This is a genomic window from Acidovorax sp. M14 (assembly GCF_049331375.1).
Taxonomy (GTDB): Bacteria; Pseudomonadota; Gammaproteobacteria; order Burkholderiales; family Burkholderiaceae_C; genus Acidovorax.
The window spans coordinates 673317-728476 of sequence record NZ_CP186263.1 but is presented as its reverse complement, the minus strand read 5'-3'; the positions used below and the strand labels follow the sequence as shown (position 1 = coordinate 728476).

56 protein-coding genes (2 of these 56 cut by a window edge) are annotated in these 55160 nt (G+C 65.7%); 35 read left to right on the top strand and 21 right to left on the bottom strand.

The window, feature by feature from the left end; all coding sequences use genetic code 11:
* Both glyQ and ACOYR4_RS03425 read right to left on the bottom strand, forming a co-directional pair.
* A protein-coding gene (gene glyQ, locus ACOYR4_RS03430) for a glycine--tRNA ligase subunit alpha (RefSeq protein ID WP_015012411.1) crosses the window boundary here: on the bottom strand, positions 1–789 show its 5' portion. Its footprint begins 117 nt before the window's first position; 789 of the gene's 906 nt are visible here — the first part of the coding sequence; it begins with the start codon at positions 787–789; its stop codon lies off the left edge, out of view.
* 341 nt (positions 790–1130) lie between these two features.
* Entirely contained in the window at positions 1131–2207 is a 1077-nt protein-coding gene (locus ACOYR4_RS03425) for a type II asparaginase (protein WP_056647122.1), read from the bottom strand.
* A 208-nt stretch (positions 2208–2415) separates the two neighbouring features.
* Between ACOYR4_RS03425 and ACOYR4_RS03420 the strand changes: the two genes are divergently transcribed.
* Positions 2416–3333 carry a LysR family transcriptional regulator gene (locus ACOYR4_RS03420; RefSeq protein ID WP_209816280.1) on the top strand — a complete coding sequence of 306 codons (918 nt, stop codon included), beginning with the start codon at positions 2416–2418 and terminating at the stop codon, positions 3331–3333.
* A gap of 96 nt (positions 3334–3429) precedes the next feature.
* Here the strand turns inward: ACOYR4_RS03420 and fabB are convergent, their stop codons facing one another.
* The 6 genes from fabB to ACOYR4_RS03390 form a co-directional block, all read right to left on the bottom strand.
* Positions 3430–4653: a beta-ketoacyl-ACP synthase I gene (gene fabB / locus ACOYR4_RS03415; RefSeq protein ID WP_422848640.1), complete on the bottom strand. Its 1224-nt coding sequence runs from the start codon at positions 4651–4653 to the stop codon at positions 3430–3432.
* The gene (fabA, locus tag ACOYR4_RS03410) at positions 4650–5171 is read right to left on the bottom strand and encodes a 3-hydroxyacyl-[acyl-carrier-protein] dehydratase FabA (protein ID WP_015012407.1); all 522 of its coding nucleotides are present in this window, start codon (positions 5169–5171) and stop codon (positions 4650–4652) included. The genes fabB and fabA overlap by 4 nt, the downstream gene beginning before the upstream one ends.
* 161 nt (positions 5172–5332) lie before the next feature.
* Positions 5333–6967 (bottom strand): apolipoprotein N-acyltransferase, encoded by a 1635-nt coding sequence (lnt, locus tag ACOYR4_RS03405; RefSeq protein WP_422848639.1) that lies wholly within the window; start codon positions 6965–6967, stop codon positions 5333–5335.
* Positions 6967–7851 (bottom strand): HlyC/CorC family transporter, encoded by an 885-nt coding sequence (locus ACOYR4_RS03400; protein WP_422848638.1) that lies wholly within the window; start codon positions 7849–7851, stop codon positions 6967–6969. The genes lnt and ACOYR4_RS03400 overlap by 1 nt, the downstream gene beginning before the upstream one ends.
* 376 nt (positions 7852–8227) lie before the next feature.
* On the bottom strand, positions 8228–8968 hold the full coding sequence (locus ACOYR4_RS03395) for a GNAT family N-acetyltransferase (RefSeq protein WP_015012404.1): 741 nt from the start codon (positions 8966–8968) through the stop codon (positions 8228–8230).
* 346 nt (positions 8969–9314) lie between these two features.
* On the bottom strand, positions 9315–9797 hold the full coding sequence (locus tag ACOYR4_RS03390) for an Lrp/AsnC family transcriptional regulator (RefSeq protein WP_109790902.1): 483 nt from the start codon (positions 9795–9797) through the stop codon (positions 9315–9317).
* 165 nt (positions 9798–9962) lie between these two features.
* Between ACOYR4_RS03390 and ACOYR4_RS03385 the strand changes: the two genes are divergently transcribed.
* The 5 genes from ACOYR4_RS03385 to phhA all read left to right on the top strand — a co-directional run bounded on the left by ACOYR4_RS03385 (position 9963) and on the right by phhA (position 15154).
* Positions 9963–10904, top strand: coding sequence for an esterase/lipase family protein (locus ACOYR4_RS03385; protein WP_422848637.1), 942 nt, complete (start codon positions 9963–9965; stop codon positions 10902–10904).
* A 3-nt stretch (positions 10905–10907) separates the two neighbouring features.
* A complete protein-coding gene (locus ACOYR4_RS03380; RefSeq protein WP_422848636.1) occupies positions 10908–11897 on the top strand; it encodes a lipase secretion chaperone in 990 nt (329 codons plus the stop codon).
* A gap of 197 nt (positions 11898–12094) precedes the next feature.
* Positions 12095–13207, top strand: coding sequence for a 4-hydroxyphenylpyruvate dioxygenase (hppD, locus tag ACOYR4_RS03375; protein ID WP_094288941.1), 1113 nt, complete (start codon positions 12095–12097; stop codon positions 13205–13207).
* 73 nt (positions 13208–13280) lie between these two features.
* Entirely contained in the window at positions 13281–14249 is a 969-nt protein-coding gene (locus tag ACOYR4_RS03370; protein WP_422848635.1) for a Bug family tripartite tricarboxylate transporter substrate binding protein, read from the top strand.
* Positions 14250–14314: 65 nt separating this feature from the next.
* Complete coding sequence (phhA, locus tag ACOYR4_RS03365; RefSeq protein WP_422848634.1) at positions 14315–15154, top strand: phenylalanine 4-monooxygenase; 840 nt, start codon at positions 14315–14317, stop codon at positions 15152–15154.
* Between the two features lie 891 nt (positions 15155–16045).
* Here phhA and ACOYR4_RS03360 read toward each other — a convergent pair.
* Positions 16046–16942 (bottom strand): esterase/lipase family protein, encoded by an 897-nt coding sequence (locus tag ACOYR4_RS03360; protein WP_422849618.1) that lies wholly within the window; start codon positions 16940–16942, stop codon positions 16046–16048.
* A gap of 104 nt (positions 16943–17046) precedes the next feature.
* Between ACOYR4_RS03360 and ACOYR4_RS03355 the strand changes: the two genes are divergently transcribed.
* The 9 genes from ACOYR4_RS03355 (at position 17047) to ACOYR4_RS03315 (ending at position 27211) form a co-directional block, all read left to right on the top strand.
* Positions 17047–17793: an FFLEELY motif protein gene (locus ACOYR4_RS03355; protein WP_422848633.1), complete on the top strand. Its 747-nt coding sequence runs from the start codon at positions 17047–17049 to the stop codon at positions 17791–17793.
* An 82-nt stretch (positions 17794–17875) separates the two neighbouring features.
* The gene (locus ACOYR4_RS03350) at positions 17876–19558 is read left to right on the top strand and encodes an AMP-binding protein (protein ID WP_422848632.1); all 1683 of its coding nucleotides are present in this window, start codon (positions 17876–17878) and stop codon (positions 19556–19558) included.
* Between the two features lie 468 nt (positions 19559–20026).
* Positions 20027–20980, top strand: coding sequence for a sugar ABC transporter substrate-binding protein (locus ACOYR4_RS03345; RefSeq protein WP_422848631.1), 954 nt, complete (start codon positions 20027–20029; stop codon positions 20978–20980).
* A gap of 144 nt (positions 20981–21124) precedes the next feature.
* A complete protein-coding gene (locus ACOYR4_RS03340; protein ID WP_422848630.1) occupies positions 21125–22789 on the top strand; it encodes a sugar ABC transporter ATP-binding protein in 1665 nt (554 codons plus the stop codon).
* The gene (locus ACOYR4_RS03335) at positions 22786–23778 is read left to right on the top strand and encodes an ABC transporter permease (RefSeq protein WP_422848629.1); all 993 of its coding nucleotides are present in this window, start codon (positions 22786–22788) and stop codon (positions 23776–23778) included. Before ACOYR4_RS03340 ends, ACOYR4_RS03335 begins: the two co-directional genes overlap by 4 nt.
* Before the next feature lie 35 nt (positions 23779–23813).
* Entirely contained in the window at positions 23814–24836 is a 1023-nt protein-coding gene (locus tag ACOYR4_RS03330) for a LacI family DNA-binding transcriptional regulator (RefSeq protein ID WP_422848628.1), read from the top strand.
* Positions 24833–25777 carry a ribokinase gene (rbsK, locus tag ACOYR4_RS03325; RefSeq protein ID WP_422848627.1) on the top strand — a complete coding sequence of 315 codons (945 nt, stop codon included), beginning with the start codon at positions 24833–24835 and terminating at the stop codon, positions 25775–25777. The genes ACOYR4_RS03330 and rbsK overlap by 4 nt, the downstream gene beginning before the upstream one ends.
* Entirely contained in the window at positions 25774–26163 is a 390-nt protein-coding gene (gene rbsD, locus ACOYR4_RS03320; RefSeq protein WP_422848626.1) for a D-ribose pyranase, read from the top strand. Before rbsK ends, rbsD begins: the two co-directional genes overlap by 4 nt.
* Before the next feature lie 115 nt (positions 26164–26278).
* Positions 26279–27211 carry an MBL fold metallo-hydrolase gene (locus tag ACOYR4_RS03315; RefSeq protein WP_422848625.1) on the top strand — a complete coding sequence of 311 codons (933 nt, stop codon included), beginning with the start codon at positions 26279–26281 and terminating at the stop codon, positions 27209–27211.
* A 12-nt stretch (positions 27212–27223) separates the two neighbouring features.
* Here ACOYR4_RS03315 and ACOYR4_RS03310 read toward each other — a convergent pair whose 3' ends face one another.
* The 3 genes from ACOYR4_RS03310 to ACOYR4_RS03300 all read right to left on the bottom strand — a co-directional run bounded on the left by ACOYR4_RS03310 (position 27224) and on the right by ACOYR4_RS03300 (position 30383).
* Entirely contained in the window at positions 27224–27613 is a 390-nt protein-coding gene (locus ACOYR4_RS03310; RefSeq protein ID WP_422848624.1) for a GNAT family N-acetyltransferase, read from the bottom strand.
* A gap of 69 nt (positions 27614–27682) precedes the next feature.
* Positions 27683–28279 carry a DUF4124 domain-containing protein gene (locus ACOYR4_RS03305; RefSeq protein WP_422848623.1) on the bottom strand — a complete coding sequence of 199 codons (597 nt, stop codon included), beginning with the start codon at positions 28277–28279 and terminating at the stop codon, positions 27683–27685.
* Positions 28280–28397: 118 nt separating this feature from the next.
* The gene (locus ACOYR4_RS03300) at positions 28398–30383 is read right to left on the bottom strand and encodes a transglycosylase SLT domain-containing protein (RefSeq protein ID WP_422848622.1); all 1986 of its coding nucleotides are present in this window, start codon (positions 30381–30383) and stop codon (positions 28398–28400) included.
* Positions 30384–30397: 14 nt separating this feature from the next.
* On the opposite strand from ACOYR4_RS03300, the gene ACOYR4_RS03295 reads away from it, so the two are divergent.
* The 3 genes from ACOYR4_RS03295 (at position 30398) to ACOYR4_RS03285 (ending at position 32150) form a co-directional block, all read left to right on the top strand.
* Positions 30398–30970, top strand: a complete 573-nt coding sequence (locus ACOYR4_RS03295) for a 5-formyltetrahydrofolate cyclo-ligase (protein ID WP_060985741.1) — start codon at positions 30398–30400, stop codon at positions 30968–30970.
* Between the two features lie 170 nt (positions 30971–31140).
* Positions 31141–31833, top strand: a complete 693-nt coding sequence (locus ACOYR4_RS03290) for a glutathione S-transferase family protein (RefSeq protein WP_060985742.1) — start codon at positions 31141–31143, stop codon at positions 31831–31833.
* 8 nt (positions 31834–31841) lie between these two features.
* Complete coding sequence (locus ACOYR4_RS03285; protein WP_309826864.1) at positions 31842–32150, top strand: NIPSNAP family protein; 309 nt, start codon at positions 31842–31844, stop codon at positions 32148–32150.
* Between the two features lie 24 nt (positions 32151–32174).
* Here the strand turns inward: ACOYR4_RS03285 and ACOYR4_RS03280 are convergent, their stop codons facing one another.
* Entirely contained in the window at positions 32175–32630 is a 456-nt protein-coding gene (locus ACOYR4_RS03280) for a hypothetical protein (protein WP_422848621.1), read from the bottom strand.
* A gap of 39 nt (positions 32631–32669) precedes the next feature.
* Here ACOYR4_RS03280 and ACOYR4_RS03275 point away from each other — a divergent pair, with 39 nt between their 5' ends.
* On the top strand, positions 32670–33929 hold the full coding sequence (locus ACOYR4_RS03275; protein ID WP_422848620.1) for a multifunctional CCA addition/repair protein: 1260 nt from the start codon (positions 32670–32672) through the stop codon (positions 33927–33929).
* Positions 33930–34203: 274 nt separating this feature from the next.
* Positions 34204–34662 (top strand): GNAT family N-acetyltransferase, encoded by a 459-nt coding sequence (locus tag ACOYR4_RS03270; protein WP_060985746.1) that lies wholly within the window; start codon positions 34204–34206, stop codon positions 34660–34662.
* 31 nt (positions 34663–34693) lie between these two features.
* On the opposite strand, the gene ACOYR4_RS03265 is transcribed toward ACOYR4_RS03270, so the two are convergent.
* Both ACOYR4_RS03265 and ACOYR4_RS03260 read right to left on the bottom strand, forming a co-directional pair.
* Positions 34694–35335: an NrsF family protein gene (locus ACOYR4_RS03265; RefSeq protein WP_422848619.1), complete on the bottom strand. Its 642-nt coding sequence runs from the start codon at positions 35333–35335 to the stop codon at positions 34694–34696.
* Position 35336: 1 nt separating this feature from the next.
* Complete coding sequence (locus ACOYR4_RS03260) at positions 35337–35966, bottom strand: sigma-70 family RNA polymerase sigma factor (RefSeq protein ID WP_422848618.1); 630 nt, start codon at positions 35964–35966, stop codon at positions 35337–35339.
* A 212-nt stretch (positions 35967–36178) separates the two neighbouring features.
* Here ACOYR4_RS03260 and ACOYR4_RS03255 point away from each other — a divergent pair, with 212 nt between their 5' ends.
* From ACOYR4_RS03255 to ACOYR4_RS03240, 4 genes are read left to right on the top strand one after another with little or no spacing between them, the layout of a single operon-like run.
* Positions 36179–36472 carry a DUF2282 domain-containing protein gene (locus ACOYR4_RS03255; RefSeq protein WP_343733820.1) on the top strand — a complete coding sequence of 98 codons (294 nt, stop codon included), beginning with the start codon at positions 36179–36181 and terminating at the stop codon, positions 36470–36472.
* Positions 36473–36474: 2 nt separating this feature from the next.
* Positions 36475–37323: a DUF692 domain-containing protein gene (locus ACOYR4_RS03250; protein ID WP_422848617.1), complete on the top strand. Its 849-nt coding sequence runs from the start codon at positions 36475–36477 to the stop codon at positions 37321–37323.
* The gene (locus ACOYR4_RS03245; protein WP_422848616.1) at positions 37314–38075 is read left to right on the top strand and encodes a putative DNA-binding domain-containing protein; all 762 of its coding nucleotides are present in this window, start codon (positions 37314–37316) and stop codon (positions 38073–38075) included. Before ACOYR4_RS03250 ends, ACOYR4_RS03245 begins: the two co-directional genes overlap by 10 nt.
* Positions 38076–38085: 10 nt before the next feature.
* Positions 38086–38559 (top strand): DoxX family protein, encoded by a 474-nt coding sequence (locus ACOYR4_RS03240; protein WP_422848615.1) that lies wholly within the window; start codon positions 38086–38088, stop codon positions 38557–38559.
* Positions 38560–38569: 10 nt separating this feature from the next.
* On the opposite strand, the gene trxC is transcribed toward ACOYR4_RS03240, so the two are convergent.
* Positions 38570–39007: a thioredoxin TrxC gene (gene trxC / locus ACOYR4_RS03235; RefSeq protein ID WP_295940438.1), complete on the bottom strand. Its 438-nt coding sequence runs from the start codon at positions 39005–39007 to the stop codon at positions 38570–38572.
* Between the two features lie 188 nt (positions 39008–39195).
* Here trxC and otsB point away from each other — a divergent pair, with 188 nt between their 5' ends.
* Genes otsB through otsA form a run of 3 tightly spaced genes read left to right on the top strand, consistent with a single transcriptional unit; the run spans position 39196 to position 43160 of the window.
* Entirely contained in the window at positions 39196–39933 is a 738-nt protein-coding gene (gene otsB, locus ACOYR4_RS03230) for a trehalose-phosphatase (protein ID WP_422848614.1), read from the top strand.
* Positions 39930–41735, top strand: coding sequence for a glycoside hydrolase family 15 protein (locus ACOYR4_RS03225; protein ID WP_422848613.1), 1806 nt, complete (start codon positions 39930–39932; stop codon positions 41733–41735). The genes otsB and ACOYR4_RS03225 overlap by 4 nt, the downstream gene beginning before the upstream one ends.
* 48 nt (positions 41736–41783) lie before the next feature.
* The gene (gene otsA / locus ACOYR4_RS03220; RefSeq protein ID WP_422848612.1) at positions 41784–43160 is read left to right on the top strand and encodes an alpha,alpha-trehalose-phosphate synthase (UDP-forming); all 1377 of its coding nucleotides are present in this window, start codon (positions 41784–41786) and stop codon (positions 43158–43160) included.
* A 29-nt stretch (positions 43161–43189) separates the two neighbouring features.
* Here otsA and ACOYR4_RS03215 read toward each other — a convergent pair whose 3' ends face one another.
* Both ACOYR4_RS03215 and ACOYR4_RS03210 read right to left on the bottom strand, forming a co-directional pair.
* Positions 43190–43384 carry a DUF2905 domain-containing protein gene (locus ACOYR4_RS03215; protein WP_056745516.1) on the bottom strand — a complete coding sequence of 65 codons (195 nt, stop codon included), beginning with the start codon at positions 43382–43384 and terminating at the stop codon, positions 43190–43192.
* A 21-nt stretch (positions 43385–43405) separates the two neighbouring features.
* Positions 43406–44524, bottom strand: a complete 1119-nt coding sequence (locus ACOYR4_RS03210) for a class I SAM-dependent methyltransferase (protein WP_422848611.1) — start codon at positions 44522–44524, stop codon at positions 43406–43408.
* Positions 44525–44534: 10 nt separating this feature from the next.
* Between ACOYR4_RS03210 and ACOYR4_RS03205 the strand changes: the two genes are divergently transcribed.
* The 7 genes from ACOYR4_RS03205 to ACOYR4_RS03175 all read left to right on the top strand — a co-directional run bounded on the left by ACOYR4_RS03205 (position 44535) and on the right by ACOYR4_RS03175 (position 51102).
* Positions 44535–45329, top strand: coding sequence for an SDR family oxidoreductase (locus ACOYR4_RS03205; protein ID WP_422848610.1), 795 nt, complete (start codon positions 44535–44537; stop codon positions 45327–45329).
* 35 nt (positions 45330–45364) lie between these two features.
* Positions 45365–45748 carry a dihydroneopterin aldolase gene (locus ACOYR4_RS03200; protein ID WP_192420890.1) on the top strand — a complete coding sequence of 128 codons (384 nt, stop codon included), beginning with the start codon at positions 45365–45367 and terminating at the stop codon, positions 45746–45748.
* Between the two features lie 4 nt (positions 45749–45752).
* On the top strand, positions 45753–46736 hold the full coding sequence (gene ttcA, locus ACOYR4_RS03195) for a tRNA 2-thiocytidine(32) synthetase TtcA (RefSeq protein ID WP_422848609.1): 984 nt from the start codon (positions 45753–45755) through the stop codon (positions 46734–46736).
* 55 nt (positions 46737–46791) lie between these two features.
* Positions 46792–47403 carry a DUF4136 domain-containing protein gene (locus ACOYR4_RS03190; protein WP_422848608.1) on the top strand — a complete coding sequence of 204 codons (612 nt, stop codon included), beginning with the start codon at positions 46792–46794 and terminating at the stop codon, positions 47401–47403.
* A gap of 31 nt (positions 47404–47434) precedes the next feature.
* A complete protein-coding gene (locus tag ACOYR4_RS03185) occupies positions 47435–48076 on the top strand; it encodes a histidine phosphatase family protein (protein WP_015015905.1) in 642 nt (213 codons plus the stop codon).
* Complete coding sequence (locus ACOYR4_RS03180) at positions 48060–49229, top strand: DSD1 family PLP-dependent enzyme (protein ID WP_060985411.1); 1170 nt, start codon at positions 48060–48062, stop codon at positions 49227–49229. The genes ACOYR4_RS03185 and ACOYR4_RS03180 overlap by 17 nt, the downstream gene beginning before the upstream one ends.
* Positions 49230–49308: 79 nt before the next feature.
* Positions 49309–51102, top strand: a complete 1794-nt coding sequence (locus tag ACOYR4_RS03175; protein WP_422848607.1) for a lysoplasmalogenase family protein — start codon at positions 49309–49311, stop codon at positions 51100–51102.
* Here ACOYR4_RS03175 and ruvB read toward each other — a convergent pair.
* From ruvB to ruvA, 3 genes are all read right to left on the bottom strand, one after another.
* Positions 51068–52129, bottom strand: coding sequence for a Holliday junction branch migration DNA helicase RuvB (gene ruvB, locus ACOYR4_RS03170; RefSeq protein ID WP_422848606.1), 1062 nt, complete (start codon positions 52127–52129; stop codon positions 51068–51070). The two genes, ACOYR4_RS03175 and ruvB, sit on opposite strands and share 35 nt — an antisense overlap.
* A 143-nt stretch (positions 52130–52272) precedes the next feature.
* Entirely contained in the window at positions 52273–53538 is a 1266-nt protein-coding gene (locus ACOYR4_RS03165) for a trypsin-like serine peptidase (RefSeq protein ID WP_422848605.1), read from the bottom strand.
* 284 nt (positions 53539–53822) lie between these two features.
* A complete protein-coding gene (gene ruvA / locus ACOYR4_RS03160) occupies positions 53823–54398 on the bottom strand; it encodes a Holliday junction branch migration protein RuvA (protein WP_066692719.1) in 576 nt (191 codons plus the stop codon).
* Between the two features lie 80 nt (positions 54399–54478).
* Here ruvA and ACOYR4_RS03155 point away from each other — a divergent pair, with 80 nt between their 5' ends.
* Positions 54479–55160, top strand: partial view of a PhoH family protein gene (locus ACOYR4_RS03155; protein WP_060985313.1) — the 5' portion only. 275 nt of this gene lie beyond the right edge of the window; the window shows 682 of its 957 coding nt (coding positions 1–682); its start codon is at positions 54479–54481; its stop codon lies off the right edge, out of view.

Here is a 55160-nt window from a genome sequence, read left to right as displayed (position 1 = left end):
GCCGATGTAGGCCGCGCGTTCGGTCACGCTGATGGCGCCGCGTGCATCCAGCAGGTTGAAGCTGTGTGCGGCCTTGAGCACCTGCTCGTACGCGGGCAGCGCCAGCTGCTGTTCCATCAGGTACTTGGCCTGCTTTTCGTGCGCATTGAAGGCGGTGAACAAGAAGTCCGCGTCGCTGTGCTCGAAGTTGTAGGTGGACTGCTCCACCTCGTTTTGCTTGTACACGTCGCCGTAGCTCAGCGTGTCGGTCCACTTGAGGTTGTAGACGTTGTCCACGCCCTGCAGGTACATGGCCAGGCGCTCCAGGCCGTAGGTGATCTCGCCCGTGGCGGGCTTGCAGTCGATGCCACCCACTTGTTGGAAGTAGGTGAACTGCGTCACTTCCATGCCGTTGAGCCAGACCTCCCAGCCCAGGCCCCAGGCGCCGAGCGTGGGGTTCTCCCAGTCGTCTTCCACAAAACGAATGTCGTTCTTTTTCAGGTCGAAGCCCAGGGCTTCGAGGCTGCCCAGGTACAGCTCCAGGATATTGGCCGGTGCGGGCTTGAGCACGACTTGGTACTGGTAGTAGTGCTGCAGGCGGTTGGGGTTCTCGCCGTAGCGGCCGTCCTTGGGGCGGCGGCTGGGCTGCACGTAGGCGGCCTTCCAGGGCTCGGGGCCGATGGCGCGCAGGAAGGTGGCGGTGTGCGAGGTGCCGGCGCCCACTTCCATGTCATAGGGTTGCAAAAGGGCGCAACCCTGCGCGTCCCAGTAGGACTGCAGCTTCAAAATGATTTGCTGGAATGTCAACATGGCGTCTGTGGCTGAGGCACTGGCAAGCCAGGGCCGGGCAAGTAAGGGGAAAGGAAGAAAACGCGGTGCGTGAGCAAACCCCAGGCCAGTCGCCCCACAAGGCAATCAGGGCGGGCATCGCGCGCGCAAACCGGTGATTTTACGGCGCCCCGCCGCGTGTGCTGCGGCAGCGCCCACAACATCGGCCCGCGCCCATGAAAAAAGGCCGGAGCCCTTTTGGAGCCCCAGCCTTCCCAACCAGTCACGCGAGCTATAAGCCGGTGCGTACCGGTGGCCACACGGGTGTGGCCGTCAACGCATGCATCGCGTCAAAGCATGGCGTTCAAACTTCAGAACCGGGATCAGTACTCCCAGAAAATGCGTTGCAGTTCCTTGCTGTCGTTGGTCTTGGTCAAAGCGACCATGGCCAGGATGCGGGCCTTTTGGGGGCGCAGGTCATGGGCCACCACCCAGTCATACTTGTCGTCGGGCTGCTCGGCATTGCGCAGCACAAAACCATCGGGCACGCGGGCCGAGCGGATGATCTGCACACCCGAGGCGCGCAGGGCCTTGAGCGAATCGACCGCCTGGGCGGCCACAGAGCCATTGCCTGTGCCGGCGTGGATCAGCGCCTTGACGCCGGCCTTGCCGTAGGCGTCGATGCCTGTGGTGTTCATGTTGCCGTAGCCGTACACGATGTCCACGGCAGGCAGGGCCTTGATGTCGTCGATGTTGAACTCGGAGTTGGTCGTGTGGCGCTTGACGGGGGCGCGGAACCAGTAGTTCTTGCCTTCCACCACCATGCCCAGCGGGCCCCACTGGCTCTTGAAAGCCTCGGTCTTGATATTGATGGTCTTGCTCACGTCGCGACCGCTCTGGATCTCGTCGTTCATCGTGACCAGCACGCCCTTGCCGGCAGCGTCCTTGCTGGCGGCCACGGTCACGGCGTCGTACAGGTTCAGCGCGCCGTCGGCCGACAGGGCCGTGCCGGGGCGCATGGAGCCCACCACCACGATGGGCTTGTTGGTGCGCACGGTGAGGTTCAGGAAGTACGCGGTTTCTTCCAGCGTGTCCGTGCCGTGGGTGATCACGATGCCGTCCACATCGGCCTGTTTGGCCAGAGCCGACACGCGCTGGCCCAGGCGCAGCAGGTGCTCGTTGGTGAAGCTCTCGGAGGCGATCTGGAACACCTGTTCACCCGACACCTTGGCCACGTTGGCCAGCTCGGGCAGGCCCGCCAGCAGCTTGTCCACCGGCACCTTGGCGGCAGCATAGGTCGCGCTGTTGGCGGCCGAGGCGCCCGCACCGGCAATGGTGCCGCCCGTGGCCAGCACCACCACGTTGGGCTTGGCCGCCTGCGCCATGGCGACGGCAGAGGCAGCGGACAACAGCAAACCCGCAAGCCAGCGGCTGGCGGTGGGCGAGGAAGCAATGCGCATGAAGAGGTCTCCAGATTTTTTTGGGTCGCGGCGCGTGTTGCGCCGCTTTGTTCAAAACCGCCTGTGAAGCGGTGCCGCATCCTATGAGAAACCAGAACACAGTCATGCGGAATAATTGACCCACCCTTATGAACTGGGTTCACACCCCTGAATGGCCGTTTGACGACCATCAAGGGCCCATCGGCCCACGCCACGAAACGAATCCGCCATGAACTTGCGACAGCTGGAAGTTTTTCAGGCCGTGCTGCAAACCGGCAACATGAGTGCTGCGGCACGCCTGCTGTGCATCACCCCTTCGGCCGTCAGCAAGGCCGTGGCACACACCGAGCTGCAGCTGGGCTACCGGCTGTTCAACCGCTCGCCGGCAGGCCTGACCCCGACGCCGGAGGCCCAGGTGCTGGCCACCGAGTCCACAGGCATCTACCGGCAGCTGGACGCCCTCAAGCGCACCGCACGCAACCTGGCCACCAGTGATTCGGGCGACGTGCGGCTGGGCGCCATCCCCTCCATCACCCACGAGTTTCTGCCGCGCCTGCTGCAGCACCATGCGGAGCAGCACCCCCAAGTGGGCGTGGAGGTGCGCACCATCCACCAGGACCAGATGACGCAGGCCCTGCTCACACGCAGCGTGGACTTTTGCCTGGGCTTCTACAAACACCCCCACCCGCAAATCGCGAGCGACCTGCTGGTCAGCGGCCGCCTGTACCTGGCGGTCGCAACCAGCGTGTGGGCGCGGGCGCCCCGTGCCGCCAGCCCCGGCGCGCGGCTGGCGCAGGTGCCGGTAATCCGCCTGGTGGGCGACGACCCCATGCGCCAGGCGATTGACGACATCGCGCACCGCCTCGGCTCGCCCGCCGGGCCCGGTATCCAGGTGCAGACATCGCGCCTGGCGCTGGAGCTGGTACGCCGGGGCATGGGCTGGACGGTGGTGGACTTTCTCACCGCCAAGGGGCTGGACCCTGCGCAGATGGTGGCGCAGGAGCTGCATGAGCTGGCACCCATGTCGCTGTACAGCTACCACGCGCGCGCCTTTCCGCCAGGCCTGCAGGCCACGCGCATGCTGGGCATGTTGCCCGCGTTGCTGCACGAGGCCCTACAGCCCAACCCCAAGGCCACCAGGCGCTGAGCGTGGTCGTTCACGCCATGAAAAACGGCCTGACCGTCCGAAGACAGGCAGGCCGTGGCGCAAGCCAAACCATCGCTCCGCGAGGGAGCGAGGCGGTCAGTCGTTCCAGCGGCGCAGCACCAGGCTGGCGTTGGTGCCGCCAAAGCCGAAGCTGTTGGACAACACGGTGGTCAGCTGCGCATCGCGCGTCTGGGTGACCAGGGGCATGTCGCCCAGGGCCGGGTCGGGTGTCTCGACATTGGCCGAGCCAGCGATGAAGCCCTTGTTCAGCATGATCATGCAGTAGATGGCTTCTTGCACGCCTGTGGCACCCAGCGAGTGGCCGGTGAGCGACTTGGTGGACGAGAACGGAGGCACCTTGTCGCCGAACAGGGCACGCATGGCGCGCACTTCCTGCATGTCGCCCACCGGGGTGGAGGTGCCATGGGTGTTGATGTAGTCGATGGGCGCGTCGAGCCCCTCCATGGCCTGCTGCATGCAGGCAATGGCGCCGTCGCCGGAAGGAGCCACCATGTCTTCGCCATCGCTGGTGGCGCCAAAGCCCACCACCTCGGCCAGGATGGTGGCGCCGCGTGCCAGGGCATGGTCCAGGCTTTCCAGCACCACGGCGCCGCCGCCGCCAGCGATCACGAAGCCGTCGCGGTTCGCGTCGTAGGCGCGCGAGGCACGTTCGGGCGTTTCGTTGTACTTGCTGGACATGGCGCCCATGCCGTCGAACAGCAGCGACATGCCCCAGCTCAGCTCTTCACCGCCGCCCGCGAACATCACGTCCTGCACGCCCCAGGCGATCTGCTGCGCCGCAGCGCCGATGCAGTGCGCCGAGGTGGAGCATGCCGAGGTGATGGAGTAGTTAATGCCCTTGACCTTGAAGTTGGTAGCCAGGCACGCGGACACGGTGGAGCTCATGCAGCGCGTGACCTGGTACGGCCCCACGCGGCGGATGCCCTTGTCGCGCAGCGTGTCGGCCGCTTCGATCTGGTTGGCGGGCGAACCGCCGCCCGAGCCCATGATGAGGCCGGTGCGCGGGTGACTCACCTGCTCTGGCGTCAGGCCGGCTTGCTGGATCGCGTCTTCGAGTGCGATCTGCGCATAGGCCGCCGCGTCGCCCATGAAGCGCAGCTGCTTGCGGTCAATGCGCGCTTCGATGTCGATCTCAGGCGCGCCGCCCACCTGGCTGCGCAGACCAAGTTCCTTGAACTTTTCCACGGCCTTGATGCCGCTGGTGCCTGCACGCAGCGAGGCCTCCACGGTGGCCAGGTCGTTGCCAATGCACGAGACGATGCCCGCGCCAGTGATGACTACACGCTTCTTGGTGGTCATGCTGCGTCCTTGTCGTCGCCCTCGCGCTTGAACAGACCCACGCGCAGGTCGTTGGCTACATAGATTTCCTTGCCGTCGGCCAGCAGGCGGGCGTCGCCGATGGCCATGACCAGCTTGCGCTTGATGACGCGCTTGATGTCGATTTCGTAGGTGACCAGCTTCACGTCCGGACCCACTTCGCCGGTGAATTTGACCTCACCCGCGCCCAGTGCGCGGCCCCGGCCGGGCAGTTGCAGCCAGGTCAGGTAAAAACCGATGAGCTGCCACATGGCATCCAGGCCCAGGCAGCCGGGCATGACCGGATCACCCTGGAAGTGGCAGGCAAAGAACCACAGGTCGGGCTTGACGTCGAGTTCGGCACGGATCTTTCCCAGCCCGTGCGCGCCACCATCGCCGTCGATGTGCGTGATGCGGTCAAACATCAGCATGGGTGGCAGCGGCAGTCGCCCGCTGTCAGCGCCGAACAGCCGGCCTTCGCCCGAGGCGATCAGTTGTTCGTAGGAAAAGGAATCTGCCATGTTCAGTCGTGCTCCAGAACGGCGGGTGGCCCGCCTCAAATCATCGTTTTACGCAACACCAGCCCCCGGTTGCGGGGCTCTATTATCAAGGCATAGGGAGCCGCCTCTAAACACCGGCCTGCGCGGGCCCCTGTGCAAGCAGGCGCAATACCTGACCTGGATCAATCGCCAAGCGCCCTTCGGCCCCTGGCGGCGACCATGGCAACCAGCAGCGCCAGAGCCCCCAGGCCCCACAGCGGCCACAGCCCCCAGCGGGACACCCACCATGCGTAAGGTGTGATGGACCAGCCGCTCTGTGCGTCCAGCCCCCGGCCGTGCACCTCGCCTTTGAGCACGCCGCGCGTGTAGCGGGCCAGCTGGTGCGTGACCACGCCCCGGTGGTCGATGATGACCGTGGCGCCCGTGTTGGTGGCGCGCACCATAGGGCGCTCGAACTCCAGCGCGCGCATGCGGCTGATGTGCAGGTGCTGATCGATGGCCAGGGTGTCGCCAAACCAGCCAATGTTGCTGAAGTTGACGAACACCGTGGGCGCCAGGGCCGGGTCGATGAACCGTGCACCCAGCTCCTCGCCAAACAGGTCTTCGTAGCAGATGTTGGGGGCAATGCGCTGCCCCGCCACGGCAAAAGAGGCCTGGCCCACCGTGCCCCGGTTGAAGTCGCCCAGCGGGATGTTCATCATCTCCGTGAACCACTTGAAGAACGGCGGGATGAACTCGCCAAACGGCACCAAGTGGTGCTTGTCGTAGCGGTACGGCTCGGCCTGCGTGGCAGCACTCATGCCTAGTACGGAGTTGGTATAGCCCTGGGCCTCATCCCCCAGCGGAATGCCCACCATCGCGGCCTGGCTGCCTTGTGCGTAGCGTTGCTGGATGCCCTCCAGATACCCGGGAATGAGCTGCTGCGGCAGCAACGGAATGGCTGTCTCGGGCGCCACTACTAGGTCGGCCTGGGCGTTGCGCAAGGCCTCGGCATACCACTGCAGGGCCACGGGCACGCCGCTCCCGGGCTGGAATTTTTCGTCCTGGGGGATATTGCCCTGGAGCAGCTCCAGGCTCAGGGGCGCAGGACGGCGATGCGCCGGGGTGTGGCACAGGTCCACGGCGCAATGCCGGTCTACCGTGGCCCAGGCCAGCAGCCCCCCCATGGCCAGCAGCAGCGCCCACCAGGGCACGCTGCGCAGGTCGGCCGCGCGCACTTGCACCAGGCCCATTGCTAACGCAGCGGCCACGGCACTGATGCCATACACCCCCATGTGGCGGGCCAGCACGGCCAGCGGACCGTCCACATGCGCATAGCCGCCAGCGCCCCACGGGAACCCCGTCCACCAGATGCCCCGCGCCAGCTCGGCCAGCAACCAGAGCGCTCCGAAAAAGAGAGCGCCTCCGCCACGATGTACCGGCGCATAGCGGCAAAAGAGTGCCAAAGCGGCTGCGTAGTAGCTGGCCAGAAACGCTGCCAGGCCCAGCACCGCAGCCACCGCCAGCGGCGCGGGCAGGCCGCCATACGAATGCATGGAGATGAACAGCCACCAGAAGGTACCCGCCAGCCAGGCGGTGCCAAAAACCCCGCCGAGGATTGCGCCCCGCTGCCAGCGCACTGTGTAGGCCCCTAGATACGCGCCTGCGGCAGGCCGCACCAGCCAGGCCAGCACCGCCATCGACACCAGTTGCAGCCACCACAGGGGTTGACCGTTACCCGGCCAAGCCAGTGAGGCGGCCTGGGCCAGGCCCGCGACCAGCGCGAGCAGCAGTTGCGGCAGCAGCGGCCAGTTCGCCGTCTGAGAGTGCCGCGACATCAGTCGGCGGCGTCGGTGGCTTCGACCCGGGACACCTTGAACCAGCGCACCGCACCGCCCTTGGTGTGCAGCACCACAAAGTGCAGGCCGCTGAGCTGAAGGTGCTCGCCGCGCTTGGGCACATGGCCCATCTCGTGGGCGATCAGGCCGCCGATGGTGTCGAAATGCTTGTCCGGGTCGCTGCCTGCAATGGCCACCTCGAAGGCTTCGGCCACGCGTTCAATCGGCGTGTCGCCGCTCACCCGGTAGGTGCGGTCGGCCAGGCCAAAGATGTCGCCCTGGTCTTCGGGGATGTCGAACTCATCCTCGATCTCCCCCACGATCTGCTCCAGCACATCTTCGATGGTGATGAGCCCGGCCATGCGCCCAAACTCATCGATCACGATGGCCAGGTGGTTGCGGTTGCCCCGGAACTCGCGCAGCAGGTCGTTCAAGCCCTTGCTCTCGGGCACAAAGGCTGCGGGGCGCAGCAGCGCGCGGATGTTGAGCTCTGGTGCGCGCTGTAGCTTGAGCAGGTCCTTGGCCATCAGGATGCCGATGATGTTCTCGCGCTCGCCCTGGTACACCGGAAACCGTGAATGCGCGGTGCTGATCACGAGGTGCAGCAGCTCGTCAAAGGGCGCATCGATGTTGACGAGATCCATGCGCGGAGCGGCCACCATCACGTCGCCCGCAGTCATGTCGGCCATGCGGATCACGCGCTCCAGCATCACGCGCGATTCGGCGCCGATGACCTCGTTGTCCTCGGCCTCGGCCAGGGTTTCGATGAGTTCTTCCGTCGAATCCGGTCCAGGGTGGATGAACTCGGCCACTTTCTGCAGGAAGCTGCGCTTGTCTTCCCTCTCGGGCGGTCGCCCGGGGTGCGCGGGGTGCGGGTCAGACACTGTTTGAGAGCGTGTTATGCACTTTTGCGTGCCCACGAAAGCCGGGGAAAGGCCCGGCAACTAGGCGCAGGACGTGCAGCGGTATGAATACCGCAAACGTGCTGCAACAACGTGGCCGGGCCTTTCCCCGGCTTTCCCAAAGGGTTGGGCCCTGAGGCCAGCGCTCGCATCGTTGCGGACCTCGCCAAGGCGACCAGCCTTGGCAGTGGCCCGCGCCTCACGATCACTGGCCTCAGGGCCCAACGTGGGTACGAAAAAGTGCGTAACACGCTCTTTGGTGCAGGACGTGCGGTAGTGAATCAGGCCCCTAGGATAGCGGATTGCCGTGACAGCCGGCCACCACCGGCGTCACGGCCGGGGGCGTGACCGCCATGGCTCACTCGGCCGACTGGTGGCGCGCGTGCTGCACGCCGCTGCGCACTTCCTGCACGCTGGCCAGGAAATCCCAGAACTGCTTGGCCTGCTTCTTGAGCTGGTAGTCCACCTCGGCGAACTGCTGCTCGACCATTTCGGTCATGCGCGTGTCGAGGCTGGCGGGCGGAATCTGCAGGTAAGCCTCGGACTCGGACCCATCGCGGCGCACCGTGGCACCGGCGTTGCGCGCGATCTTGAGCATGGCGGTGTTTTCAGACAGCGCATGGATGAACACCATGTTCACGCCCTCATTGCGCGCATGCATCACGGCTCGCTCGAACAGGCGCGCACCAAAGCCACGGCCCCGCGCCTGCTTGAGCACGGACACGCCAAACTCGGCACAGGGCTTGTGTTCGGGGTTTTCCGAGAACGCCAGGTGGGCCATGGCGATGAGCTCCAGGCGGCGGTTGTAAATGCCAAAAATTTCGTCGCGCTCGAAGTTGAGCTGCTCGGCGTAGCGGCGGATCTGCTCGTCGTTGGCGGCATAGCCAAAGCGCAGGTAGCGGTCTGCAGGCTCCAGCTGCAGCAGGTGCTGGGTGATCCGCTCCCGGTAGGAGGGGCCCAGGGAGCGGATAGGAACCATCACGGGCGTCTCCTGCTGGTGGATGTGAATGTCAGAGGCAGAAGAGCCGCCGGTTACCGGGCGCAGCATGTCCCGGCCTGCGTACCAGGATGCCTTGAGCCAGTCTTTGGTTGCGAACATGTCGCCAAATATAAGGGTTTTCCCTCATCTTTTCCAGTCCAAATTGCTGCGCCGCAACAAAATAGTGATCCGACTCAAAATACCGGAAAATCGGCCCCAAGCGCTAGAAAATCATGCCTCAGAAGCTATCAATTTAATAGCTTCTGTGCTCCCAATCTCCTCTGCAGGGGTCGCAGACGCGACGGCTGGAGCGGCTGCACTCCACTCAGCACCAAGCCGTCTTCGCACAGGGTAGAGCGTAAAGCGCGGACCGCCCTACAGCAACCTCCGCCACATCAATAGACGCCACAGCGAGTCACGCCTGTGACCTGCCCGGGTGCATCCCAGGGCCAAGGCCCGCGCCGGGTTACACCGGCACGGCCGTGGTCGCTTTCACGCGGTCGAGCACAAAGCTGGTCTTGCAGTCCTGCACGCTGGGGTGCTTGAGCAGGGTGTCCATGATGAAGCGGCTGTAGTGCGCCATGTCGGCCACCACCACGCGCAGCAGGTAGTCCATCTCGCCGGTGAGCGAGGCGCACTCCACCACCTCGGGCCAGGTCTGCACGCTGGCGCGGAACAGGTCCATGGGGTTGCGTTTGTGGCTTTCGGTGTGTTTTTCGAGGCGCACGTTGAGGTAAGCCGTGAGCCCCAGCCCCACCGCTTCGGGCGGCACCAGGGCCACATAGCGGTCGATCACGCCGCTGTCCTCCAGCCGCTTGACGCGGCGCAGCACGGCGCTGGGCGACAGGCCCACCTGCTCGCCGATCACGTCGTAGGTCTCGCGGCCGTTTTCTTGCAGACGGCGCAGGATGGCGCGATCCAGCTTGTCCAATGCGTCAAAAGCTTTCATGGCGCAGGATTTTACGGAATCCAGGCAATTTCCCGCCGACCATATTGCAGCCACGGGTATGTCCCGATAGTGACAGCAGCCTTCTCCCCAAAAAATAAACACCGCAAAAACGAACGACCGTTCTATTTTGCAAGCATAAGAAATCACATCAACGGAGACAAACACATGACCGGATTTTTCAGCCGCTTGTTGCGGCGACTGGTGCTGGCAGCAACGGCGGGGGTGCTGCTGGTGGGCGGGGGCGCGCAAGCGCAAACGGGCTACACGCAAACGCGGTATCCCATCGTGCTGGTGCACGGGCTTTTTGGCTTTGACTCGGCGCTGGGCATCGATTACTTCTACGGCATTCCCGACGCACTGCGCCAGGGTGGCGCCAAGGTCTACGTGGCCCAGGTGTCAGCCGCCAACAGCACCGAGGTGCGGGGCGAGCAGCTGCTGGCCCAGGTCAAGACCATCCTGGCCATCACCGGCGCGGCCAAAGTGAACCTGGTGGGCCATTCGCACGGCGGCCCCACCACGCGCTATGTGGCGGGTGTGGCGCCGCAGTTGGTGGCCTCGGTCACATCCATCGGGGGCGTGAACCGGGGTTCGCGCGTGGCCGATATCCTGCGCGGCGTGGCGCCTGCAGGCTCGGTGTCCGAGGCCGTGGCCAATGCGGCGGCCAAGGCGCTGGTGGGTTTGATCAACCTGACCTCGGGCGGCACGGGCCTGCCCCAGATGCCCACGGCGGCGCTGGACTCGCTGACCACCGCAGGCTCCGCCAAGTTCAACAGCCGCTTCCCACAGGGGGTGCCCACCTCCGGCTGCGGCAATGGTGCTGAGCTGGTGAATGGCGTGCGCTACTACTCCTGGACCGGCACCCTGCCCCTGACCAACGTGCTCGACGCCAGCGACGCACTGCTGACCACGCTGAGCCTGACCTTTGGCGAAGCCAACGACGGCCTGGTGTCGGCCTGCTCGTCGCGCCTGGGCAAACACCTGGGCGACTACCGCCAGAACCACCTTGATGAAGTGAACCAGTTGCTGGGCCTGCGCGACTGGTTCTCCACCGACCCGGTGACGCTGTACCGCCAGCACGCCAACCGCCTCAAGCAGCAAGGCCTGTAAGCCATGGCCCAACCCTTGCGCACCTGGGCGGTTGCCGCCGCACTCCTGGCCTTCACCACGGCAGCCGTGGTCTGGTGGCTGGGAGGCCCTGCCGGGTTGGGCGCGGGGGATACGCATCAACCACCCGTGGGGGCGGCCGCCGCCACCGCCGGTGCCCAGGTACAACCATCGCCAGCACAGGGCGTGGACAACAGCTTTCTTGCACGCCGCCGCGCCATTACCCCCGACGGCCCGGCCGACCCGCTGCTGGTGCACGGCCTGCGCGACACGCTGGAAGCCCTGCTGATGGAAGCGGGCGACGCCAGCGACCCGGCCACGCTCAAGCAGCGCCTGGCCGCACTGGTGAACCAACATTTCCCCGCCACCCTGGCCACCCGTGCGCTGGCCCTGGCCGAGCGCTATGTGGACTATCGCGTGGCCCTGGGCAGCCTGCGCGCGCCGCAGGACCTGACCGACCCACGCGCACTGCGCGACGCCCTGGAGGCGCGCCACAAGGTGCGCCTGCAGTTTTTTGACGACGCCGAATACGACGCCCTGTTTGCGCGCGAGGCCGAGCTGGACCGCTACACCCTGGCGCGCCTGGAGATTGAGCGCAACATCCAGCTCAGCCCCGAGCAGCGCGCCCAGGCGCTGCAGGCGGCCGACAACGAACTCTCTGCCGAGCGCCGTGCGGAACGCAGCGCCGCCACCGAACACATGGCCGCCGCCGCGCAGACGGCCGTGTTCAACGCCAGCAATGCCGACGAACGCACCCGCTACGCCGCCCGCAGCGCGCAATACGGCCCGGCGGCCGCCCAGGCCATGGCCCAGCTGGACCGGGAGGAACAGCACTGGAACCAGCGCCTGGACCAGTACAGCCAAGCCCGGGCGCAACAGGGCGAGGGCCCTGGCCTGCAGCAATTGCGCCAGCAGCTTTTCTCGCCCGAGGAGCAACAACGCATCGACGCCGCGCTGGCGCTGCGCCGGCTTAGCGCGGGCGCTTCGGGCTCCTAGCGCTCTGCAGGCACCTGGCGAAGCCGCATCGATGCGGCGACCTCCCCTGCCCGAAGCGCCGCCTGATTGCGCGAAATTTTGATCATTCACAACATTCCTGCAAATCAAGCGGCAAAGCCTCTTGATTTCGCCAGAAACATGAGGCAAGCCACGCCTACAGTCCATGACATTCATCAACGAATGCCGGAGACCCCCCCATGAACGCCGCCTTGCCGCAAGAAACCACCGCCCAGCTCGCTGCCTGGGACAACCCCATGGGCCTGATGGGCTTCGAGTTCGTCGAATTCACCTCGCCCCAGCCCGGCGTGCTGGAGGCGGTGTTTGAAAAGCTGGGTTTCACGCTGGTCGCCAAGCACCGCTCCAAGGACGTGGTGCTGTACCGCCAGAACGGCATCAACTTCATCCTGAACCGCGAGCCCCACAGCCAAGCCGCGTACTTTGGCGCGGAGCATGGCCCCTCCGCCTGCGGCCTGGCCTTCCGCGTGAAAGATGCGCACAAGGCTTACAACCGCGCACTGGAACTGGGCGCCCAGCCTATTGACATCCCCACCGGCCCCATGGAACTGCGCCTGCCCGCCATCAAGGGCATTGGCGGTGCACCGCTGTACTTGATCGACCGCTTTGAAGACGGCAAGTCCATCTACGACATCGACTTCGAATTCATCGAAGGTGTGGACCGCCGCCCTGTGGGCCATGGCCTGAACCTCATCGACCACCTCACCCACAACGTGTACCGGGGCCGCATGGGCTTCTGGGCCAACTTCTACGAGAAGCTGTTCAACTTCCGTGAGATCCGCTACTTCGACATCCAGGGCGAATACACGGGCCTGACCTCCAAGGCCATGACAGCGCCCGACGGCATGATCCGCATCCCACTGAACGAAGAAGCCAAGCAGGGTGGCGGCCAGATCGAAGAATTCCTAATGCAGTTCAACGGCGAAGGCATCCAGCACATCGCGCTGATCTGCGACAACCTGCTGGACGTGGTGGACAAGCTGGGCATGGCCGGCGTGCCCCTGGCCACGGCACCCAACGAGGTCTACTACGAAATGCTGGACACCCGTTTGCCCGGCCACGGCCAGCCCGTGCCCGAGCTGCAGTCGCGCGGCATCCTGCTTGATGGATCCACCGCTGACGGCACGCCCCGCCTGCTGCTGCAGATTTTCTCCACGCCCATGCTGGGCCCGGTGTTCTTTGAATTCATCCAGCGCGAAGGCGATTACCGCGACGGCTTTGGCGAAGGCAACTTCAAGGCGCTGTTCGAGTCGCTGGAACGCGACCAGATCCGCCGTGGTGTGCTGAACACGTAAGACATCAGACATCCAGGGTTAACCCTGCACAGGTGCCTATACTGCGCGCTCCCCGGAACTCAAAAGGATCCCGATGTCGCTCCGTAGCACCCTGTTCAGCACCCTTCTGGCCGGCGCAGCCACTGTCGCGCTGGCGCAGAACCCGTCTGCCCCGCTCACCATCGTGGTGCCCTACCCCGCTGGTGGTCCGCTGGACACATCGGCCCGCATCGTGGCCGACGGTGCCGCAGCCCAGTTGGGCTCCATCACTGTGGAGAACAAACCGGGGGCAGGCGGCAATACCGGCGCCGACCAGGTCGCCAAGGCCCCCAAGACCAGCAACCAGGTGCTGATGGGCGCCGTGGCCACGCACGCGGTGAACCCCTGGCTGTACAAGAACTTCCCCTACAACGCACTCAAGGACTTCAAACCCCTCGTCCTCGTGGCCCGCACGCCCAATGTGCTGGTGGTGAATGCGGAGCAGGCGGCCAAGCTGGGCATCAAGACCACGCCCGACCTGGTGCATTACCTGAAAAAGAACCCGGACCAGGCCAAGTACGGCTCGGGCGGCAACGGCAGCATCGGCCACATCTCGGCCGAGATGTTCAAGTCGCTCACCAACACCAAGATGGGCCACACGCCGTTCCAGGGCTCCAAGCCCGCGCTCGCTGCGCTGGAATCGGGCCAGGTGCTGATGGTGTTTGACAACCTGGCCTCGGCATTGCCGCAGATCCAGTCGGGCAAGCTGCTGGCGCTGGGCGTGACCACATTGAGCCGCAACGAAGCACTGCCCAACGTGCCCAGCATCAACGACAGCGTGCAGGGCTTCAACGTGTCCACCTGGTTCGGCCTGTTTGCCCCGGCCTCGCTGCCTGATGCGGACGCACGCCGCTATGCCAACGCGTTCAGCGCCGCGATGCACTCGCCTGCCGGCAAGGAGAAGTTCAAGAAGATGGGCATCACGCCCGAAGAGCTGACGCTCGACGGGTTTGCGCAGTTTGTGCGCTCGGAAAACAGCAAGTACGAATTTCTGATCCGGGCCGCAAAGATCAAGATCGATTAGCAGCCGCGTGGGCTGGTGCGCACCCCCATCGCGGTGCGCCGACCATGGCGGCAAAGGAGAAAAAAATGGGACAAGCCCCTGTCGTCTATGGCCAATCCACCCGCCCACCGCGTGGCGACTATTCGCGTGCCGACGCGGACTACACCTGCCCGCAAGACTACGCGGCCTACACCGCCGCGGACCACGACACCTACCGCCGCCTGTACGAGCGCCAGCGCGCCCTGCTGCCAGGCCTGGCGAGCCAGGCGTTCATTGACGCCCTGCCCTCACTGGGCGCGAGCGACCGCATTCCGCGTTTTGAAGAGGTGAACGAGCGCCTCTACAAAGCGACCGGCTGGGAACTGGTGGGCGTGCCGGGGCTGATCCCCGAGGTGCCCTTTTTCACCCTGCTGGCCAACCGCAAGTTCCCGGTGACGGACTGGATCCGCAAGCCCGAGGAGTTCGAATACATCGTCGAGCCCGACATTTTTCATGACCTGTTCGGCCATGTGCCGCTGCTGTTCAACCCGGTGTTTGCCGACTATGTGCAGCGCTATGGCCAGGGTGGGCTGAAGGCGCAGGGGCTGGGGTCGTGCGAGATGCTCTCGCGTTTGTACTGGTACACGATCGAGTTCGGGCTGATCCGCGAGGCGGGGCAGTTGCGGGCGTATGGCGCGGGGATATTGAGTTCGTCGGGGGAGTTGGCGTATTCGGTGCAGAGCCCCGAGCCGCAGCGCATTCCGTTGCAACTGGAGCGGACGATGCGCACGCGCTACAAGATCGATACGTACCAGCAGACGTACTTTGTGATCGACAGCTTTGAGCAGTTGTTTGAGATGACGGCAGCGGACTTTGCGCCGATCTATGAGCGGCTACGGGGGCTGCCGGAGTTTGCGGCGGACGAGCGGGAGGCTGTGGCGGCTTGATTTTTGGTGGTATTGGCTGCTAGCGATAGTGATTCATGCCTTATTAGCTACATATTTGATAGCATTTCTTCTGCATCCAGCAATACCTGGCTGAGGTTGTTGGAGCTTGTGGATGAATTGGGCTCTGTGCCTGGTTTGAGGGCGGAGGCCGGGAGTCGCCCGGCATGCGAGTCCCTTTCTTTCGCGTCGCCGAAAGAAAGGAACCAAAGAAAGGGCGACCCCACTGTCTGCGTCCCCTGCGCTTCGCTACGGGGCAACCTGCGGTGCTCGGGTTTGGCGGGGTCTCGCTCAACTCGCGCCGCTGCGCGTCGCTCAGATACACGCGAGCCCTGATCCGCCAAACCCTGCGCTCCTCGGCGCATCCAGAGGGGCAAAGGGAGCGGAACATCCACACGGGCCTTTGCTTCGCTCGGCCCAGCTTGCGCAGCGCGTGGCGCTTGCGCCCGCAAAACGAGGCCGAGCGCAGCAATGGCCCGGATGGATGTTGGCTGTTCGGCTGTTCGGCTGTCCCACCCCTGCTGGCTGCGCCTGCGGCGGGGCGGTTGGGGGGTGGCGCGCGCGCCGCAGCGCGCGTGCTTCGTGAACTGACTCGCCGTGGATGTCCGAACGAAGCTGCAACGCAGCGCAGTGAGTTCCACGGCGCACCCCGCAACCGCCCCGACGCAGGTTTGCCCCTTCGCCACGCGAAGGGGTCGCAGACTGGGGGTCGCCTTTCTTTTGGGTACTTTTCTTTGGCGAAGCAAAGAAAAGTACCTCGCCCGCCGGGGCGACTCCCGGCCTCCGCCCTCAACAAAGGCACGCCACCCAATCAGCGCACGCGACCAAATACTACAAAATCAATAGCTACCAGCGCATATCCCACTAGCGCATCCAGCCAATAGAACCAAAACATCACCCCCGAGCAACCTCCTCCAGACAAGCCCCCATCACCCCAGGGTCAAACGCCATCTGCACATGCGCAACCCCTTCCACCAACCGGTGCTCCGCCCCCGCTAACGCCGCCGTAGTTGCCGGAAACACGATGTTGTCGCAGTTCGAATACCAGCAGGTAAACAACGCCGCCCGCCCCGCAGGCTCCGCCCGCTGCAACGCCACCACCCAGTCCCCCGCCAGGCTCATCTGCCGCCCATTCACCGCGCGACTAAAACGCCCTAGCCACGTGCCCCCATGCGGCGTGCCCAGCGTCAACACCCGGTGCACCCGCCCGTCCGCCTGGTGCGCCCGCAGCCACGCCCGCGCCGCCAAGCCCCCCATGCTGTGGCACAACAACACAGGTGCCTGCCCCGTGGCCGCCGTCACCTGGCGCACAGCGTCTTCAATGATGTCCGCATACTCGTCAATCGAGCCCATCACCGGCTCCAGATTGACCGCCACATAGGCATGCCCCCGCGCCTGCAACTGCGCCAACCACGGCAGCCACAGCCCCCGGTTGCACATGAACCCATGCACCAGCACCACGCCGCGTTTTCCGGTCGGCTGCGCAGGCAGCCAGTCGGGTACGGACTGGTGGCGAAACGGCTGGCGCCAGCAAAACACCATCAGCGCCACCCACACCTCGGCCCACCAGGCACCGACCACCTGCGACAGGCGGGCGCGCGGCGCGGCGTCGGTGCGGTTGGTGAAATGCATCAGCACAAACTCCACCGCCATCACCACCAAGTACAGACACAGCGGCACCAAGGCCCCCAGCACGGCGCGCCAGGGCGAATGGGGCCATTGCCACACCAGCCAGGCGGCCATGGCCAGCAGGATGCACAGAAGAAGGATTCGTTGCCAGCGCGCGATCATCATGATGGTGGTGATGGGCAAATGTTGTAATGGACCAGCCGCATTGTGCGGTCTGACCACAGCCCGACACCGCACCCCGCAGAACGCTGAAAGGACCCCGCCCCATGGATGCCGCCCAGACCATCCGCGATGCCATTGCCGATGTGACCGTCCTGCGCCTGCACCGCACGGGCGACCCGGCGCTGGGGGCGGCGGTAGGCAGCGTCAAGACCTTTCAGGCGCGGCGCTTTCGCGGCACCTATGCGGACCTGATGGCATCGCCTGCGTTCGGTCCCGCAGCGCAGTTCTTTCTGGAAGAGCTGTACAGCGACACCGACTACACCGACCGCGACCAGCAGTTTGGCCGCATCGCGGGCACGCTGCAGACCATGTTCCCCCAGCCGGTCGTGACCACCGCCGTGGCCCTGGCCGTGCTGCACGCGCAGACCGAGGAACTGGACCAGGACATGGGCCGCGCCTGGCTCGCGCATGAAGGCGTCGATGAAGCCAACGACGCCGCCCGCTACGCCGCCGCCTGGCGGGCCGTCGGACAACGCCACGCGCGCAAGCAGCAGCTGGAGCGCGTGCTGGCCATGGGCACCGACCTGGCGCGCCTCACCCGCACACCCGGCCTGCGGATGATGCTGCGCATGATGCGCGGCCCGGCCAACGCGGCGGGCATGGGCGCGCTGCAGAAGTTTCTGGAGGCCGGGTTCGACACCTTCGGCCAGCTCGCGCGCCAGCGGGGCGGGGTGGAGCAGTTCCTGGCCACCATCGAGCAACGCGAGCGGGCGCTGATGGATTTGCTCTTCGACGCTGATCCTGTCACCTGCGAGACCCAGCTTAACCACACACTAGGACAAGCCCGATAGCCCGTTGCGCCCCCGCCTTCCACAATCTGTGCCCACCTATTAACGGCATTTAGTGGCATCTGGCACCGAAGGAAACAAGCGCATGGAAAAGATCTGGCTCAAGAGCTACCCCCCGGGCGTCCCGCATGACGTGAAGCCCGAGCAATACCGCTCTGTGGCCCACCTGCTGGAAGAGTCGTTCCGCAAACACGCATCCAGCCCGTTCTCGGTCTGCATGGACCAGTGGATGACCTATGGTGAGCTGGAGCGCCGCTCGGCCGCGCTGGGCGCCTACCTGCAAAGCCTGGGGCTGGAGCCCGGCGCGCGCGTGGCCATCATGCTGCCCAACATCCCGCAGTTTGGCGTGACCATGGCCGCCGTGCTGCGCGCGGGCTACACCTGCGTGAACGTGAACCCTCTGTACACCGCCCGCGAGCTGGAGCACCAACTCAAGGACTCCGGTGCAACGGCCATCGTGATCCTGGAGAACTTTGCCCACACGCTGGCCGAGGTCATTGACCACACAGCCGTCAAGCATGTGGTGATGGCCTCCATGGGCGACCTGCTGGGCTTCTGGTTTGGCAAATGGATCACCTTTGCCGTGCGCCACCTGGCCAAGATGGTGCCTGCGTATGACCTGCCGCTGACGGGCGGCCGCAAGGTCGTCACGTTCAAGAAGGCGCTGTCGCTGGGCGAGCACAAGTCGCTCGCGCCCAGCCAGGCCACGCTAGATTCGATTGCCTTTCTGCAGTACACCGGTGGCACCACGGGCCTGTCGAAAGGCGCGGTGCTCACCCACCGCAACATCGTGGCCGCCACGCTGCAGGCCGAGGCGTGGTTCACGCCCGCGTTGTCCAAGGTGGGCGACCTCTCCAAGGCCAACAGCATTGCCGCGCTGCCGCTGTACCACATTTTCGCGCTCACGCTGTGCCTGCTGGCCATCCGCCAGGGCTCCAGCCTCACGCTGATCCCGAACCCGCGCGACATTCCCAAGTTCATCGCCGAGCTGAAGAAGCGGCCCTTCCACATGCTGCCGGCAGTGAACACGCTGTTCAACGCGCTGCTGCAAAACCCGCAGTTCAAGACGCTGGACTTCTCGCACCTGTGCGTGTCGCAGGCCGGTGGCATGGCGGCCAGCGAGGGCACGGCCAAGCAGTGGCATAAGGTGACCGGCAGCACCATGATCGAAGGCTGGGGCATGAGCGAGACCTGCGCCATCGGCACCAACAACCCGGTGATCAGCACCACCTTCAGCGGCAACATCGGCCTGCCGCTGCCGGGCATCGACATTGCCATCAAGGACGACGAAGGCAACAGCCTGCCCCAGGGCGAGTCGGGCGAGATCTGCATCCGCGGCCCCAACGTGATGACGGGTTACTACAACCAGCCCGAAGAGAACGCCAAGGCCTTCACGCCCGATGGTTTCATGCGCACGGGCGACATCGGCATCATGGACCCGCAGGGCTACACCCGCATCATCGACCGCAAGAAGGACATGATCCTGGTGAGCGGCTTCAACGTGTTCCCCAACGAGCTGGAGCAGGTCATCAGCCTGTGCCCCGGCGTGGTCGAATGCGCGGCCATTGGCGTGCCCGACGAGAAACAGGGCGAGGCCATCAAGGTGTTCATCATCAAGAGCGACCCGGCCCTGACCGAGGACGAAGTGGCCAACTACTGCCACCAGAACCTCACCGGCTACAAGCGCCCCAAGTACATCGAGTTCCGCGACGAGCTGCCCAAGAGCAATGTGGGCAAGATCCTGCGCAGGGAGTTGCGCAAGGCCTGACCTTGTTCATGGGCGCGGCGGCCCGAACGCCGCACCCGGCAACCTCCCCCAGGGCGCTTCGGCGCCCTTTTTCTTGGGCGCAAAAACTGCAAACCGCCTGCGTGCTCCAGATCCTCCAATATCGGCATCTCCGGGTTTTTACTGATTAGCAAACGTTTGCGCAAACGTTTGCTTTCGTTATCATCCCGATCGCGACAAGGCACCGGGCAGCCGCAGGCGCTCCTTTCTTGCGGAGTCTGCCGGGGGTTTCTCTCCGCGCTGTCGGTCGCCTGAGGGCGACGCTGAATAAGCCTCCGCGATGCGGCGGGCCCTGGATCGGGATGGGCTGCAAGGCGCAAACCACAGCGATAGCCGTAGCTATCGCGAGGATTTGCAACGCTGCAGACCGTGCTGAGCCAGGGATGCGCCGGGCGCGAGAGGCTTGTTCAGCGTTGCCTTTATCCACATTCCAACCTGGAGACAACCCCCATGAAGTTCACCCGCCGTTCCGTTCAGACCGCCGCCGCCCTCGCCGTTGTGGGCAGCCTTCTGGCCAGCCCTGCGTTTGCGCAGGACAAGCCCAAGATCGCGCTCATCATGAAGTCGCTGGCCAACGAGTTCTTCCGCACCATGGAAGACGGCGCCAAGGCGCACCAGAAGGCCCATGCCAAGGAATACACGCTGGTGGCCAACGGCATCAAGAACGAGACCGACACGGCAGCCCAGATCAAGATGATCGAGCAGGCCGTGGCGCAGAAGGTCAACGCCATCGTGCTGGCCCCGGCCGACTCCAAGGCGCTGGTGCCCGTGGTCAAGACGGCCATCGACAAGGGCATCATCGTGGTCAACATCGACAACCAGCTCGATGCCGATGCGCTGAAGGAAAAGAACATCACCGTGCCCTTCGTGGGCCCCGACAACCGCGCGGGCGCCAAGCTGGTGGGCGACCACCTGGCCAAGACGCTGAAGGCCGGTGACAAGGTCGGCATCATCGAAGGCGTGTCCACCACCTTCAATGCGCAGCAGCGCACCCTGGGCTACCAGGACGCCATGAAGGCCGCCAACATCACCGTGGTGGGCGTGCAGTCCGGCAACTGGGAGATTGAAAAGGGCAACACCGTGGCCGCCGGCATGATGCGCGAGCACCCTGACCTCGTCGCCCTGCTGGCGGGCAACGACAGCATGGCCCTGGGCGCCGTGGCCGCTGTGAAGGCCGCTGGCAAGACCGGCAAGGTGCAGGTGGTGGGCTACGACAACATCGGTGCCATCAAGCCCATGCTGGCCGACGGCCGCGTGCTGGCCACCGCCGACCAGTACGCCGCCAAGCAGGCCGTGTTCGGCATCGAACTCGCGCAGAAGGCCCTGGCCGCCAAGACGCCGCAAAACCAGTTGCCCGCCACGGTGAAGACCGATGTGGTGCTGGTGACGAAAGACAGCAAGTAAGCCCTGGAGCGGAGAACAAAGCTCTTCTGGCGTTGTTGCCGTGTCTTGTCGTACTTCCAGTACTGCCTGCGACACGGCGCCTAGCCAGAACCGCTTCGCTGAGCTTTGTTCACCGCTGCAAAATTAAAAACTGCACACACTCCCATGCCCACCAGCCCGTCACCTGACTCACCACGTACGCCCCTGCTCGCCATCCAGGCCGTGGGCAAGGACTACACCGCCACCGTGCTCGATGGCGTGAACGTGGAGCTGTTTGCGGGCGAGGTGCTGGCGCTGACCGGGGAGAACGGCGCGGGCAAGAGCACGCTGTCCAAGATCCTCTGCGGGTTGGAACAGCCCACGCGCGGCGGCATGCAGCTGGCGGGACAGGCGTACGCGCCCTCGTCGCGCCGCGATGCCGAGCGCCACGGCGTGCGCATGGTGATGCAGGAGCTGGGCCTTGTGCCCACGCTCACCGTGGCCGAGAATTTGTTGATGGGCCGCCTGCCGCACCGGCTGGGCTGGCTGCAGCGCGATGTGCTGCACGCAGCCGCCCGTGCGCAGCTGGCCAAGATCGGGCTCGACACCATCGACCCCGGCACACCCGTTTCGCAGCTGGGCATTGGCCAGCAGCAGATGGTGGAGATTGCGCGCAACCTGCAGGACGACACGCGCATCCTGGTGCTCGACGAGCCCACGGCCATGCTCACGCCGCGCGAGACCAATTACCTGTTTGAGCAGATCGCCCACCTCACCGCGCGTGGCGTGGCCATCATCTACGTGTCGCACCGGCTCGAAGAGCTGCGCCGCATTGCAGACCGCGTGGCCGTGCTGCGCGATGGCCGCCTGGTGGACGTGCGCCCCATGGCGGGCATGAGCGAAGACGACCTGGTGCAGCGCATGGTGGGCCGCGTGGTGAGCGACCTGGACCACCGCCCGCGCCGCCCCGTCGGCCCCGTGGTGATGAGCGCAGACAAGCTGGGCCGGGGCACCGCCGTGCAGGACGTGAGCCTGGAGCTGCGGGCCGGTGAAATTTTTGGCATTGCCGGGCTGGTCGGATCGGGCCGCACCGAGCTGGTCCGCCTGCTGTTTGGCGCCGACCGGGCAGACCGTGGCAGCGTGACGCTGCACCCGACTTCAGAGCAAAAACAGCCCCAAGCGCTAGAAGATCATGCGCAAACAGCTACACAAAACATAGCAAAACATCTCGCTCCGGCGCCCACCGTACCCCGCACCTGGCAGCGGGGCTTTACATCGCCGCTGCAGGCCATCGCCGCCGGCGTGGGCCTGGTCACGGAAGACCGCAAATCCCAGGGCCTGCTGCTGTCGCAGCCCATCCGCATCAACGCCACGCTGTCCGACCTGTCGGCCGTGTCGCGCGGCGGCTGGCTGCAGCGCGGGCTTGAGAACCGTCTGGTGCAGGGATTCATCCGCACCCTGCGCGTGCGCTGCCACGGCCCGGAACAGCCCGTGGGCCAGCTGTCCGGCGGCAACCAGCAAAAGGTGGTGTTCGCCCGCTGGCTGCACCGCGAAGGCCGCGTGCTGCTGCTCGACGAACCCACGCGCGGCGTGGACGTGGGCGCGCGCGCCGAGCTGTATGGCGAGCTGGACCGCATGGCCGCCGAGGGCCGTGCGCTGCTCATGGTGTCGTCCGACCTGCGCGAACTCATGGCCATGGCCGACCGCATCGGCGTGATGAGCGCAGGCCGCCTGGTGGCCGTGTTCGAGCGCGGCGAGTGGTCCGAGCAATCGCTGCTGGCAGCAGCGTTCTCCGAGCCCGGCGGGCGCACCAGCACCACCCCTTCAACTTCTTCTCCTGTGACCGCATGAACGCCCCCACCGCATCTGCCGCGCCCGCTGCGGCGCCTTCCTCCGCCTCGGTCTGGCGCAGCCAGCTGGGTACCTATCTGGGCCTGATGGCCGTGCTGGCGGGCATGGTGGCGCTGTTCTCGTCGCTGTCCGAGTACTTCTGGAGCGCCGAGACCTTCATCACCATCGCCAACGAAATCCCGGCCCTGGCCGTGATGGCCGTGGGAATGACCTTTGTGCTCATCATCGCGGGCATCGACCTGTCGGTGGGCTCGGTGATGGCGCTGGCCGCTGCCACCTCGGCCGCCGCCATCCTGCAGTGGGGCTGGACGGTGCCCGCCGCCGCTGCGCTGGCGCTGGCCACCGGCCTGGTGTGCGGCACCATCACCGGCATGATTTCTGTCGCGTGGCGGCTGCCCTCGTTCATCGTGTCGCTGGGCATGCTCGAAGCCGTGCGCGGCAGCGCCTATGTGGTGACCGACTCGCGCACGCAGTACGTGGGCGATGCGATCTCTTGGCTGTCAGCGCCGTTCTTTGGCGGCATCTCGTTCGCCTTCTTGCTGGCCGTGGTGCTGGTGGTGGTGGCGCAGCTGGTGCTGTCGCGCACGGTGTTTGGCCGCTGCGTGGTGGGCATTGGCACCAATGAAGAAGCCATGCGCCTGGCCGGCGTGGACCCGCGCCCCATCCGTGTGATCGTGTTTGCCATGACAGGCTTGCTGGCGGGCCTGGCGGGCCTGATGCAGTCGGCCCGGCTCGAAGCCGCCGACCCCAACGCGGGCACCGGCATGGAGCTGCAGGTGATTGCGGCCGTGGTGATTGGCGGCACCAGCCTGATGGGCGGGCGCGGCTCGGTGGTGAACACCGCGTTTGGCGTGCTCATCATCGCGGTGCTCGAAGCGGGCCTGGCCCAGGTGGGCGCCAGCGAGCCCAGCAAGCGCATCATCACGGGTTTTGTGATCGTGGCGGCCGTCATTGTGGACACGCTGCGCCAGCGCCGCGCCGCCCGCTGAACCTGTTTCAACACACCGATTTTTCTTCTTCCTGCATGGCTACTATCAAGGACGTTGCGCGCCACGCCGAGGTGTCCGTCACCACGGTGTCGCACGTGGTCAACGGCACCCGCCGCGTGAGCCCCGAGGGCCGCGAGCGCGTCGAGGCTGCCATCCGCGCGCTGGGCTACGTGCCCAGCGCCATTGCGCGCAGCCTCAAGAGCAACAACACGCGCACGCTGGGCATGCTGATCCCCAACAGCTCCAACCCCTACTTTGCCGAGATCGTGCACAGCGTGGAAGACCGCTGCTTTGGCGCGGGATACAACGTCATCCTGTGCAACACCAACGACGAGGCGCACCGCCAGGGCACCTACCTGCAGGTGCTGGCCGAGCGGCGCATCGACGGGCTCATCGTGGTCTCCACCGGGCATGACGCCACGCTGGCCACGCAGCTCGCGGGCCTGTCCATCCCCACCGTGCTGGTGGACCGCGAAATCGACATTGCCGAACAACAACCCTGCGACCTCGTGGAAACCGCCCACATGCAGGGCGGGCTGCTGGCCACGCGCCACCTGCTGTCGCTGGGCCACCGTCGCATTGCCTGCATTGGCGGCCCCGAAGGCATTGCCCCCAGCGAGCAGCGCATTGCTGGCTGGCGCACGGCCCTGACCGACGCAGGCTGCGGCACAGGTGACGGCCTGCTGTGGCATGGCAACTTCACGAGCCAGGGCGGCTACGAAGCCATGCACGCCGTGCTGCGCGCGCCCGAGCCGCCCACCGCCGTCTTCGTCTGCAACGACCTCATGGCCATGGGGGCGCTGTGCGCCGCGCACGAGCGCGACCTGCGCGTGCCCGAGGCACTGTCCATCGTCGGCTTTGACGACATCGAACTCACCGCCTTCACCAGCCCACCGCTCACCACCGTGGCACAGCCCAAGCAGCGCATCGGCGCGCTGGCGGTGGACATGCTGCTGGAGCGCATCGACGGCAAACGCCAGGACGCACGCAAGGTGATGCTGCAGCCCGAGCTGCGCGTGCGCGCCTCCACGGCACATGCGTCCGGAGGTGCTGCATGAGCACGAACACCGCGCCCCGCATCGCCGTCGTCGGCAGCCTGAACATGGACCTGGTGCTGCAGGTGCAACACGCACCCGGCCCCGGCGAAACCGTGCTGGCCGACGCCCTGCACCTGGTACCCGGCGGCAAGGGCGGCAACCAGGCCGTGGCCTGCGCACGCCAGGGCGCCCGGGTGGCCCTGTTTGGCCGGGTGGGCGATGACGGCTACGGCCAGACGCTGCGCGCCGGGCTCGACGCCGACGGCATCGACCACAGCGGCGTGCAGACCGACACCGAAACCACCACCGGCGTGGCCGCCATCACCGTCGAGGCCAGCGGGCAAAACCGCATCGTGGTGGTGCCCGGCGCCAATGGCCGCTTTGTGCTGGATGCCGCCGCGCTGGGCAAAGCGCTGCAAGGCGCAGGCGGCCTGGTACTGCAGTTTGAAACGCCCCTGCCCCAGGTGCTGGCCGCGGCCGAGATGGCGCATGCCGCTGGCTGCCCCGTGGTGCTCAACCCCTCGCCCATCCAGCCCCTGCCCGAGGCCCTGTGGCCGCGGGTTCACACGCTGGTCGTGAACGAGGTGGAAGCCGCCGCGCTGGCGGGCCAGAACGTGACCACGCCCGCCGATGCCGCGCAGGCCGCACAAGCCCTGCGCGCCAAGGGCCCCGCCCAGGTGGTGGTGACCCTGGGCGCGGCAGGCGCCGTGGCCGCCGACGCCGCAGGCAACCGCTACCACCCTGGCCTCGTCGTGAAAGCCGTGGACACCACGGCCGCTGGTGACACCTTCCTGGGCGCGCTGGCCGTAGCCCTGGCACGCGGCGAACCACTGGACGCCGCCGTGCGCGAAGGCATCCGCGCATCGGCGCTGTGCGTCACCCAGCCCGGCGCCCAGCCCTCCATCCCCACCCGCGCCGCCGTGGCGCACAGCCCCCAACCGCCCGCCTGGAGCCCCCTTTGAAACGCACCGCCCTGCTGCACGCCGAACTCTCCCACGCCATCGCCACCCTGGGCCACGGCGACATGCTGGTGATCGGCGATGTGGGCCTGCCCATCCCCAACGGCCCGCGCCGCGTTGACCTGGCGCTCACGCCTGGCATCCCCGCCGTTGCGGATGTGCTGCGGGTGGTGCTGGAAGAAATGCAGGTCGAGAAGGCCGTGATCGCCACCGAAGCGATGGAACGCAACGGCGGCCAGTTGCCCGGCTGGTGCCAACTGCCGGTCACTCCTCAGGCGGTTTCGCACGAGGACTTCAAGCGCCTGACGCAGCAAGCCCGCGTGATGGTGCGCACGGGCGAATGCACACCGTATGCCAACGTGATCCTGGTGGCGGGCGTGACCTTCTGAGGTTCTGAGGTTGTGACACCCGCCGGGCCCGCCGCAGGCCGGGCGTTGCGGGTTTTGGAGAACGTCTGGCAGGGCACACCTGGGGTACGCTGGGGCATCATCTATTGCCTGCCCCATGCCCAGCTCCGAGCCCCACGACCTCCTGCCCCCCGAAATCACCGTCCTCGAACGCGGCTGGCTGTCGGCCAACAACATCCTTTTCATCGGCCAGCACGACACGGCCATCGTGGACACAGGCTACTGCAGCCATGCCGATCAAACCGTGGACCTGGTACGCGGCACGCTGCAGGGCCGCGCGCTGGACCGCATCCTCAACACCCACCTGCACAGCGACCACTGCGGAGGCAACGCGGCGCTGCAAAAGGCTTGGCCCAGCGTGCTCACCGCCATCCCGCCCGGCCAGGCCGACCATGTGCGCCAGTGGGATGCCTATGCGCTCAGCTACACGCCCACCGGGCAGGAATGCCCTCCCTTTCGGGCCGACACGCTGCTGGTGCCGGGCTCGTGTGTGCTGCTGGGCGACAAGCCCTGGCAGGTGCATGCCGCGCCCGGGCACGACCCGCATTCGGTGGTGCTGTTCGAGCCCCAGGGCCGCGTGCTGATATCGGCCGATGCGCTGTGGGAAAACGGCTTTGGCGTGGTGTTCCCCGAGCTGGAAGGCGACGATGCCTTCGCCCAGGTGGGTGCCACGCTGGACCTGATTGAGGCACTGTCGCCCCAGGTCGTGATCCCGGGCCACGGGCCGGTGTTTGCCGATGCGCCCCGCGCCATCGACGGCGCCCGCCGCCGCCTGGACGGCTTTGTGCGCAACCCGGGCAAGCACGCGCTCTACGCAGCCAAGGTGCTGCTGAAGTACAAGCTGCTCGAATGGCAGCAGATCGGCATCCCCGACCTTACGGCCTGGGCGCAAGCCACGCCGTATTTCGGCATGCTGCGCGCGCGGCACTTTGCAGCGCAGACCGAGGCCGAATGGCTGCAGAGCCTGGCGGATGAACTGGTGCGATCAGGCGCTGCGGTGCGCCAAGGGGAGATGTTGCACAACGTGTGATGGGTTTCCGACTCATCGGCGCCGCATTTCCATCGCGTCCACAGAGGCAACGAACCCCAGTTTTGCAAAAAACTCCGGTGCTCCAGGTCGCCCTGCACGCAGTACCCAAGTAACGGACGCGTCGGACCCAACGATGTGTTGTACGAGAGCGCGTCCAACTCCCTGCCGACGCCAAGGCTTGGCGACAACAACCATCGACAGGTAACCGTTCGACAGGCCATCGGTGATGGCACGGGCGAATCCAACCACTTGGTCATCAAGCATCGCCACAGCGGTTCGATGCGATACCTGAACAAGTCGCTGCAGATAGCCGGCGCTTTCAATGCGATGCGCCCAACCGCTCGCGGTGAGCATTCGATAGACGCCATCCAGATCTGCGGATTCGAAATCGCGAAGCTGCACCCTACGCCTCCTCTGAGCCGGAGCCAGGTCTCGTGCCACACCACTCACCAAGCCACCCCAAACACCCCATCAGTGCTTGAACTGCTTGTCGCAGCCCGTCACGTGGTTCTTGCTGCTGGACATGCACTGGTAAAACGACTTCTTGTTGCCCGATGACCCCTGGCAGTCGGACACGCTGTACTTGCCCTTGGCTTCGCGGATCTTGGGGGCTGTGGCGTCGAAAGCCGCCTGGGTCATGTAGCCGTCTCGCACGTTCTTCTGGCCCACTTCCAGCATCAGGTCGGCCTGGTAGTGGATGTTGTCCACGGCCACGGCGCAGTTCAGGGGGACTTGCTTGCTGTCCACGGTGCCCAGCGATTTTTTTAGCCCCTCGCCAAACTCCTCGACGTCCTTGGAGACCTTTTTGGTGCCGTCAGGGTTGTACTGCTGGCCCGCCTTGGCGCTGGCGCCCTTGCCGCTGGAGGAACCACTGCCCCCACTGGTGCCGTTGTTGCTCTGCAGCTTCAGCGGCTCGGTATCCTGCTTGGCAGGCGGGGGCTGCGATCCGTAATGGGTCTTGCCATCGGCATCCACCCATTTGTACACGGGCTGCGCCTGCGCGCCCGCGCTCCACGCCACGGCCGCGCCGATTGTGGCCACACAGGCCATCCATGCCAGTTTGCCCATCACACCCTCTCTTTTTTGAATAAAAACCCGCTGAGGCGCTCGTTGAATATGCGCCTTCAGCTCCTCCATTGATAGCAAATCGAATACCACCAGCCCCCGCGTGGCGAGCACCTGGGTGTCAAGGCAGGTCTTTGTTCACCTCGGGCAGGTTCGCGTCGCGCGGGCCAATGGTGCCCAGGCGGCTCTTGAGCGACTGGGGCAGGCCGGTGAGGATGGCCGCGTAGTTGGTGGTGTTGGACAGCACCTTCTTCACGTAGTCGCGCGTCTCGGCAAAGGGCACGTTTTCGGCCCAGATGGCGGCGTCCAGCACCGGGCCGTTGCGCCAGCTGCGTGGGCGGCCAGGGCCCGCGTTGTAGGCAGCAGCGGCCATGGGCATGGAGCCTGCAAAGTCGTCCAGCGCCAGCTTGAGGTAGGCGGTGCCGATGGTGATGTTGGTGTCGCGGTCGGTGATCTGGTCGGGCGTGAAGTTGGTAAGGCCGATCTTCTTGGCCGTCCAGCGGGCGGTGGCGGGCATCACCTGCATGAGGCCCGAGGCGCCCACATGCGAGCGGGCATCCATCACAAAGCGGCTTTCCTGGCGGATCAGGCCGTACACATAGGCCGGGTCGATGCCGATGCCCTGCGCGCGCTCCACCACGGTGCTGCGGAACGGCATGGGGAAGCGCTGGTTCACCTCGATCACGCCCTTGGTGCGCTCGCTGGTGTTGATGCACCGGTCCCACACCTCGCGCTGGCAGGCAAAGTCGGCAGCGGCCAGCAGTTCGCGGTCCGGCATGCCGCCGGGCTGGTGCAGGTTGGTGGTGTAGTTCCATTCGCGCACGCCTTCGCTGCGCAGCCCCAGCAAAATGGCGTAGAGCGCGCGATTGAGCCCCGGATTGGCGCGCGCAGCCGCCTTCTCTTCGGCGGTGAGGGGGGCTGGCGCAGGCGGCACGCTGATGCGCTGGCCCAGTTCCTCCAGCGCCAGCTGCTCATAGAACCCGCGCGTGCCGGCAATGCTTTCGAACAGCTGGCGCGCCTCGGCACGGTCTGCGTCGCTGGGCTTGCCGACCAGCAGCGCACGCGCCTTCCAGTACACCCACGTGCTGTCCTGGCGGCCTTCGGGGCCCATGGCGTCGACGGCCTTGGCCACGGCCTTCCACTGGCCGGCGCGCAGTGCGGCACGCACCTTCCAGCCCAGCAGATCGTCGTTGAGGTCGCTGTCCTTGGTGATATTGCCAAAGTAGCCCATGGCATCGCTGGACAGCTTTTGCGCAGCCGCCTTGCCGATCACGCCCCAGGCCCAGTTGCGCTCCTCGGGCGAGAGGTGCACGCTCCATTTGCTGTCGAGCTGACGGGCTGCGCCGTCCGGGTCGCTGCCTGCAAGCTTGATCAGTGCCAGCACGATCAGCTCCTGGCGCACCTTGCCCCGCGCCGTGGCCCGGCCGAGCAGGTATTTGCTGGGAGTGTCGAGCGCTTCCTTGAGCTGGGGCAGCGCATCGGGCGCCACGATTTCGACGGCATTGCGCACCACACGGGGCCGGTTGGCGTCCACACCCAGCCGCGCCTTGCGCCAGATGTCCAGCGCAGAGAGCTTCTTGGCGGTGTACAGCTCGCCCGCCGCATGGTTGCAGCCGTCGTCAGCGTCGCGGATGGCGTACCAGTTGCTGCGCACATCGTCCGCCACCGTGGCGGGTGCCGTGCCCTTGATGTGGTCGATCAGCAGCGCGTAGCAGCGCACCTCGCGGTCGTCCGACATACGGTAGCTGGGGTGCTGCTCGGCAAACTGGCTCCAGTCGCGCCGCTGGCCCAGCAGCAGCAGCCAGTCGTTGCGCAGGCGGTCTTCCTGGTAGGTGCCGGCGTAGCGCTGCATGAAGGACTGGATCTCCTGCGGCGACGCCTCGCCCAGGCGCACCCGCAGCTCCCAGTAGGCCGCCCAGGGTTCCAGCGCATGGCCGCGCGCGGCAGGCAGCAACTGCGCGAGCTTGTTGCGGTCGCCCTTGCGGAACGCCTGCTGCATCTCCAGCAGGGTATCGTCACCACGGTTTTGCGCCATGACAAGCGGCGCGGTGGCGGCCAGCAGGGTGGCGGCCACAAGGGGTGTCAGAATCGCTCTGAGAAATTGCATGGGGGAATTATCTGATGGACAAAGCAGCCCTTCGGCGCACATTGATAGAAGAACGCCTCAACCTGCCCGACCGCCTACAGCGGGCCGACCTGTTACAGCAGGTGATGCGCATCTGGCTGGTGAACCGGCCGGACACGGTGATCGGCGCCTACTGGCCCATCAAGGGCGAGTTCGACCCCCTGCCCGCCCTGCACCGCTGGAAGGAAGACGGCGAGCTGCTGGACGAACCCCTGCGCCGCCGCATCGGCCTGCCGGTGGTCAACAAGCAGCACAAGACCCTGACCTTCCACGCCTGGTACCCCGGCTGCCCGATGGAAGAAGACGCCTACGGCATCCCCAAGCCCAAGGACACCGAGGTCATCGTACCCACGCTGCTGTTTGTGCCCTGCGTAGGCTACGCCGCCGGCGGCTACCGGCTGGGCTACGGCGGCGGCTTTTACGACCGCACGCTGGCCACGCTGCAGCCCAAGCCCTTCACGGTGGGCCTGGGCTTTACCAACGGCTACCTGGACGAGTTCGAGCCCGAGGAGTTCGATCTCCCACTCGATGCCATCCTGAACGACAACGGCGTGGTCTGGCCGGTCTGACCCTTCGGAGCCTGTGGGCGACCGCGCAGCAGGTCGCCCCCGGGCACTTGCCGGTCGGCACGAAGGCCTGTGATGCCTGCCACGCATCATTCGGGCCGGTTTTTCGCATCGCTGGCGCGCGCCGCAGCGGCTAGCATGGCGGGCTGACCTCTTCATTTCAGGTGCCCACCATGCTCAAGCTCTACATCGGCAACAAGAACTACTCGTCCTGGTCCATGCGCCCCTGGGTGCTGCTCAAGCAGGCGGGCATCGTCTTTGAAGAAGTGCGCGTGCGCTTTGACAGCTTTGACGCGCAATCCGAGTTCAAGCGCACCATCGGCGCCGTGAGCCCCACCGCCAAGGTGCCCGTGCTGGTCGACGGCGACCTGGTGGTGTGGGACACGCTGGCGATTGCCGAATACGTGGCCGAAACCCATCCCGACAAAAAGCTCTGGCCCACGGACGCCAAAGCCCGCGCGCGCGCCCGCAGCGTCTGTGCCGAGATGCACAGCGGCTTCACCGCCCTGCGCAGCCATTGCCCCATGAACATCGAAGCCCAGCTGGCCGACACCGGCGCCCTGATCTGGCGCGACCAGGCGGGTGTGCGCGCCGACGTGCAGCGCCTGGTGGAGATGTGGAGTGCGTTGCTGCAGGAGCACGGCGGCCCGCTGCTGTTTGGCGACTTCACCGTGGCCGACGCCTACTTCGCTCCCGTGTGCATGCGCCTGCACACCTATGCCCTACCCGTGCCTGCGCCCATCCAGGCCTATGTGGACCGCGTGCGCGCCCTGCCCGGCGTCAAAGCCTGGATCGACGAGGCACTGGCCGAGAAGGACTTTCTGGACTTTGAAGAGCCCTACCGCCTGCGCCATACGGAAGGCTGAGCAACACCATGGCCGTCACCATCTACCTGCGCTATGTGCTCAACACCCGCAAACTCAAAGAGTTCGAGCACTACGGAAAACTGTGGATTCCGCTGGTCGAGAAGTTCGGCGGCCAGCACCACGGCTACTTCATGCCCAGCGAGGGTGCCAACAACATTGCGCTGGCGCTGTTCACGTTCGAGAGCCTCGCAGCCTACGAGCGCTACCGCGAGGCGTCGATGCAGGATGCGGACTGCCAGGCGGCTTTCCGCTACGCCGAAGAGACGGGCTGCATCGTGAGCTATGAGCGGAGCTTCTTCAGGCCTGTATTCGCCTGAGTGAAGCCGCGCACAGGCGGTCCTTTAACGGAACTGCTTGCGCAAAAACGCTTTGTGCCGCGCGATGTGGGCCAGCTGGGCGGGGGCGATGGTGCCGCCCAGGTCTTCGTCCTCGGTATTGAGCACCTGGTTGGCATAGGCCAGCGCACGGGCCACCACCTCCTCCTCGCTCATGCCCTGCGTGGCCGCCAGGTCCATGGCCACGCGGCGCATGGCGCGCTGCGACAGCATCCACATAGCACCGAACGAATCCCACGCGGCCGCCATCTCCTTGAACTTGTCGTGTTCGGCCAGGATGTCGTTGAGCGGCTTGGCCAGGATCTCCTGCAAGCCTTCCACCTGGACCTTCAGGGCCTCGAACTGCGCCTCGCGCTGCAGGGCCTCGGCGGCCGCGTTGGCGGCGGCGTCAGGCGCCTGGGGCACGGGCACGCTGCCGTCGGGGTTGAGCTGGGCAATGGTGAGATCAGACGATAGGGACATGGTGGCGGGACTATACGACCCTCGTCCTAAACTACGACGATGCAAATCTACATGGTGGGCGGCGCGGTCCGCGACAAGCTGCTGGGCCGGCCGGTGAATGACCACGACTGGGTGGTGGTGGGCGCCACGCCCGAGCAGATGCTGGCACAGGGCTACCTGCCCGTGGGGCGCGACTTTCCGGTGTTTTTGCACCCCGAGACGCGCGAGGAATACGCACTGGCCCGCACCGAGCGCAAGAGCGGGCGCGGCTACCGGGGCTTTGTGGTGCAGAGCTCGCCCGATGTGACGCTGGAGGAAGACCTGTCGCGCCGCGATCTCACTATTAATTCAATAGCATCCAGCACAGATGAATCCGGCGCTACACGCTTGTTTGACCCCTACCGCGGCGAAAAAGACCTCCGTGCGCGGGTGCTGCGCCATGTGACCGATGCCTTCCGCGAAGACCCCGTGCGCATCCTGCGCGTGGCGCGGTTTGCGGCGCGCTTCACCGACTTCACGGTGGCGCCCGAGACGATGCAGCTGATGCGCGAGATGGTGGAGCACGGCGAGGTGAACCATCTGGTGCCCGAACGCGTGTGGCAAGAGCTGGCGCGCGGGCTGATGGAAGAAAAGCCGTCCCGCATGTTCGAGGTGCTGCGCGACTGTGGCGCACTGCAGGTGCTGCTGCCCGAGGCGGCGCGCCTGTGGGGCGTTCCCCAGCGGGCCGACTACCACCCCGAGGTGGACACCGGCGTGCACCTGATGATGGTGCTGGACATGGCCGCGCGGCTCTCGGCGCCGCTCACCGTGCGCTTTGCCTGCCTGGCGCACGACCTGGGCAAGGGCACCACGCCCGCCGATGTGCTGCCGCGCCACATCGACCACGAAACCCGCAGCGCAGAGCTGCTGAAAGACGTGGCCGAGCGCCTGCGCGTGCCGGTGGACTGCCGCGAGACGGCCGATGTGGTGGCGCGTGAACACGGCCACATCCACCGCAGCCAGGACCTGTCGGCCGCCGCCCTGGTGCGCCTGCTGGAGCGCTGCGACGCCATCCGCAAGCCCGAGCGGTTTGCCGAAATCCTGCTGGCCTGCGAATGCGATGCGCGCGGGCGGCTGGGGTTTGAAGAGTCTGCCTACCCGCAGCGCCCCCGCCTGCTGGCCGTGCTGGCCGCCGTCCAGTCGGTCGTCACGCGCGAGATTGCGGCGCAGGCTGCCGCCCGGGGCCAGAGCGGCCCGCAGGTGGGCGCGCTGATCCACCAGGCACGGGTCGAAGCCGTGGCGCAGTGGCTGCAAGCCCAGGCGCACAGCGCAGCCACCTGACCGGGTGCGCTGCGTCTCAAAGATCGGTCTAAGGCAACGCTGAATAAGTCCCCGCAGTGGCGCGCCCCCTGATTTGGGATGGGATGCAAGGCGCAAACCACAGCGATAGCCGTAGCTATCGCGAGGATTTGCAAACGCGGCAGACCGCCCAAAGCAGGGGTGCGCGGTGCGCGAGGGACTTGTTCAGCGTTGCCCTAACCCTCCCTACAATCCGCGTCCGCTCGCGCCCTGGGAAGGGCGCGCCTTTTGACTATTTTGCGATCACGACGCCCCCATGACCTCTGTGCACATCCGCCCTGCCGCCACGGCCGACGCCGACACCATCGCGCCGCTGTTTGACGCCTACCGGCAGTTCTACGAGCAGGCGCCGGACCTGGCCGGAGCGCGGGCCTTCATCGCTGAGCGGTTGGAGCGGGAAGAGTCCGTGATCCTTCTGGCGTTGGATGGGACGCAGACGGCCGTGGGCTTTTGCCAGCTCTACCCCACGTTCTGCTCGGTAGAGGCCGCGCCCATCTACACGCTGTACGACCTGTTCGTGTCGCCGTCAGCACGTAAGACAGGGGCAGGGCGCAGCTTGCTGCTGGCCGCAGAAGCCACCGCCCACGCCCACGGCAAGGTGCGCATGGACCTGACCACGGCCCACACCAACACCACGGCGCAAAAACTTTACGAGTCGCTGGGCTGGACGCTGGACACGGTGTTTCGCGCCTATAACAAACGCATCAGCGCCTGAACCGCCCTGCCCCTGGCGGTGCCAGTCGCCCTTACCAGCGCAGCAAGCGTGGCCCCAGCAGAGCCCCCAGCGCGGTCGGAATGGCCATGCCCACCACGTACCACACCGCCAAAAACGGGGTGGCCATCTCGGGGCAGTGCAGGGCGTACACCAATGCGCCCAGCGCACCTGCCAGCAAGCCAGCGCCCGCACCGGCCCACGCCAGTCGCGTCGGGGCGGCGCCCTTCAGCGCCCAGAAGCCCGCAACAAACGCTGGCACGGACAGTGCTGCGATATTGAACGGGCAAGTCCGCCAGGTGCTGCCCAGAATCAGCGGCACACGCTCGGCCGCAGGCACCTGCCACAAAGCCCCCAGCGCCATGGCCCACAGCACCAGCGGCGGCACCGCCAGCCACAGCAGCGCATGGCCTAGCGGCATGCCCGGGCGGGCCATGCGGCGCAGCAGCGCCAGGCCGGCGGCAGCCAGCGCAGCGGCAAAAACCAGCTTGCCCCAGAACATGGGCAGCGCCATGGTCGCCAGCAGATCAGGCCGCAGGCCGAACAGCGCCAGCATCAGCACCCCGGCGCCAGCAATGCCCGCAGCGCTGGCCACGGCAAACCGTTGCTCAATGGCGGTGCGCTGCACGGGCCGGTCATCCGTCGCCAGCAGGTGGATCAATTCATCGGTTTTCATGCTATTCCTCCTGGGACTTGCGCAAACCAGGATGCGACGACGAGCCGCTGGATGAACCCGTCGATTTGCCTGAACCCTGTTTTGCGTAAGTCATGTCTCTGATCCTGGCGGCCAGGGCCTTGAGCCCCCGGTGCACGCCGACTTTGACGGCCGACTCCGACAGCCCCGTGAGGCGTGCCGTCTCGACCACCGACAACCCTTCCAGCTTCACATACTCAATCGGCAGGCGCTGCTTGTCCGGCAGCGTCTGCAGCAACTGCCCCAGATCGCGCCGCGCCTCGGCAGCCTCGCTGTCGCTGCTGGCAAACAGCTCGTCCGCATCGTCCAGCGGGTCGTTGCGCGCCTCCTTGGAGGCATGCGAGCGCAGCCAGTCGATGAGCTTGTAGCGCGCAATCGCATGCGCCCAGGCCGTCACCGGCATTTCGGGCCGGTAAGTGTGGCGCTGGTTGTGCACGGCCAGCAGCGTCTCCTGCACAAGGTCTTCCACCTCATCGGGCCGCTGCGCAAGGCGGCGGCGCAAGAAGGCGCGCAGATGGGCACTCAACTCCTTCAAAAAGCGCTGGTAGGCGGCTGCATCGGCATCCAGCCCTTGCAGCAATAAGCCTCGCAGGCGCTCTTCCACTATCTCCATGGTGTCTCCCTGAAGGCAATTCGGATGCCGGGACGAATGGGTTACAGGCCGCGCAAAAAATTTTGTGCTGCATGCCGCCCCATTTTTTTGCGCAGCGCTGTAACCCGAGGGCCGCACAGCGCGAATTACAACGCAGATCGGGCCACGCAACGCAACCGCTGTGCTGTCACCCGGTCGGATTCAACCTTTATCAACCCTTGGAGAACCGCACCATGACCACCCGCACCCTCAGCCTCGGCGCCCTCGCCCTTGTGGCCCTGACCTCTGGCGCCGCCATGGCCCAAACCAGCCCCGCCCCCATGGACGGCGCCAAGCCCGCCATGGAGAAGTGCTACGGCGTCTCGATGGCCGGCAAGAACGACTGCGCCGCAGGCCCTGGCACCACCTGCGCAGGCACGTCCAAGATGGACTACCAGGGCAACGCCTGGAAGTTTGTGCCCGCAGGCACCTGCACCACGATCAAGACGCCCAAGGGCATGGGCATGCTGACGCCCATGAAGAGCTGACCATGGCACCCGCTCTCACCGCCGGCCTGGGTCTCAAGCCCCAGCACTACGACGAGGCGCTGCGGTGCACCGCCCCCGGCCTGTGGTGGGAGGTGCACCCCGAGAACTATCTGGCCGATGGCGGCCCGCGCCTGGCCTGGCTCGAAGCCATTCGCGCGCGCCATCCAGTGTCCCTGCACGGTGTGTCGCTGTCGCTCGCAGCCGATGCGCCGCCCGACGCGGCCCACCTGGCGCGGCTGGCCGCCCTCGCAAGGCGCGTGGAGCCCGCCATCATTTCAGAGCACCTGGCCTGGTCCACTTGGCGCGGGCAGTACCTGCCTGACCTGCTGCCGTTTCCGCGCACACAGGCCGCCTTGCTGCGCATTGCAGACAACATCGCCCGCACGCAGGATGTGCTGCAACGCCCCATTGCCATCGAGAACCCCACGCACTATCTGCACATCGACGGCCACGACTGGCTGGAGACCGAGTTTTTGGCCGATCTGGTGCGGCGCACCGGCTGTGCCCTGCTGCTGGACGTGAACAACGTGTACATCAGCGCCAACAACCTGGGTTTTGACGCACAGGCCTACCTCGACGCCTTCCCCCTGCACGCCGTGGCAGAGATCCACCTGGCGGGCCACCATGCGGACCCGCTGCATGGCGATACGCTGCTCATCGACAGCCACGATGCACCCGTGGGGCCCGCCGTGTGGGCGCTGTACGCGCAGGTGATCGCACGCACCGGCCCTGTACCCACCCTCATCGAACGCGATGACAACCTGCCCGTGTTCAGCGAGTTGCTGACCGAACGCGACCAAGCCCACCACGCGCTCACAGCCGTGCAGCCCGAGGAGACCACATGCAGCTGAGCACCTTCCAGAACGGCTTTTCTGCCGCGCTGCTCGGCCCGGCGGCCGATGCGCAGTGGCTGTCTGCACTGGAGTCCCAACCTGGCTTTGCCGTGTACCGCAACACCGTGCTCAAGGGCTGCATCGATGCGCTGCAGGCCAACTACCCCACGGTGGGTCAGCTGGTGGGTGACGACTGGTTCCGCGCCGCTGCAGCAGTGTTCGCCCGCACCCAGCCGCCGCGTAACGGCCTGCTGGTGAGCTATGGCGAAGGGTTTGCCGACTTCCTGGCCGGGTTTGCCCCGGCCGCCGAGCTGCCCTACCTGAGCGCCGTGGCGCGCCTGGACCGCTGCTGGACCGAATGCCACCTGGCGGCAGATGCCACCGCCGTGGACCGCCAATGGCTGGCACAGCAAACCCCTGACACCTTGCCCCAAGCGTCACTGCGGCCCCACCCCGCTGCACGCTGGGCTTGGTGTGAAGAGCATCCGGCTTATGCCCTGTGGCAGAGCCACCGTGAAGGTCTGCATCCCAATGAGGCACTGGAGTGGACGGGCGACGGCGCCTTGCTGACCCGGCCCCGTGCCGAAGTGGTGTGGCGCCCCCTGTCGCGCGCTGGGGTGGCCTTTCTGGACGCCTGCGCCGAGGGCCACACGCTGGAAACCGCCGCCACGTCGGCCCTGAATGTCGAACCCACCGCCGACTTTGCCGCCCTGATCAGCACCTTGCTGGACGCAGGCGCATTGATACCCACCGATTCACGCACAGGCTGAGGAGCCCTTCATGACCACCAGCACACACTTCCCCACGGCCCCTGCCAAAGGCCCACGCTTGCTCTTGGCGCGCCTGGCCGACACCGCCACCTGGCTCACCCCGCACAGCCTGCTGGCCTTGGTGAACCGGGTGTCCATTGCGGGCATCTTCTGGATGTCGGCACGCACCAAGGTCGAGGGCTGGTTCACCATCTCCAACAGCGCCTACGCGCTGTTCCGCGACGAATACAAGCTGCCCTTGCTGCCACCCGAGCTGGCAGCGCAGATGGCTACCGTGGCCGAGCACCTATTCCCGGTGCTGCTGGTGCTCGGCCTGTTCACACGCCTCTCAGCCCTGGCGCTGCTGGGCATGACGCTGACGATTCAACTGTTTGTCTACCCGGACGCATGGCCCACCCATCTGTCGTGGGCGGGGCTGATGCTGTACCTGGTGGGGCGCGGTGCAGGCAGCGTGTCGGTGGACCGCGTGCTGGGAATCCGCTAACCGCTGCACATCAACCTGCGGTGGTGCGCACCCAGCGCACGATATCGGCCGCCCCCAGCGCGCCCGAAATACGCGCCACCTCACGCCCTTGCTGGAACAGGATCATGGTCGGGATGCTGCGGATGGCATAGCGCGCCGCAATGGCCTGCTGGTCTTCGGTGTTGAGCTTGGCCAGGCGCACGCGGGGTTCCAGCTCGCGGGCGGCCTGCGCAAAGGCGGGTGCCATCTGGCGGCAAGGTCCACACCACGGGGCCCAGAAGTCCACCAGCACCGGGATGTGGCTGCGCGCCACATGCTTGTCAAAGCTGGTCGCATCCAGCTCCAGCGGCGCCCCCGCAAACAGGGGCTGATGGCATTGGCCGCAATCGGGCGCGCTGCCCAGGTCGGCGCTCTGCACGCGGTTGGTGGTGTGGCAATGGGGGCAGACGATGTGCAAGGCTTCGGTCATGGCGCAGCAAGGGTTGGGGGCAAACAGGTTGCGGATCACATGGCGTCGCAGGCGCTTCGTTTCAAGGCTCCGCCCTGCAATCTGCGGCCATCCCAGTTGCAACCGGTCGCAGACCTTGCGCGCGTTTACCAGCCCTGAATCCCCCTGGTGGCCGTGCCTGCATTGCAGCGTCTGCTATGGTTTCGCGCATGCAGCTGCTCCCCACACTGACAACTGCCCATGCGCTTTTTCTCGATTTCGATGGCACGCTCACCGAGCTGGCGCCGCGCCCTGAAGCGGTGCGCATCGCATCGGGCCTGATTCCCACGCTGTCATCGCTGCACGCCCAGCTGGGTGGCGCGCTGGCCATCGTGACCGGCAGGCCTGAGGCCGACATCGACGGATTTCTGGCGCCGCTGCGCCTGCCGCTGGCGAGCGAGCATGGGGCCCAATACCGCCTCTTTGACACTTCGGTGCCCGCCACCGCACCACCCGCCCTGGAGCCCGTCTTGCAAGCCGCCCAGGCCCTGGCAGCGCGCCACCCCGGCCTGCTGGTGGAGACCAAACGTGTGAGCGTGGCACTGCACTACCGCCTGGCCCCCCACCTCGAATCCCTGTGCTACGACACGCTGGTGCAGGCCATGCGTGAGGTGGACGGTGTGGAACTGCTGCGCGGCAAATGCGTCTTTGAAGTGAAACCCCGTGGCGTTCACAAGGGTCAGGCCATCATCGATTTCATGACGCAGCCCCCCTTTGCGGGCCGCACGCCGGTCTTTGTGGGCGATGACGTCACCGACGAGGCCGGCTTTGCCGCTGTGCAGTCGCTGGGCGGCTGGGGCATCAAGGTGGGCGAAGGGCCCACCATGGCACAACACCGCTGCATGACATCGGCCGCACTGCGGGGCTGGCTTTCGTCTGCACGCACAACGCTGGAGCGCGAACGATGAACACAGCCGCCACACACCCCCAGACGGGCTCGCTCAACCTCGGGATGATCGGCAACTGCGCCATCAGCGCACTCATCGACGACCACGCCCGCATGGTGTGGTGCTGCCTGCCGCGCTTTGATGGCGATCCGGTGTTCAACGCCTTACTGCAGCCCGGCGACGAGGGCAGCCACTTCGCGATCGAGCTGGAAGACCTGGCATCGGCCCACCAGTGGTACGAGCCCAACACCGCCATCCTGCGCACGCAGTTGTTCGACAAGGCGGGCCACGGCATCGAGATCACTGACTTTGCGCCGCGCTTTTACAGCCGCTCGCGCTACTTCCGGCCCATGACGCTGGTGCGCCGGGTGCGGCCCATCCAGGGGTCGCCGCGCATCCGGGTGGCGCTCAAGGTGCGCTACGACTGGGGCCAGACCACGCCCGAGATCACGCGCGGCAGCAACCACATCCGCTATGTGGGCGAAGGCATGACCCTGCGCCTGTCCACCGATGCGCCGGTGTCGCATGTGCTCTCGGGCCAGGCGTTTGTGCTCACGCGCGAACACAACTTTCTGCTGGGCGCGGACGAGACGCTGGTGGACGGCATTGCCGACACCGCCCGCCACTTTGAGCAGGAGACCACGGCCTACTGGCGTAGCTGGAGCCGCGCGCTGGCCATTCCGCTGGAGTGGCAGGACGCAGTGATCCGCGCAGCCATCACGCTCAAGCTGTCGCTGTACGAAGAGACCGGTGCCATCGTGGCCGCCATGACTACCAGCATCCCCGAGTCCGCCCACAGCGGCCGCAACTGGGACTACCGCTACTGCTGGCTGCGCGATGCGTTTTTTGTGGTGCGCGCGCTCAACAGCATCTCCGAGGTGGGCACCATGGAGGACTACCTGCGCTGGCTGAGCAACGTGGTGGTGGAGGGCGGTGACGGCCACATCCAGCCGCTGTATGGCATTGGGCTGGAGAAAGACCTGCCCGAGAGTTTTGTGCCCCAACTGGCGGGCTACCGGGGCATGGGCCCGGTGCGCGTGGGCAACCAGGCGGCCGAGCATTTTCAGCACGACGTGTACGGCAACATCGTGCTGGGCGCGGCCCAGGCCTTCCACGACCACCGCCTGCTGCACCGCGCGGGCCTGGCCGAATTCAAGCGGCTGGAACAGGTGGGCGACAACGCCGTGCGTGTGTATGGCCAGCCCGACGCGGGCATGTGGGAGCTGCGCACGCGCGCCCGGGTGCACACCTCGTCGGCCCTGATGAGCTGGGCCGCCTGCGACCGGCTGGCCAAGATCGCCGCCACGCTGCAGCTGGCCGACCGTGCCAGCCACTGGCAGCACCATGCCGACCGCATGCGCGCCGAGATCCTCGACAAGTCGTGGTGCGAAGAACGCCAGGCGTTTGCCGAGAGTTTTGGCGGGCACGAACTGGACGCCAGCGTGCTGTTGATGGCCGAGGTGGGTCTCATCGACCCCAAGGACCCGCGTTTTGTAAGCACCGTGGAGGCCATGGAAAAGAGCCTGTGCGATGGCCCCTACATGCGGCGTTACGAGGCGGCTGACGACTTCGGCAAGCCCGAGACAGCCTTCAACATCTGCACCTTCTGGCGCATCGACGCGCTGGCGCGCATTGGCCGCAAGGCCGAGGCGCGGGCCATCTTCGAGACCATGCTGGCCGCCCGCAACCCGCTGGGCCTGCTGTCGGAAGACACCCACCCCGACACCCGCGAGATGTGGGGCAACTTCCCGCAGACCTATTCGATGGTGGGCGTGATCAACGCCGCCGTGCGCCTGTCGGCGCCCTGGGACAGCGTGATTTGAGGCGCTGTCCGACAGCGGCCAGGGGCGGTCTGCACGGATGATCGCCCCATGAGCCGTCTTGTCGTCATCTCCAACCGCCTTGCCGATCCTCGCAAACCCGCCGCCGGGGGCCTGGCAGTGGCCCTGGGTGAAGCTCTGAACCAGACCGGAGGACTCTGGTTTGGCTGGAGCGGCACGGTGGTCGAAGGCGGCACCCCCGGCGAGGGCGAACTGCACACCCGCCAGGCCGGCCCCGTCACCCTGGCCACCGTGGACCTGTGCCGCGAAGACCACGACAGTTACTACCACGGCTACAGCAACAGCGTGCTGTGGCCGGTGTTCCACTACCGGCTGGACCTGGCCGACTTCAACGCCAGCTACATCGCAGGCTACCGGCGCGTGAACCAGATGTTTGCGCGCAAGCTGCTGCCGCTGCTGCGCGACGACGATGTGATCTGGGTGCACGACTACCACCTGATCCCGCTGGCCGCCGAGCTGCGTGCCATGGGCTGCAAGCAGCGCATCGGGTTCTTTCTGCACATTCCCATGCCGCCGCCGCTCATCATGGCGGCCATTCCGCAGCACGAGTGGCTGATGCGCTCTTTGTTCGCCTACGACCTGGTGGGCCTGCAGAGCGAGGCCGACGTGTCGCATTTCACGCGCTATGTGCGCAACGAGGGCAGCGCCGAAGCGGTGGACGAAAAGCGGGTGCGCGCCTTTGGGGCTACCGTGGTGGTGCAGTCGTTTCCCATCGGCATCGACGTGGACGAATTCACCCGCCTCGCACACGCCCCCGACGCGGTGGAGACCTACGAGAACATGCGCGACGAGTATTCGCGCAGGCGCCTGCTGCTGGGCATCGACCGGCTCGACTACTCCAAGGGCATCCCGCACCGCGTGCGGGCCTTCCGCGAGCTGCTGGACCGCTACCCCGAAAACCGGGGCAGCGCGACGATGATCATGATCGCCTCGCCCAGCCGTGACGACGTGCACGCGTATGCAGACCTGCGCCAGGAGCTGGAGGGCCTGTGCGGCTCGGTCAATGGCGACTATGGCGAGCTGGACTGGATGCCCGTGCGCTATATCCACCGCATGGTGGCGCGCAAACGTGTGCCGGGCCTGTGTCGCGCCGCTGCCGTGGGGCTGGTCACGCCGCTGCGCGACGGCATGAACCTGGTGGCCAAGGAATACGTGGTGGCGCAAGACCCGGACAACCCCGGCGTGCTGGTGCTGTCACGCTTTGCCGGTGCGGCAGAGCAGCTGAAAGAAGCGCTGCAGGTGAACCCCTACGACCCCCAGGGCATGGCCGACAGCATCCAGCAGGCGCTGCAGATGCCGCTGGCCGAGCGGCAGGCGCGCCACCAGAAGCTCATGGCGCGCATCAAGGAGCACGACGTGCACTGGTGGCGCAAGGCGTTTCTGGATGCGCTGCAGACGGCGGGCTAATTTGAGATAGCAGGGCAACAGCAGCTGCACTACAGCAGCTTTGTGATCAGGCTGACCACAAAGCTCAGCAACAGCGTGGACGCCAGCGGCACGTCCCAGTCCCGCCCCAGCCACCGAAACCGAAAGTCCCCCGGCAACCGCCCAAAGCCCATGCGGCGCAGCAGCGGCGACAGCCAGCTGATGAACATCAGGGCCAGGAGGATGACGAGGAGCCAGCGAAACATGGGCAGCGCGGCAGCAGGCGGTCAGAGCCGGTGCGAACGGTCGCCGTGGCTGAACCCCATCGGCTCCCACGGCTCGCCCGCACCCACGGCCAGCACCTTGAACAGCTCGCCCATCTCGTGTTCCATGATCAATTTGGCCGCTGTCGCCCGCTGGGATTGCGGTAGCTGCTCCATTTTTGGGAGCAGTCCACAGTTGATGAGGAAATGCGCCTGCGTGGTGTAACCCAGCACGTTCAGGCCCGCCTCCTGCGCGGCCAGCGCCATGGCGGTGAAGTTGACATGGGCGGTGATGTCCTTGCGGCCCACCTCCACCAGCGGGTCGCCATCGGCCAGGTGGCCCTGGTGGCACATCACCGTGCCCATGTGGCGCTGGGGGTGGTAGTACTCGTCTTCGCCAAACCCATAGTCCAGCAAGAAGGCCGCGCCACGCGTGAGCCGGTCGGCCAGCATGCGCATGAAGCCTTCGCCCTGGGCGTGGATTTCGGTCAGGTAGTCCTGCGGGCCTTCGATGGCGATGGGCGGGCGCAGGTCGGTGGGGCGGTCGGCCCAGGCAAAGCGGCCGTCTTCGGCCACCACCACACCGCGCTCATGCCACACACCGCCCTGCTGGCCGCCATGGCGCGCCAGCAGCTGCACAGGCATCGCATCGAGCACCTCGTTGCCCACCACCACGCCTTCGATGTGCTCGGGCAGTGCGTCCACCCAGCGCAGCTTGTGAGCGTGGGCCACCAGCTTGGCCTGCTGGCGGGCGCGCAGGCTGCCCGACAGATCGACGATGGTGTAGCGCTGCACCTGGTCGCCCAGCGCATCCAGCAACTGCAGCGCCAGCGCGCCGGAGCCTGCGCCAAACTCCCAAACTTCATGGGTGCCAGTGCGCTCCAGCGCCTCGCCCACCTGCACGGCCAGTGTCTGGCCGAACAGGGGCGTGAGCTCGGGCGCGGTCACAAAGTCACTGCCAGATTCGGGCATGGCGCCGAATTTGGTGGAGTCGTTGGCGTAATAGCCCAGGCCGGGCGTATACAACGCCAGGGCCATGAAGCGGTCAAAACCCAGCCATCCACCCTCGGCGGCAATGGCCTGGGTGATGTGCTGGTGCAGGGCGGTCGTTAAACTGTCGGGTCTTTGGGTCACGGCCCGCATTGTCCCCCACATGTCCACCCCTTCCCTCCCCCATCGCCCCCGCACCGTGCTGGTGACCGGTGCCGCCAAGCGCCTGGGTCGCAGCATTGCGCTGGCCCTGGCCGCCGGCGGCTGGCAGGTGGCGGTGCACTACCGCTCGTCAGCGCAAGACGCTATCAATACCGTAGCTGAATGTACAAGATTGACTAGCGCAAGCGCCCATTTTGAGGCTGATTTTGATGACGAGGCCGCCGTGCGCGGCCTGCTGCCCCGCGTGGTGGCGCACTTTGGCCGCGTGGACGCGGTGGTCAACAGCGCCTCGCTGTTCGAGCACGATGACGCCGCCACCTTCAGTTTTGCCGCACTCGAAAAGCACCTGCGCAGCAACACGGCGACGCCCGTGCTGCTGGCCCAGGCCCTGCACCAGCATGTGGCCGACCGTGTGGCGGCGGGAGAGGCCGACGCGCAGGGCGCCGTGGTCAACCTGCTGGACCAGAAGCTCTGGAACCAGAACCCCGACTTTGTGAGCTACACGCTGTCGAAAGCGGCACTGGAGGCCGCCGGCACCATGCTGGCGCTGGCGCTGGCGCCGCGTGTGCGCGTGGTGGGCGTGGCGCCCGGACTCACGCTGACCAGCCACATGCTGAGCGACGAAAAGTTTGCCCAGTTGCACGCCTTGAGCCCCCTGGGCCGCTCGTCCACCCCCGAAGACGTGGCCGCCACGGTGAAGTTTGCGCTGGAGAATCGCTCCATCACCGGCACCACGCTGCTGGTCGATGGTGGCCAGCACCTGATGAAGTTTGACCGCGATTTCTCGTTGATGTGAGCCCAACGCCGGCGCACCCAACGAGCCCCCACCCCATGACACAGACCCCTTCCCAGATGACTGGCACGCAGATCCTGACGCTCACCGGTTTGCGCTTTGATGCCAACCTGGGCATCCTCGACCACGAAAAGACCGACCCGCAGCCCATCCAGGTGGACGCTGAGCTGAGCCTGGGGGTGCAGCCGCTGGCCCCGCGCGACGACGACATCGGCCATGTGCTGGACTACCGGCGTGTGCGCCAGATCATCATCGACGAGTGCACGGCCGAGCATGTGAACCTGCTGGAGAGCCTGATCGGCAAGCTGGCCAACCGCCTGATGCAGTTGCCCGGCGTGCTGGGCGTGCGCGTGAAGATTGCCAAACTCGAAATTTTTGACGACTGCGAAGTGGCCATTCGCGTCGAGACAGGACAGTGGTGACCCCATGAGCACCGTAGTGAACGAAGCCCCACCCACCAACCCCGCCCTCTCCGCCCCCTCCGGCTGGACCGACGAGCCTGCAGAGGCCGCCGCCGGCGGCGCCGCCCGCATGAAGATCGAGCGCGAAACCCACAAGCTCGAAAAGCGCCTGTGCCGCGAGGTCGGCAAGGCCATCGTCGACTTCAACATGATTGAAGAAGGCGACAAGGTCATGGTGTGCATGTCCGGCGGCAAGGACAGCTATGCGCTGCTCGACATCCTGCTCAAGCTCAAGGCCCGCGCGCCCATCCACTTTGACCTGGTGGCCGTCAACCTGGACCAGAAGCAGCCCGGCTTTCCCGAGCATGTGCTGCCCGAGTACCTGGCCAGCACCGGCGTGCCGTTCCATATCGAAAACGAAGACACCTACAGCATCGTCAAGAAGCTGATCCCCGAGGGCAAGACCACCTGCAGCCTGTGCAGCCGCCTGCGCCGGGGCATTCTGTACCGTGTGGCCGATGAACTGGGCTGCACCAAGATCGCGCTGGGCCACCACCGCGACGACATCCTGCAAACGCTGCTGCTCAACATGTTCTTTGGCGGCAAGATGAAGAGCATGCCGCCCAAGCTGGTGAGCGACGACGGCAAGCATGTGGTGATCCGCCCGTTGGCCTACGTGGCCGAGAAAGACACCGCCCGCTGGGCCGCGCACCGCAACTTCCCCATCATCCCGTGCAACCTGTGCGGCAGCCAGGAGAACCTGCAGCGCAAGCAGGTGGGCGAGATGCTGCGCGAGTGGGAAAAGCGCTTCCCCGGGCGCGTGGAGAACATGTTCAACGCGCTGCAGAACGTGGTGCCCTCGCACCTGCTGGACGGCAGCCTGTACGACTTCAAGAACGCCAAGGCCACGGGCATCGCCAGCGAAGACGGCGACAAGGCGTTTGACAAGGAAGAGTTTGCGGCGCCATCGCCGTCGTTGCCGGGCGTGCAGGTGGTGCAGCTGTCGTGAACTGCCGGGGCCAGCGGCACTCTCATGGAGATCCTTGTTTCAGGACACTCTGACCATGACACAACGCCGATGGCTTCCCGCCCTGCTCCTGGGCCTCACCGTCACCCTGCTCGCAGGCTGCAGCACCACCCGCGTGGTCGAAGGCCAGGTGCAGAGCTTCTCAACGCTGGCGGCCGTGCCCGCCCCTGCCACGTACCGGATTGAGCGCCTGCCTTCGCAGCAGGCCCCTTCGTTCGACCCCATTGCCACGCTGGCCGAGCAGGCCCTGGCCCGCGCAGGTCTGCAGCGCGACGATGCCGCGCCCCGCCTGCTGGTGCAGCTGGGTGTGCAGGCCGATGCCGTGCCGCGCTATGACCCCTTCCGCCCCTATGGCCCTTACGGGCCCGGCCCCTGGGGCATGGGCGGCTGGTATGGGCGGGGCTGGGGCGTGCATGGCGTGTGGCGCTTTGGCGAACCCACGCCCCTGCACCGCCGCGCAGTCAGCATCGTGATGCGCGACGCCAGCACCCAGGCCGTGGTGTACGAAACCTCGGCCGTGCACGAAGATGTGTGGGTGAGCGACCCGGCCGTCTATGGCGTGCTGTTCGATGCGGCCCTCAACGGCTTTCCCAAACCGCCCCAGGGGCCCCGCCAAGTGCGCATACCCCTGGCCCCCCCTGCCCCCTAGGGCGTCCCATCCTCAGTCACTCCGCCACTGCATGCAAGCCACCCGCATCGTTGCCATCCGCCACGGCGAAACCGCCTGGAACGTAGACACCCGCATCCAGGGCCACCTGGACATCCCGCTCAACGATACTGGCCTGTGGCAGGCCACCCAGGTCGCCCAGGCCCTGGTGGGCGAGCCGATTGCCGCCATCTACTCCAGCGACCTGCAACGCGCGCACGCCACCGCCCAGGCCGTGGCCCGCACCACGGGCGCCCCGTTGAAGACCGAGCCGGGGCTGCGCGAACGCAGCTTCGGGCACTTTCAGGGCCGCACGTTTGCCGAGATCGAGGCCGAACTGCCCGAGGACGCCTTGCGCTGGCGCAAGCGCGACCCGCACTACACGCCCGAGGGCGGAGAGTCCCTCGTCACCTTGCGTGACCGCATCGAACGCACCGTGACCGCGCTCGCACAACAGCATGTGGGCGAGCAGGTGGTGATGGTGGCGCATGGCGGCGTGCTTGACGTGCTGTACCGCCTGGCCACGCGCCAGGACATCCAGGCGCCGCGCACCTGGCAACTCGCAAACGCCGCCATCAACCGGCTGCTGTGGACGCCTGACGGCCTCACCCTCGTCGGCTGGGCGGACACCCAACACCTTGACCAGATTGTCGTTCGCGATGAAAACCACGCCTGAAGCCTTGCAAACCACCGTCGGCCAACGCGTGGACCTGATCGACACCCCCGCCCTGGTGGTGGACCTGGACGCCATGGACCGCAACATCCAGCGCATGGCCGACTTCGCACGCAAGCACCAGGTGCGCTGGCGCCCCCATGCCAAGCTGCACAAAAGCGCCGAAATCGCGCTGCTGCAGCAACGCGCGGGTGCTCAGGGTGTGTGCGTGCAGAAGGTGGCCGAGGCCGAGGCGCTGGCTGCCGGTGGCGTCGATGACATCACCATCACCAACCAGGTCATCGCCATGCCCAAGCTGCACCGCGTGGCGCGGCTGGCCGCGCAGCTGGCGGCACGCGGAGGGCGCCTGGGTGTGGCGGTGGACCATGCCGATGGCATCGCCCGCCTGGCCGAAGCCATGGCCCAATCCGGCAGCGATGCGGGCATCGATGTGCTGGTCGAGATCGACGTGGGCCAGGGCCGCTGCGGCGTGCCGCCGGGCGAGGCCGCCGTGCCCCTCGCACTGGCCGTGTCGCGCAGCCCCCGGCTGCGCTTTGCGGGCCTGCAGGCGTACCATGGCAGAGCCCAGCACCTGGCCAGTAGCGTGGGCCGCCGCGAGGCCATCGCCAAGGTGGTGGAGGCGGCCTATCACACACGCCAACTCATTGAGGCCGAGGGCCTTGCCGTGCCCCTGATCACGGGCTCGGGCACTGGCACCCTGGTGCACGAGGCTGCCAGCGGCGTGTTTGGCGAGCTGCAGGCGGGCTCGTTTTTGTTCATGGACGCCGACTACGCCCGCAACGAACGCGACCCGGCCCAGCCCGCGTTTGAGCACGCGCTGTACGTCAAGACCCAGGTGGTGTCGGTGCGCGACACCCACGCGGTGTGCGACGCAGGCCACAAGAGCCATGCCATCGACTCGGGCCTGCCCACCGTGGCCCTGCTGCCCGCCGACCGCACCCTGCGCTACGCCAACGGTGGTGACGAACACGGTCTGCTTTACGCAGACGCACCCGATGCGCGCCTGCCCAGTTTGGGGCACATGCTCTGGCTCATTCCGGGTCATTGCGATCCCACGGTCAACCTGTACGACTTTTTGATCGGCGTGCGCGGCGGGCTGATGGACGGGGTGGTGGAGCGGATCATCCGCGTGGATGCGCGGGGTGCGCTGACGTAGGCGCGGCCCTCTAAACACCGGCGCTATAGGGGTTCACCTGCCCCAGTGAGGGCTGGCTGCTGAACCACAATCCAGCAGCATGAGCCCCAGCCAGATCATCGTCCTTGCGACGCCCGTCTTCTTTGTGCTGATCGCCATTGAACTGGCCGTCGGCTTCAAGCGCCAACGCAACACCTACCGCCTGGCCGATGCGGTGAGCAGTATCAGCCTGGGCATGCTCAGCCAGACCAGCGCAGTCTTCACGCGCCTGCTGCGCATCGGCATCTACACCGCCCTGTTCGAGCATGTGGCACTGTGGCGCAACGATGCGTTCTGGACCAGCCTGCCCGGTTGGCTGCTGGCGTTGGTGTTCTACGACTTCTGCTACTACTGGCTGCACCGCATGGGGCACGAGTCGGCCGTGCTCTGGGCCGCGCACGCGGTGCACCACCAGAGCCAGGACTACAACCTCAGCACCGCGCTGCGCCAGACCAGTTCGGGCGCGCTGCTGGGCTGGGTCTTTTATGTGCCCATGGCGCTGGCCGGCGTTCCACCCCTGGTGTTTGGCGTGGTGGCGCTCATCGACCTGCTCTACCAGTTCTGGGTGCATACCGAGCAGGTGGGCCGCCTGGGCTGGTTCGACCGCTGGTTCTGCAGCCCCAGCAACCACCGGGTGCACCATGCCGTCAACGACGCCTACCTGGACAAAAACTACGGCGGCATCCTGATCCTGTGGGACCGAATGTTCGGCACCTTCAAGGATGAAGACGCGCAGGAGAAATGTGTGTACGGCACGCGCGGCCTGCTCAACAGCTGGGACCCGCTGTGGGCCAACGCCCAGGTGTACGCCGGGCTGGCGCACGACAGCTGGCACGCGCGCAGCTGGCTCGACAAGCTCAAGGTCTGGATCCAACCGCCCGGCTGGCGGCCTGCGGATGTGGCGGAGCGGTTCCCAAAGCCTGCCTTCAGCATGGCGCAGATGCAGCTGTACCACCCACCTATGTCGCGTACCGTGCAGTGGTTTGCGCTGGTGCAGTTCGCGCTGCTGCTCACAGGCGTAGCAGCCTTCTTGTGGCAGGCCGATGCGGCGCCGCTGGCGCACAACGCCCTCTGGTTTGCCGTGCTGCTGACGGTGCAATGGTCGCTGGGCGCGGTGATGCAGGGGCGTATCGGCATGCTGATGGCGCTGATGCTGCAAAGCGCGGCGCTGGCCACGGCCACCAGTGCGCTGGGGCTCACGGAGTGGCATTGGCTGTTCAAGCCACTGACCATGGCAATCGCTATTATTTTGATAGCTACCAGCACATATTCGACTAGCGCAAGGGGCACGTCGGGCTTCAAAACGCCCTGGGTCTTGCTGATGGCAGCCCTGGGCGGGTCCTTGGCGGGGGATGTGTTCCTCATGTTCCCGGGTTTCTTCATTCCCGGTCTGGTGAGCTTTCTGGTGGCGCACCTGTTCTATGTGGCGCTGTTCAAAAGCGGGCAGACCTGGTTTCCGCACCGGGGTGCACTGGCGACCACGCTGGGCATAGGCGTAGCGATGTATGCCTTTCTGTGGACGGGTGGCCTGCCGCCTGCACTGCGCGCGCCGGTCGCAGCCTATGTGCTGGTGATTGCGCTGATGGCGGCCCAGGCGATAGGCCGCGCCACGGTATTGCGCGACGCCCCCTCGCTGTGGGTCGCCATCGGCGCCGGGTTCTTCATGCTCAGCGACTCGCTGCTGGCCACCAACCGCTTCATGACGCCCCTGTCCATGGCCCAAGTGTGGGTGCTGGCGACGTACTACGCGGCGCAGGCGCTGATCGTGGCGGGCATGGTGCAGGGAGCAGAATGCGCGCAGCCCAGCTCTGCCACGCCGCTCACACCCCAAACAGATCTTGCCCGCTCGCCTTAGGCGGCGTAACCCCCAGGTGGCGGAATGCCGCCAGCGTGGCAATGCGCCCACGGGGCGTGCGCTGCAGGAAGCCCTGCTGGATCAGATAGGGCTCGATCACATCCTCGATGGTGCCAGCCTCTTCCCCAATGCTGGCAGCGATGTTGTCGAGCCCCACGGGCCCGCCGTCAAACCGGTGGATCACGGCTTCGAGCAGCTTGCGGTCCATCACATCAAAGCCCTGCGGGTCCACATCCAGCATGGCCAAGGCCTTGTCGGCAATGGACTTGGTGATGCGGCCATTGCCCTTGACCTCGGCATAGTCGCGCACCCGGCGCAGCAGCCGGTTGGCAATGCGCGGTGTGCCACGCGAGCGGCGGGCGATCTCGAAGCCGCCGTCCTCGTCCATGGGCGCGTTGAGCAACCCGGCACTGCGCTGGACAATGCGCGCCAGCTCTTCGGCCGTATAGAACTCCAGCCGCGCCACGATGCCAAACCGGTCGCGCAGCGGGTTTGTGAGCATGCCTGCGCGCGTGGTCGCGCCCACCAGGGTGAAGGGCTGCAGGTCCAGCTTGATGCTGCGCGCCGCAGGGCCTTCGCCAATCATGATGTCGATCTGGTAGTCCTCCAGCGCGGGGTAAAGGATTTCCTCCACCACGGGTGACAGGCGGTGGATCTCATCGATGAAGAGAACGTCGTTCTTTTCCAGATTGGTCAGCAGCGCCGCCAGGTCCTTGGGTTTTTCCAGCACGGGTCCACTGGTCTGGCGCAGGTTCACCCCCAGCTCGGCCGCGATGATGTGCGAGAGCGTGGTCTTGCCCAGCCCAGGCGGGCCGAACAACAACACGTGATCCAGCGCCTCCTCACGCTTCCTCGCGGCGCCGATGAAGATCTCCAGCTGCTCCCGCGCCTTGGCCTGGCCCACGTATTCCTGCAGGAGCTTGGGGCGCAGGGCGCGTTCGATGGCCTCCTCTTGGGGCGAGGTGGGGGCGGCAGAGATAACGCGTTTGGCGGGGGCGGGGGAAAAGTCGTCGGTCTGGATGGTCATGTAGGCAAGGCTGGGTTTATCGGAAAGGGCCAACGGTCAGCGTTTAAGACTACGAGGCTTGCTGACGCGAGCACCGAGAAAGGGACCCAAGGCATTGAGATCGACTCTGTTTATCCACAGACCTACGGAGAATCTCAGCACTTTCAAGGATTCAGCCACTGTTGAATCGCGCTCCGGTAGGCCACATCGAAACGACCATAGTGATCCAGCCCAGCCGGGGCTTGACAGCTTGATGCGCCACCATAGAGCTGTCCTACTACGTAGCGCCTTTCACCCAACGTGTGAAATAGTGCTGAACCACTACTTCCTCCTTCCGTTACACCTTGCTGCCACCCCATCGTTAGAAAGGTACCGCTAACGGTATTGCTCGAAAAGCAAACCTCGCTCGAGCACATGCTATACCGAACAAGCGTCCCTGAGCTAAATTTCTGCAGATCACCTTGTGGATGGTGGATGCCAGCCAGAATATTCCCCGGATCCAAAGTACCAAAGTATGAACCTGCGTACACCACACCCGACGGCGGCGTGTCGTTCATGCGCATGAAGGAAGTATCTGTATTGGCTGTGGCGTAGAGCAGGGTAGCACCGCCGATTCGACGCTGGGCGCTACTCTCTAGACTTCCTGAATTGCATGCGGAGGACCTGTAGAACCAGTCAGTCATTAGAGACGAAGCTTCTGCCTGGGTCGAGATGCAATGGTTCGCACTCAGCAAATAAGGCGTCCTGCTCGAACGGACGTCGTTGAGCAAGGTCCCTGTGCAAAGGTAGGTCCTAGCGTTGCGAACGAACAGCATGCGAGCTACCGAGCGACCTTGACTGGAAAACTCCGGTTTGCAAGTCGCATCAATCTCACATGTTCCTGACTCCCCCACTTTAGCAAAGTCCTGCGATACAGCCTCTTCAGGGGACACCAAATAGTGAGAGAGCCGAGGGATAGCAAGTTTTACACTCGCTGTAGAAGCCCCTGCGGGAATTTCTATCTCCAAAGTGGTTTCTTCACCGCCAAAGTCTGGGCTCCAATAGGTGTGAGCCGCTTCATCGGGCGTCCCTGCTTGGAGATTGCTACTAATCAGCGCCGCTATCTTTTCACCGCTCATTTCAAGAGCTTTCCCTCCTGCTTGGGCATAAAAGCGCAGCATCGCTCCACTGGGCAGACCACGTACCAATACGCCCAAGCGCACGCCCTTAGCGCCTTGTGAAGTAACGCTCACGGCTGCTACCTGTGTACCCCGCTCAGTGAAATACCAGCGAATCTGATCCGAGAAATCAGCCACTTTAGCGAGGGTTGGCACGTTACGTGCGATGCCGATTTGCGGCACCGAAACACCCAACGGTCCAGTGTCTTTTGGTAATACAGAAGTTAGCGCAGGCCCCAGCGCGGCGCGCGCAATAGAACCGTTCGCAGGCATAACGCGCTCAACGGTACTAGAACTCTTTATGGTGGAGTCTGCCGTGTCTAACGCCTCGATTCTGTCAATTACTGCTGGTGCTGGTGCTGGTGCTGGTGCTGGTGCTGGTGCTGGTGCTGGGGCTGGGGCTGGGGCTGGGGCTGTTGCAGAGTTGTCTCCTCCACCGCCTCCCCCACAGCCAGCGATTACAGCAATAGCTGCCGTTACAGCCATCACCCGAGTCAAACGCGAGATTTGGTTTTTATTCATCGATACACCTTGAATACTGATAATGGAATTTGTAACTACTTAGCCAGCGCTTTCAACGCCATCTTGATACCCTCACTTACCCCAACCTCAGCAGGCAGCGCCTTGAGCGCCGCCGCCGCCTCCTTGTCGTTGTAGCCCAAAGCCAACAGCGCCTGCAAAATGTCGGCTTGCGCATCGCTGTTGGCGGCACCGCGCACAGCACCGATGTCCGCGCCCAGCTTGCCCTTGAGTTCCAGCAGCAAGCGCTCGGCCGTCTTCTTTCCGATGCCGGGCACCTTGACCAGCCGCCCCGCCTCCTGCAGCGAAATCGCCTGCGCCAGATCGCTCACGCCCATGCCGCTCAGGATGGACAACGCCGTGCGCGGCCCCACGCCAGAAATCTTGATCAGCTCGCGAAACGCCTGCCGCTCGGGGGCGGTCGCAAAGCCGTACAGCAGCTGCGCATCCTCGCGCACGATGAACTGGGTCAGCAGGCTCACTCGCTCGCCCACGGCGGGCAGGTTGTAGAACGTGCTCATGGGCACATTCACCTCGTAGCCCACACCGTGGCAGTCCAGCAGCACCTCGGGGGGATTCTTCTCCAGCAGGGTGCCGGTCAATTTGCCTATCATTGATGTCCTTTGGCGACGCGGGCGTGACATGCCGCGCCGTCGTTCTTGCCGTTTTCCGTTGCCTGACTGGAATTATCCGCGTGATCCTGCGCCACACCTTCACCCCCCACAACAACACCCGGCTTACGAATCTGTGTGGCCCGGCCGATGCGCACCTGCGCACCATTGAGGTGGCCTTGCAGGTGAGCATTGCGCACCGGCACGAGCAGTTCAAGGTCGACGGCCCCAAGGCCAAGGCCACGCAGGCGATGGAGCTGCTGCAAGCCCTGTATGAAATGGCCGAGCGGCCCATCGGCGAGGACTATATCCAGCTGATGCTGGCGGGCGACAGCGAACTGCTGGAGGCCCCGGACGACGCCATCATCCTCAACACCCGCCGCGCCGACCTGCGCGGGCGCACCCCCACGCAGAACCTGTACCTGCAGAACATTGCCACGCACGACATCACCTTCGGCATCGGCCCCGCAGGCACCGGGAAGACGTATCTCGCCGTGGCCAGTGCAGTGGATGCGCTGGAGCGCAGCAGCGTGCAGCGCATCGTGCTGACCCGCCCGGCGGTGGAGGCGGGCGAGCGCCTGGGTTTTCTGCCTGGCGACCTGGCGCAGAAGGTGGACCCCTACCTGCGCCCGTTGTACGACGCGCTGTACGAACTGATGGGGCATGACAAGGTGCAAAAAGCGTTCGAGCGCAACGCCATCGAGATCGCGCCGCTGGCCTTCATGCGCGGGCGCACGCTGAATAACGCGTTCGTCATCCTCGACG

Bases quoted from the DNA above. Each gene is read 5' to 3' on its own strand.
- ACOYR4_RS03425 (WP_056647122.1), bottom strand. From the start codon at position 2,207: ATGCGCATTGCTTCCTCGCCCACCGCCAGCCGCTGGCTTGCGGGTTTG.
- ACOYR4_RS03420 (WP_209816280.1), top strand. From the start codon at position 2,416: ATGAACTTGCGACAGCTGGAAGTTTTTCAGGCCGTGCTGCAAACCGGC.
- fabB (WP_422848640.1), bottom strand. From the start codon at position 4,653: ATGACCACCAAGAAGCGTGTAGTCATCACTGGCGCGGGCATCGTCTCG.
- fabA (WP_015012407.1), bottom strand. From the start codon at position 5,171: ATGGCAGATTCCTTTTCCTACGAACAACTGATCGCCTCGGGCGAAGGC.
- lnt (WP_422848639.1), bottom strand. From the start codon at position 6,967: ATGTCGCGGCACTCTCAGACGGCGAACTGGCCGCTGCTGCCGCAACTG.
- ACOYR4_RS03395 (WP_015012404.1), bottom strand. From the start codon at position 8,968: ATGTTCGCAACCAAAGACTGGCTCAAGGCATCCTGGTACGCAGGCCGG.
- ACOYR4_RS03390 (WP_109790902.1), bottom strand. From the start codon at position 9,797: ATGAAAGCTTTTGACGCATTGGACAAGCTGGATCGCGCCATCCTGCGC.
- ACOYR4_RS03385 (WP_422848637.1), top strand. From the start codon at position 9,963: ATGACCGGATTTTTCAGCCGCTTGTTGCGGCGACTGGTGCTGGCAGCA.
- ACOYR4_RS03380 (WP_422848636.1), top strand. From the start codon at position 10,908: ATGGCCCAACCCTTGCGCACCTGGGCGGTTGCCGCCGCACTCCTGGCC.
- hppD (WP_094288941.1), top strand. From the start codon at position 12,095: ATGAACGCCGCCTTGCCGCAAGAAACCACCGCCCAGCTCGCTGCCTGG.
- ACOYR4_RS03370 (WP_422848635.1), top strand. From the start codon at position 13,281: ATGTCGCTCCGTAGCACCCTGTTCAGCACCCTTCTGGCCGGCGCAGCC.
- phhA (WP_422848634.1), top strand. From the start codon at position 14,315: ATGGGACAAGCCCCTGTCGTCTATGGCCAATCCACCCGCCCACCGCGT.
- ACOYR4_RS03360 (WP_422849618.1), bottom strand. From the start codon at position 16,942: ATGATCGCGCGCTGGCAACGAATCCTTCTTCTGTGCATCCTGCTGGCC.
- ACOYR4_RS03355 (WP_422848633.1), top strand. From the start codon at position 17,047: ATGGATGCCGCCCAGACCATCCGCGATGCCATTGCCGATGTGACCGTC.
- ACOYR4_RS03350 (WP_422848632.1), top strand. From the start codon at position 17,876: ATGGAAAAGATCTGGCTCAAGAGCTACCCCCCGGGCGTCCCGCATGAC.
- ACOYR4_RS03345 (WP_422848631.1), top strand. From the start codon at position 20,027: ATGAAGTTCACCCGCCGTTCCGTTCAGACCGCCGCCGCCCTCGCCGTT.
- ACOYR4_RS03340 (WP_422848630.1), top strand. From the start codon at position 21,125: ATGCCCACCAGCCCGTCACCTGACTCACCACGTACGCCCCTGCTCGCC.
- ACOYR4_RS03335 (WP_422848629.1), top strand. From the start codon at position 22,786: ATGAACGCCCCCACCGCATCTGCCGCGCCCGCTGCGGCGCCTTCCTCC.
- ACOYR4_RS03330 (WP_422848628.1), top strand. From the start codon at position 23,814: ATGGCTACTATCAAGGACGTTGCGCGCCACGCCGAGGTGTCCGTCACC.
- rbsK (WP_422848627.1), top strand. From the start codon at position 24,833: ATGAGCACGAACACCGCGCCCCGCATCGCCGTCGTCGGCAGCCTGAAC.
- ACOYR4_RS03315 (WP_422848625.1), top strand. From the start codon at position 26,279: ATGCCCAGCTCCGAGCCCCACGACCTCCTGCCCCCCGAAATCACCGTC.
- ACOYR4_RS03305 (WP_422848623.1), bottom strand. From the start codon at position 28,279: ATGGGCAAACTGGCATGGATGGCCTGTGTGGCCACAATCGGCGCGGCC.
- ACOYR4_RS03300 (WP_422848622.1), bottom strand. From the start codon at position 30,383: ATGCAATTTCTCAGAGCGATTCTGACACCCCTTGTGGCCGCCACCCTG.
- ACOYR4_RS03295 (WP_060985741.1), top strand. From the start codon at position 30,398: ATGGACAAAGCAGCCCTTCGGCGCACATTGATAGAAGAACGCCTCAAC.
- ACOYR4_RS03290 (WP_060985742.1), top strand. From the start codon at position 31,141: ATGCTCAAGCTCTACATCGGCAACAAGAACTACTCGTCCTGGTCCATG.
- ACOYR4_RS03285 (WP_309826864.1), top strand. From the start codon at position 31,842: ATGGCCGTCACCATCTACCTGCGCTATGTGCTCAACACCCGCAAACTC.
- ACOYR4_RS03280 (WP_422848621.1), bottom strand. From the start codon at position 32,630: ATGTCCCTATCGTCTGATCTCACCATTGCCCAGCTCAACCCCGACGGC.
- ACOYR4_RS03275 (WP_422848620.1), top strand. From the start codon at position 32,670: ATGCAAATCTACATGGTGGGCGGCGCGGTCCGCGACAAGCTGCTGGGC.
- ACOYR4_RS03270 (WP_060985746.1), top strand. From the start codon at position 34,204: ATGACCTCTGTGCACATCCGCCCTGCCGCCACGGCCGACGCCGACACC.
- ACOYR4_RS03265 (WP_422848619.1), bottom strand. From the start codon at position 35,335: ATGAAAACCGATGAATTGATCCACCTGCTGGCGACGGATGACCGGCCC.
- ACOYR4_RS03260 (WP_422848618.1), bottom strand. From the start codon at position 35,966: ATGGAGATAGTGGAAGAGCGCCTGCGAGGCTTATTGCTGCAAGGGCTG.
- ACOYR4_RS03255 (WP_343733820.1), top strand. From the start codon at position 36,179: ATGACCACCCGCACCCTCAGCCTCGGCGCCCTCGCCCTTGTGGCCCTG.
- ACOYR4_RS03250 (WP_422848617.1), top strand. From the start codon at position 36,475: ATGGCACCCGCTCTCACCGCCGGCCTGGGTCTCAAGCCCCAGCACTAC.
- ACOYR4_RS03245 (WP_422848616.1), top strand. From the start codon at position 37,314: ATGCAGCTGAGCACCTTCCAGAACGGCTTTTCTGCCGCGCTGCTCGGC.
- ACOYR4_RS03240 (WP_422848615.1), top strand. From the start codon at position 38,086: ATGACCACCAGCACACACTTCCCCACGGCCCCTGCCAAAGGCCCACGC.
- trxC (WP_295940438.1), bottom strand. From the start codon at position 39,007: ATGACCGAAGCCTTGCACATCGTCTGCCCCCATTGCCACACCACCAAC.
- otsB (WP_422848614.1), top strand. From the start codon at position 39,196: ATGCAGCTGCTCCCCACACTGACAACTGCCCATGCGCTTTTTCTCGAT.
- ACOYR4_RS03225 (WP_422848613.1), top strand. From the start codon at position 39,930: ATGAACACAGCCGCCACACACCCCCAGACGGGCTCGCTCAACCTCGGG.
- otsA (WP_422848612.1), top strand. From the start codon at position 41,784: ATGAGCCGTCTTGTCGTCATCTCCAACCGCCTTGCCGATCCTCGCAAA.
- ACOYR4_RS03215 (WP_056745516.1), bottom strand. From the start codon at position 43,384: ATGTTTCGCTGGCTCCTCGTCATCCTCCTGGCCCTGATGTTCATCAGC.
- ACOYR4_RS03210 (WP_422848611.1), bottom strand. From the start codon at position 44,524: ATGCGGGCCGTGACCCAAAGACCCGACAGTTTAACGACCGCCCTGCAC.
- ACOYR4_RS03205 (WP_422848610.1), top strand. From the start codon at position 44,535: ATGTCCACCCCTTCCCTCCCCCATCGCCCCCGCACCGTGCTGGTGACC.
- ACOYR4_RS03200 (WP_192420890.1), top strand. From the start codon at position 45,365: ATGACACAGACCCCTTCCCAGATGACTGGCACGCAGATCCTGACGCTC.
- ttcA (WP_422848609.1), top strand. From the start codon at position 45,753: ATGAGCACCGTAGTGAACGAAGCCCCACCCACCAACCCCGCCCTCTCC.
- ACOYR4_RS03190 (WP_422848608.1), top strand. From the start codon at position 46,792: ATGACACAACGCCGATGGCTTCCCGCCCTGCTCCTGGGCCTCACCGTC.
- ACOYR4_RS03185 (WP_015015905.1), top strand. From the start codon at position 47,435: ATGCAAGCCACCCGCATCGTTGCCATCCGCCACGGCGAAACCGCCTGG.
- ACOYR4_RS03180 (WP_060985411.1), top strand. From the start codon at position 48,060: ATGAAAACCACGCCTGAAGCCTTGCAAACCACCGTCGGCCAACGCGTG.
- ACOYR4_RS03175 (WP_422848607.1), top strand. From the start codon at position 49,309: ATGAGCCCCAGCCAGATCATCGTCCTTGCGACGCCCGTCTTCTTTGTG.
- ruvB (WP_422848606.1), bottom strand. From the start codon at position 52,129: ATGACCATCCAGACCGACGACTTTTCCCCCGCCCCCGCCAAACGCGTT.
- ACOYR4_RS03165 (WP_422848605.1), bottom strand. From the start codon at position 53,538: ATGCCTGCGAACGGTTCTATTGCGCGCGCCGCGCTGGGGCCTGCGCTA.
- ruvA (WP_066692719.1), bottom strand. From the start codon at position 54,398: ATGATAGGCAAATTGACCGGCACCCTGCTGGAGAAGAATCCCCCCGAG.